The organism is Bacillus sp. N447-1 (assembly GCF_022701035.1).
In the GTDB taxonomy this organism is placed as follows: Bacteria; Bacillota; Bacilli; order Bacillales; family Bacillaceae_G; genus Bacillus_A; species Bacillus_A cereus.
Window position 1 is genome coordinate 3,049,468 of the sequence record NZ_CP065509.1, and the last position, 57,671, is coordinate 3,107,138.

The following is a 57,671-nucleotide window of genomic DNA, read 5'->3' on the forward strand; positions in this document are numbered from 1 at the left end:
TCTAAATACATAATTTGCTCTTTATGCTCTGAAGTAATTCTCTCTCCATACATAATTAATGGAATTCCAGGTGGATACGGAATCACCATTTCCGCCGCTATCATTCCAACAGCCTCTTCTATAGATACTATCTTTGTTTCATATCCGTCTAGTTGTTTATACGTATACGGTAAAAGAGAGAATTCACCATTATAAGTATAACGAATAGATTCCCTCTTGTCTTTCACCTCATAATGTTGCAATGCTACTCGGATCATCTCTATAACCTTCATATATCCCTCATTTACTTGTAAGGGTAAAATAAATAGGACATTGTACGGATCAGCCATCTCTGTATATATACCGACCTTTTCAAATACAGACTGTAATTCGTACCCTGATAACTGACAACGAGTTTGTACGGTGACCTTTAACTCATCTTGCAACGGATATTCTAAAATGGCGATTTGGGGAATAGAACGTAATTGTTCCTTAAATCTTCGTAAAAACTCAACAATTTCACTGTGACCTTCTTCTTTTATACGCGCCATTGTAAAGCGTGCTATATCCAAGGAAGCCATAATTGGATACGATGGACTACTAGATTGTAGCATACTTAAATAAGTAGTAACCTTATCTTCGTCTACTAAATGACTATTTATATGTAAATAGGAACCCATTGTCATTGCGGGTAATGTTTTATGTGCAGAATGAACTACAATATCTGCACCATATGTTAATGCTGACTTCGGAAATGGTTCTCCCAAACATAGATGTGCCCCATGTGCCTCATCTACCAAAACAGGGATTTTATGTGCATGTGCAAAAGCGATGCTTGCCTCTAAATCCATCCCCATACCATAATAATTAGGATGCGTTAAAATAAGTGCTTTCGCATTTGGATACTTTCCAATTGCGTTCTTAATAATTTCATTACGAACTCCCACTGGTACGTTATAAGCTTCATCAATCCATGGATCTAAAAAAATGGGATTTGCTCCCGCAAGTTTTAAACCATTAATAATTGATTTATGACAATTTCTTTGTACAAGAACAATATCATGTTCCCCGCAACAAGACAAAATCATTGCTAAGTTCCCGACTGTTGAACCATTAATTAAAAAATAACTTCTCTTTGTATTATAAACTTCAGCCAATAATTGTTGTGCCTCATCTATACATTCAAACGGACTATGCAAATCATCTAGTCCTGCTAATTCAGTTACATCAATAGATAGAATACCTTTAAACTCTCTTATTGCCTCCTGAGGGAAGTTTAAACCATTCTTATGACCAGGAACATGAAAGGATAACGGCCCTCTTTCTTTAAACTCTATTAACGCCTCATATAAAGGCATACGATTTTGATTCATCTACATCTCTTCCTTATTATTCATTCTCTATCTATTATACAGAACAAAAAAAATAATAGGCATATGCCTATTTAAAAATATGATACTTCTAATTTTCGAAGCTGCTTTAAATAATATATATATTTTGGATCATCTGTCTCTGTATTCACCATATCCTTTTCACATTCATGGCATATTAAATTATTATAAACATATATACCTTCTTTTCTTTTTGTCTCACAAACAATACAAACTTCACTTTGTAATTTCATAATCTTCCCTCCCTATTTAAGTGAACCTATTTTATACTTCTAATCCTTAACAATTTACAGAAAAATATACACCCATCTTTTATATAATATGATTAACTCTTGGGCAACGTGTTTGTATTTCCATTACTTCTTTCCCATTCTTTTTAACAATATAAAAAAAACACAAGTCAAATGACTTGTGTTTTTAGTTGCTTGGCGACGTCCTACTCTCACAGGGACAAGGTCCCAACTACCATCGGCGCTAGAGAGCTTAACTTCCGTGTTCGGTATGGGAACGGGTGTGACCTCTCTGCCATCATCACCAAACTATGAAGGCATATTCCTTCAAAACTAGATAACATTTGCTACATATTATATGGTTAAGTCCTCGATCTATTAGTATTCGTCAGCTCCACATGTCACCATGCTTCCACCTCGAACCTATCAACCTGATCATCTTTCAGGGATCTTACTAGCTTACGCTATGGGAAATCTCATCTTGAGGGGGGCTTCATGCTTAGATGCTTTCAGCACTTATCCCTTCCGCACATAGCTACCCAGCTATGCCCTTGGCAGAACAACTGGTACACCAGCGGTGCGTCCATCCCGGTCCTCTCGTACTAAGGACAGCTCCTCTCAAATTTCCTACGCCCACGACGGATAGGGACCGAACTGTCTCACGACGTTCTGAACCCAGCTCGCGTACCGCTTTAATGGGCGAACAGCCCAACCCTTGGGACCGACTACAGCCCCAGGATGCGATGAGCCGACATCGAGGTGCCAAACCTCCCGTCGATGTGGACTCTTGGGGAGATAAGCCTGTTATCCCGGGTAGCTTTTATCCGTTGAGCGATGGCCCTTCCATGCGGAACCACCGGATCACTAAGCCCGACTTTCGTCCCTGCTCGACTTGTAGGTCTCGCAGTCAAGCTCCCTTATGCCTTTGCACTCTACGAATGATTTCCAACCATTCTGAGGGAACCTTTGGGCGCCTCCGTTACACTTTAGGAGGCGACCGCCCCAGTCAAACTGCCCACCTGACACTGTCTCCCGGGTCGATAAGACCCGTAGGTTAGAATTTCAATACAGTCAGGGCGGTATCCCACCAGCGCCTCCACCGAAGCTAGCGCTCCGGTTTCAATGGCTCCCGCCTATCCTGTACAAACTGTACCAAAATTCAATATCAGGCTACAGTAAAGCTCCACGGGTCTTTCCGTCCTGTCGCGGGTAACCTGCATCTTCACAGGTACTATAATTTCACCGAGTCTCTGGTTGAGACAGTGCCCAAATCGTTACACCTTTCGTGCGGGTCGGAACTTACCCGACAAGGAATTTCGCTACCTTAGGACCGTTATAGTTACGGCCGCCGTTTACTGGGGCTTCAGTTCAGAGCTTCGCTTACGCTAACCCCTCTCCTTAACCTTCCAGCACCGGGCAGGTGTCACCCCCTATACTTCGCCTTACGGCTTCGCAGAGAGCTGTGTTTTTGCTAAACAGTCGCTTGGGCCTATTCACTGCGGCTTTCCGTTAAGAAAGCACCCCTTCTCCCGAAGTTACGGGGTCATTTTGCCGAGTTCCTTAACCAGAGTTCTCTCGCACACCTTAGGATTCTCTCCTCGCCTACCTGTGTCGGTTTGCGGTACAGGCACCTTTTATCTCGCTAGAAGCTTTTCTTGGCAGCGGGGAATCAAAGACTTCGCTCCATAAGGAGCTTCCCCATCACAGCTCAGCCTTTACGATAAGCGGATTTGCCTACTTATCAGCCTAACTGCTTGGACGTGCACAACCAATCGCACGCTTCTTCTATCCTTCTGCGTCCCTCCATTGCTCAAACGATAAAGAGGTGGTACAGGAATATCAACCTGTTGTCCATCGCCTACGCCTGTCGGCCTCGGCTTAGGTCCTGACTAACCCTGAGCGGACGAGCCTTCCTCAGGAAACCTTAGGCATTCGGTGGACGGGATTCTCACCCGTCTTTCGCTACTCATACCGGCATTCTCACTTCTAAGCACTCCACCAGTCCTTCCGGTCTGACTTCACTGTCCTTAGAACGCTCCCTACCACTGATACCATTGGTATCAATCCGCAGCTTCGGTGGTGTATTTAGCCCCGGTACATTTTCGGCGCAGAGTCACTCGACTAGTGAGCTATTACGCACTCTTTAAATGGTGGCTGCTTCTAAGCCAACATCCTAGTTGTCTAAGCAACTCCACATCCTTTTCCACTTAATACACACTTTGGGACCTTAGCTGGCGGTCTGGGCTGTTTCCTTTGACTACGGATCTTATCACTCGCAGTCTGACTCCTAAGGATAAGTCATTGGCATTCGGAGTTTGACTGAATTCGGTAATCCGATGAGGACCCCTAGTCCAATCAGTGCTCTACCTCCAAGACTCTTACACTTAAGGCTAGCCCTAAAGCTATTTCGGGGAGAACCAGCTATCTCCAGGTTCGATTGGAATTTCTCCGCTACCCACACCTCATCCCCGCACTTTTCAACGTGCGTGGGTTCGGGCCTCCATTCAGTGTTACCTGAACTTCACCCTGGACATGGGTAGATCACCTGGTTTCGGGTCTACGACCACGTACTAAACGCCCTATTCAGACTCGCTTTCGCTGCGGCTCCGCCTCTTCAGCTTAACCTCGCACGGGATCGTAACTCGCCGGTTCATTCTACAAAAGGCACGCCATCACCCATTAACGGGCTCTGACTATTTGTAGGCACACGGTTTCAGGATCTCTTTCACTCCCTTCCGGGGTGCTTTTCACCTTTCCCTCACGGTACTGGTTCACTATCGATCACTAGGGAGTATTTAGCCTTGGGAGATGGTCCTCCCAGATTCCGACGGAATTTCACGTGTTCCGCCGTACTCAGGATACATTCAAGAGAGAACGAAGTTTCGACTACGGGGTTGTTACCCTCTACGACGGACCTTTCCAGGTCGCTTCGTCTACCTCGTTCCTTTGTAACTCCGTATAGAATGTCCTACAACCCCAAGAGGCAAGCCTCTTGGTTTGGGCTATGTTCCGTTTCGCTCGCCGCTACTCAGGAAATCGCATTTGCTTTCTCTTCCTCCAGGTACTTAGATGTTTCAGTTCCCTGGGTCTGTCTTCCTTACCCTATGTATTCAGATAAGGATACCATACCATTACGTATGGTGGGTTTCCATTCGGAAATCTTCGGATCAAAGCTTACTTACAGCTCCCCGAAGCATATCGGCGTTAGTCCCGTCCTTCATCGACTCCTAGTGTCAAGGCATCCACCGTGCGCCCTTTCTAACTTAACCAAACTAAAAATTAAAAAATATGAGCTACACTGTTATCTAGTTTTCAAAGAACATACCATTCGCTATTTAAAATAGCTTTTTGGTGGAGCCTAGCGGGATCGAACCGCTGACCTCCTGCGTGCAAGGCAGGCGCTCTCCCAGCTGAGCTAAGGCCCCAAAATGTATGGTGGGCCTAAATGGACTCGAACCATCGACCTCACGCTTATCAGGCGTGCGCTCTAACCAGCTGAGCTATAGGCCCATACAAATTGCAGGATTTATTTATATCATATCCTCATTTAAGAGTCAATACTGAATTGAACTCTCAAAACTAAACGAAAACGAAACACGGAAACTTATATTGATAAGCAGCGCTTATCAATTCTCCATAGAAAGGAGGTGATCCAGCCGCACCTTCCGATACGGCTACCTTGTTACGACTTCACCCCAATCATCTGTCCCACCTTAGGCGGCTGGCTCCAAAAAGGTTACCCCACCGACTTCGGGTGTTACAAACTCTCGTGGTGTGACGGGCGGTGTGTACAAGGCCCGGGAACGTATTCACCGCGGCATGCTGATCCGCGATTACTAGCGATTCCAGCTTCATGTAGGCGAGTTGCAGCCTACAATCCGAACTGAGAACGGTTTTATGAGATTAGCTCCACCTCGCGGTCTTGCAGCTCTTTGTACCGTCCATTGTAGCACGTGTGTAGCCCAGGTCATAAGGGGCATGATGATTTGACGTCATCCCCACCTTCCTCCGGTTTGTCACCGGCAGTCACCTTAGAGTGCCCAACTTAATGATGGCAACTAAGATCAAGGGTTGCGCTCGTTGCGGGACTTAACCCAACATCTCACGACACGAGCTGACGACAACCATGCACCACCTGTCACTCTGCTCCCGAAGGAGAAGCCCTATCTCTAGGGTTTTCAGAGGATGTCAAGACCTGGTAAGGTTCTTCGCGTTGCTTCGAATTAAACCACATGCTCCACCGCTTGTGCGGGCCCCCGTCAATTCCTTTGAGTTTCAGCCTTGCGGCCGTACTCCCAGGCGGAGTGCTTAATGCGTTAACTTCAGCACTAAAGGGCGGAAACCCTCTAACACTTAGCACTCATCGTTTACGGCGTGGACTACCAGGGTATCTAATCCTGTTTGCTCCCACGCTTTCGCGCCTCAGTGTCAGTTACAGACCAGAAAGTCGCCTTCGCCACTGGTGTTCCTCCATATCTCTACGCATTTCACCGCTACACATGGAATTCCACTTTCCTCTTCTGCACTCAAGTCTCCCAGTTTCCAATGACCCTCCACGGTTGAGCCGTGGGCTTTCACATCAGACTTAAGAAACCACCTGCGCGCGCTTTACGCCCAATAATTCCGGATAACGCTTGCCACCTACGTATTACCGCGGCTGCTGGCACGTAGTTAGCCGTGGCTTTCTGGTTAGGTACCGTCAAGGTGCCAGCTTATTCAACTAGCACTTGTTCTTCCCTAACAACAGAGTTTTACGACCCGAAAGCCTTCATCACTCACGCGGCGTTGCTCCGTCAGACTTTCGTCCATTGCGGAAGATTCCCTACTGCTGCCTCCCGTAGGAGTCTGGGCCGTGTCTCAGTCCCAGTGTGGCCGATCACCCTCTCAGGTCGGCTACGCATCGTTGCCTTGGTGAGCCGTTACCTCACCAACTAGCTAATGCGACGCGGGTCCATCCATAAGTGACAGCCGAAGCCGCCTTTCAATTTCGAACCATGCGGTTCAAAATGTTATCCGGTATTAGCCCCGGTTTCCCGGAGTTATCCCAGTCTTATGGGCAGGTTACCCACGTGTTACTCACCCGTCCGCCGCTAACTTCATAAGAGCAAGCTCTCAATCCATTCGCTCGACTTGCATGTATTAGGCACGCCGCCAGCGTTCATCCTGAGCCAGGATCAAACTCTCCAATAAAGTTAGTTTGTCTAGCATCTAAAATAAAAATTGACGTTTCACGTTGTTTGTTTCGTTTAGTTTTCAAAGTTCAATATCGCGTTTCAGCGACTTTTACAATTTAACATTTTGCGTTAAATCTGTCAACAACTTTTTTCTTTCGTTCCTGACGACGCTTATTAATTTACCATATTAATCATTTAATAGTCAACACTTTTTAAAAAAATGCCAAAATAATTTTATCTTGGCATGATATAAAGCTTAATAATCACTAATGCTGCCACACCCGGTAGACCTAATAAACTCGTTATTGCTGCTGTACCCATGTTAATTGGGATATGAAAATCAAAATATGTCCCTACAACATTTACGATAAAAAGCAATGCTATTCCTAAAGTAACATGAAAAATCACCTTACCTATAAAACGTAATGGCTTAGAGGCAACACCAAAAACAAGAAAAATAAATACTAAAGTAAGAATACCAACAATAATAATTGTAGAATTCATTTTTTCCTCCTTATGAATGACCTATACATCTATTTGTATGGGACAAGACAATAAAAAAGAACAGTTATCATATGCAGCATCTCTTTCATATACACTAAATAAAACAATACCTCAGCACTTAAAAAACAAAATAAAAAGGCCTGCTTAGAAAGCAGAACCTTTTACCATTGTTCCATTTTTACAGGACGACGCTTTGCTTCTTTCAACAAAAAGAAATATTTCGCCTCTGCTATTTTCAAAGAACAAATGACATCTTGAGACGGTTCTACACTTTGTTCGACCATTCTCTTCTGACGTAACCACTCATTCTTCACTTTTTCCAAAAGTACAATTAACTTATCGTCATACTCTTTACGCAATTTACCCTTTTTTTGAAAGAACATTTTTGTTTCTCCTCTTATACTTCTCTGCGCCCTTCTAACGCTTTGGATAATGTCACTTCATCTGCATATTCTAAATCTCCACCAACTGGCAGACCATGTGCAATACGAGTTACTTTAATGCCTGTAGGTTTTAAGAGGCGGGAGATATACATCGCTGTAGCTTCCCCTTCAATATTAGGGTTTGTTGCTAATATCACTTCTTGTACCGTTTCATCATGTAGTCGCTTTAAGAGTTGCGGGATATTAATGTCTTCCGGTCCAATTCCCTCCATAGGAGAAATCGCACCACGTAACACATGATATACACCTTGATACTCTTTCATTTTTTCCATCGCGATTACATCTTTCGGTTCTTGCACGACACAAACAACTGATTGATCTCGATGTGAATCATTACAAATATAACAAGGATCACGATCAGTAATATGTCCGCATACAGAACAGTACGCTAAATCTCGCTTCGCATTTACAAGTGCTTTCGCGAAACCTAACACATCATCTTCTTTCATATCTAATACGAAAAATGCCAATCGAACCGCTGTTTTCGGTCCGATACCTGGCAACTTCATAAAACTATCGATTAGTTTTGATATTGGTTCTGGATAATGCATGTATCAATATCCTCCTAGAACATTCCACCTGGTAAGTTTAAGCCTTTTGTAAATTTACCCATTGTAGAGTTTGAAAGCTCATCAGCCTTTTTAAGTGCATCATTTGTTGCAGCTAATACTAAGTCTTGTAACATTTCGATATCTTCTGGATCTACAACTTCCTCTTTAATCTTCACTTCAAGAATTTGCTTGTGACCATTTGCAATAACTGTAATCATTCCGCCGCCAGCTGTACCTTCAACTGTTTTTTCACCAAGCTCCTCTTGTGCTTTCGCCATGTCCTTTTGCATCTTTTGCATTTGTTTCATCATGTTATTCATATTTCCCATTCCGCCACGCATCATAATTAATTCCTCCTAATTATTATTACTCTTTTATTTCAATGAGTTCTTGCCCTACTAACTTCACTGCCTCTTCTATAAGAGGGTCTTCCTTTTTCTCTGGGCTTTCTTCAGACTCTCCACCTTCACGTTGTAAAAAGTCTTCACGGATTTTACCCCATTCACTTTTTGGAATGGCAATCATATTTAACCTTTTACTTAGCAATTCAAATAAAGCTTGTTCTACTGTATCCATAGCTTCTCGATTTTCGCTCGCCATCTTACAGTGAATCTCATATTGAAATGCTAAAACGTAAGTGTCATCTGAAGCTGCCACTGGTTCACTATTTTCTAGTAAAACGGCAAACGCTACTTTGTTATATGATTTGAGTCTTCCTAACAACTCACCCCATACAGCTTTTAATTGTTCTAAATCTTGACGCTTCGCTTGTTTTAATACTTCATTTACACGTCCGACAGGAATTTTCATACTTCCTGTTCGTACCGGTTTTGGTGTTGCACGTGTCTCTCTTACTTCCTGTTGTACACCTGCTGGCACACCGTTCTTTTTGACTTGCTCTAACTCTTTCTCCAGTTGCTGCATCCTGTTCATAATTGCTTGCAAACGATCTGTACCATTTGCTTGCATCATAAACTGTTGACACAATTGCACCATAACAACTTCTAAGAAAATACGCGGATGATTTGTCCACTTCATTTCCTGTTGTCCCTTACTAAGGGTATGAATAATCTCATAGATCACTTCCGGTTGCATTTCTTCACTCAACTTACGGAATTGATCATCTACAATTACTCGTTCCAACATATGTTCTAGTTGTGGTGAAGTTTGATATAAAAGCATATCACGATAATAGTAAATGAAATCCTCCATAAAACGAACTGGATCCTTCCCTTTACTCATCATTTCATCTATGATTTGCAATGCTCTTGATACATCATTTTCACGTATGCACTCTACTAAATTGCCTAAGTATTGCTGAGAAACAGATCCTGTTACGGCCAATACATCTTCTGTCGTAACAATCTCATCACTATAAGATATAGCCTGATCAATAAGACTAAGCGCATCACGCATACCACCTTCGGCAGCACGCGCAACAATTTGTAATGCTTCACCTTCCACTTGCGTACCTTCATTTGTCACGACCGTTGATAATCTTTCAACAATATCATTCACTGATATTTTTCGGAATTCAAAGCGCTGACAACGTGAAATGATTGTAGGTGGGATCTTATGAGGTTCTGTTGTCGCCAAAATAAAGATAACATGTCCTGGCGGCTCTTCTAAGGTTTTTAAAAGCGCATTGAATGCACCCATAGAAAGCATGTGAACTTCATCAATAATGTATACTTTATATTCTACAGCACTTGGAGCGTATTTTACTTTATCTCTAATATCTCGAATTTCATCTACACCGTTATTTGAAGCCGCATCAATTTCTAATACATCTGAAATGGATCCTTGTGTGATTCCTAAACAAGAAGGACATTCATTACAAGGTTCAGCTACCGGAGCATGTTCACAGTTAATTGCTTTTGCAAATACTTTTGCAATTGTCGTTTTTCCTGTTCCCCTCGGGCCAGAAAATAAATAAGCATGTGAAACTTTCTCTTGAAGAAGGGCATTTTGCAACGTTTTTGTCACGTGCTTTTGACCGACTACATCTTCGAACTTTTGCGGTCTCCATGTTCGGTATAACGCTTGGTATGACACGAAAATACGGCCTCCCTCAAAGGTTATTATCTCATTTATTATAACCCATTCTGTTTATAGATTCCAAAAGTTATTTTCTATACAAAAAACTCACCTTTGTATTAAGGTGAGTTTTGTATACATATATAACTGCCGTGCACCCTCCGTCGATTACGTACCATAAGCGTTACTCAAGCAGTTAGCTCGGTTCAGGCACTCCTGCGGCACACGAGAAGACCCGCTTATTGCTGCTTCCTTCCGGACCTGACAAGGTTCACGGGGTCCCGTTGCGCAGGACCCAAACGTCAACACCACTTACTTAAGGCAGACCTTACAGCAACATAACCTCGAGAGGGGATTCGGCCTCGCTAGAGCGGATTGCGAGTATAGGGCACCGCTACCTCCCCGCTTAGCACGGCAAAGTTAAAACCAATATTCGGTTGCCTTCATTAAAGGCATTATCAGTATAACTTGTTTCTTTAGAAAATGCAAATACGTTAGTTCCCAGTATTCTTCTCTAATTTTTTTATTGCTTTTCTTTTTTTACGAAGCTCTCTAAAAAAGTTTGTTAACAACGTACCGCATTCTTCCTCTAGTACACCAGATACTACTTCACATTGATGATTGAAGCGTTCATCCGTTAAAAGATTCATCAATGTCCCTGCACATCCGCCCTTCGGATCACTTGCACCATATACAACTCGCTTCACTCGTGATAAAACAATTCCACCCGCACACATTGGACAAGGTTCTAATGTTACATACAATGTTGCATCTTCTAAACGCCATGTCCCTAATTTTTTACATGCATCATCTATCGCTAGCAACTCAGCATGAGCTATTGATCTTTGCTCAGTTTCCCTTAAATTATGGGCAACACTAATTACCTCACCATCTAACACTATAACTGCTCCAATTGGTACTTCCTGTATTTCCTCTGCCTTTTTAGCTTCTTCTATCGCTAATTGCATAAAATAAATATCTTGATCTTGTTCCATAACATAGTCCTTTCATTACAAATAAAGTACACTTATTTCCATTTACTACACAGGGGATAACTTTTACAAATTCAATCCACCCTAAAAGAAAAAAGAGAGGGGATTACATATGAAAAATACCGCCTTGCTCATTATCGATATGATTAATGACTTTCAATTTTCCCACGGACCCATTCTAGCTAAAAAATGCGAAACTATAACAAACCCTATTTTACAATTAAAGAAAAAAATGAAATCCTTTGGCTATCCTATAATTTACGTTAATGACCATTATCAACTTTGGAGATCTGATATCGACCAACTTATTACTCATTGCACAAATGAATATAGCGAAAATATAATCCATAAGATTGCTCCAAGTTTTGATGAGTACATTTTTATTAAACCACATTATTCCGCTTTTTATGAAACACCTTTAAATTCATTACTAGGTTATTTAAAAATAGAAAATCTAATATTAACAGGGGTTGCCGGAAATATATGTATCCTATTTACAGCTAATGATGCTCATATGAGAAATTATAAATTGTATGTACCACAGGATTGTATCGCCTCTAACAACGACCAAGATAATATACATGCTTTAAAAATAATGGAAACTACATTGAAAGCAAATATAACATCATCAACCAAAATAAAATTTAATTAATACATATATCTATTTTCTAACTTTTTATATCAAATTAACCCGCTCGCTTCCCTCTTGTGCTACAATAATTCTGTTTTGTGTTTTTAGTAGTCACGGTAAATCACTGATTGAAAGGAGGAAACAGCGTGACCGGAGTACCATTTATCACGGTTGAAGGACCAATTGGTGTTGGAAAAACTTCACTTGCGAAGGAAATTTCAACTCACATGCAACTCCACTTACTAAAAGAGATTGTTGATGAAAATCCCTTTTTAGGAAAGTTCTATGAAGACATCGACGAATGGAGTTTTCAAACAGAGATGTTCTTTCTTTGTAATAGATACAAACAATTAGAAGACATTAACATAAAGTACTTGAATCAAAGGAAACCAGTAGTAGCGGATTACCATATCTTTAAAAATTTAATTTTTGCATCCCGCACATTAAAAGACTCTCAATATGACAAATACATGCAAATTTATCGTATCCTTACACAAGATATGCCTGTGCCAAATGTCATTGTTTATTTAACAGCTAGCCTAGAGACATTGCAAAAACGAATCGCCATGCGCGGAAGAGAATTTGAAAAAAACATGGATCCAAATTACTTACTACAGCTCACAAAAGATTATGAAACAGCAATGGATGCTTTTAAAAAAGATCATCCGGAAATACCAGTATTGAAATTTAATGGCGACGATATGGATTTTGTAAAAAATCCTGATGATTTAAACGTTATCCTATCTGCCCTTCAAAATACTCTCTTAAAGGAGTCGAAATAATAATGAATTTAAGGCAAAAATATGATATACCCAATGACGCAGTAATCACTATCGCCGGAACAGTAGGTGTGGGTAAATCAACTATGACAACTGCATTAGCTAATGCTTTAGGTTATCGCACATCATTTGAAAAAGTAGATTCCAATCCATATTTGGACAAGTTCTATGCGGACTTCACTCGCTGGAGCTTCCACCTACAAGTGTACTTTTTAGCAGAACGATTTAAGGAACAAAAAAGAATTTTTGAATATGGTGGCGGTTTTGTTCAAGATCGTTCCATTTACGAAGACACTGGAATTTTCGCAAAGATGCATCATGAAAAAGGAACAATGACGGAAACTGATTATGAAACATACAAAGGTTTATTTGACGCTATGGTCATGACTCCTTACTTCCCTCATCCAGACTTATTAATTTACTTAGAAGGTTCTTTCGATGATATTGTCGATCGTATTCAAGAACGAGGGCGCCCAATGGAACAGCAAACACCAATTGAGTACTGGAAAGAAATGCATGGACGTTATGAAAACTGGATTAACAACTTTAATTCATGCCCTGTATTACGCTTAAATATTAATGAGTACGATATTTTAAAAGATGGTGATTCAATCGAACCAATCATAAAAAAAATTGGCCATTTTTTAAAACAAACACGTAAACTTGTAAAATAAAAAACCCGTGCATATGCACGGGTTTTCCTATTAAATTACTTCTTCTTTGTTGGAGCAATAATTTCACTCTCAGGTTTTCCTGCGTTAATGCGCTGACGAACAGTACTTGTACTAATATCGTATGCTTCAGCAATCTCTTTAACAGTCATTTCTTTCCCGTTAATTACTGCCGTTAATACTTTACCTGTACGTTTTGGAGCTGCTTCTTTCTTTACAGCTGCTTTTTTAACTTGTTTTGGCGCCTCTACTTTACTCGTAGCTGGTTTTACATCACAAGTACAACCACAAAGTTTACGGAATGTATCATCACTAATAATGCGTGATACGTTTGCACCACTGTTTAAAATTCTATTGTTCTTACAGACAGGACATTGTACATAATATAAAGTTTTTCCATCTAAAGGAAACGTTTGTATAATAAGATCCATGTTGACTCCTTTCATATCTATGAAGATAATCATCGGAATATGAGTGTGTAATAAGGACAAAATTACCTTACACCATACTTTATGATTGGTTTTAAAATAAAAACTCGTTACGTGTTGGTAACGAGTTCTCCAATCTCCACTTATATGCGCTGTTGTCAATTATATCTGGAGGAGGTAGAGGGATTCGAACCCCCGCGCGACTCTCGCCGCCTGTCGGTTTTCAAGACCGATCCCTTCAGCCAGACTTGGGTATACCTCCATATTGACATCAAATATAATATCAAAAGAAAAACAGTTAGTCAACCCTACTAAAATAAATTATGAGGAAAGGAAAATTTTACTTTCCCCTTCCTACATTACAGTACTGACAACGCTCATAATTACCAATCACTCATACCGATGAATGTTTAAATTTACTTAATAACTGTTTTTCCTCCCATATAAGGGCGAAGAACTTCTGGAATTATAATTGTACCATCTTCTTGTTGGTAGTTCTCTAAAATAGCTGCAACCGTACGTCCAATTGCAAGACCAGATCCATTTAATGTATGAACATGTTCTGGTTTTCCATTTGGTTCACGGCGGAAACGGATATTTGCACGTCTCGCTTGGAAAGCTTCAAAATTACTACAAGAAGAAATTTCACGATATGTGCCATAGCTTGGAATCCATACTTCAATATCGTATTTCTTCGCTGCTGTAAATCCTAAATCGCCTGTGCACATGCTCATAACGCGATATGGCAACTCTAATAATTGTAACACGCGTTCTGCATCATTTGTTAACTTTTCTAACTCTTCATAAGAATCTTCTGGTTTTACGAACTTCACAAGCTCTACTTTATTGAACTGATGCTGGCGAATTAAACCACGTGTATCACGCCCAGCTGAACCTGCTTCAGAACGGAAGCAAGAGCTAAATGCAGCATATCTTATAGGCAATTGCTCTTTATTTAAAATCTCATCACGATGCATATTCGTTACAGGTACTTCAGCTGTTGGAATTAAGAAGTAATCTTCACTTTCAATACGGAATGCATCTTCTTCAAACTTTGGAAGTTGTCCTGTTCCTGTCATACTTGCACGGTTTACCATATATGGAGGTAATACTTCTTCATATCCATGCTCATCAGTATGAAGATCAAGCATAAAGCTAATTAAAGCACGCTCTAATCTTGCACCAGCACCTTTGTAAAATACGAAGCGGCTTCCTGTTACTTTCCCAGCGCGTTCAAAATCTAAAATTCCTAAATCAGTAGCAAGATCCCAATGTGGTTTTGGCTCATAAGTAAATTCTTTCACTTCTCCCCAAGTACGTGCTACTACATTATCATCCTCTGTTTCACCAACTGGAGCAGATTCATGAGGGATATTTGGAATAGATAACATTAATCTTTCTAAGTCTTCTTCAACTGTACGAAGTTCGTTATCAAGATCCTTTACTTTTTCTCCAACTTCACGCATTTCTAAAATTAGAGCTTCTGCATCTTTCTTTTCGCGCTTTAATACAGAAATTTGTTGAGATACTTCGTTACGTTTACTTTTTAATTCTTCTGTCTGAACAAGTAGTTCTCTTCTTCTCGTATCAAGTTCTTCAAAACGTCCGAAATCAGTTAAATCTTCGCCTCTATGCTGTAATTTCGCTTTTACTTCTTCAAAGTTTGTACGTAAAAATTTAATATCAAGCATTATATACTCCTCCTTTTATTTTATAAAACACAAAAAACTCCCGTCCCTATATAAAGGGACGGGAGTTAACCCGCGTTGCCACCCTAGTTGAAAGCATTACCGCTTTCCTCTCAAGTAGAAATAACGGCTCTTCACCGGGAATGCTTACTAATCCAAAAGATATTCCACATTCCATTCCAGGATGGATTCACAAACTGTTTCTATCGATTTCCACCAACCATCGACTCTCTATAAGAAACGACATTTGTTACTATTTCCTATCAACACGCTTATTTTATAAAATTGTTACCATCAATTTACTATAATCTTATACAAGTTGCAAGTTACTTATACAACTTTTTTCATTTTCGCTTCTTTTACCATTTCAACAAAGTATGCTGTCACACGATGATCATCTGTTAATTCCGGATGGAATGAAGCAGCTAAAAACTGATCTTGTCTTACCGCTACCATTCGGTCACCATGCTTAGAAAGCACTTCAACATTATCAGCTACTTCTACAACATACGGCGCACGGATAAATACACCAACGAAGTCTTCACCCACGCCTTCAATTGAAAGCGCAGCCTCAAAACTATCCTTTTGGCGTCCGAACGCATTGCGCTCAACTGTAATATCCATAGCACCAATATGTGCTTCTTCATAGCCAATAAGTGTTTTCGCAAGAAGAATCATCCCTGCACATGTACCAAACATTGGTTTACCAGACTTTGCAAATGTACGAAGTGGTTCCATGAAAGCATACTTATCAATAAGACGGCGCATTGTTGTACTTTCACCGCCCGGTAAAATAAGACCATCAATCTCTTCAAGTTGCTCTATACGCTTTACAACAACAGCTTCTGCACCACTTGCTTCAACTGATTTTACATGCTCACGAACTGCACCTTGAAGACCTAGTACACCGATTTTCACCATTTTAAAGTTCTCCTTTAATTACCATCCACGCTCTTGCATGCGTTGTTCTGGTAATAACGTTGAAATTTCGACACCCTTCATTGCATTACCTAATCCTTTAGAAAGGCTTGCAATTAGTTCGTAATCTTCATAATGAGTCGTTGCTTCAACGATTGCACGTGCAAATTTCTCTGGGTTTTCTGATTTGAAGATACCAGATCCAACAAATACCCCATCAGCACCAAGTTGCATCATTAATGCTGCATCTGCTGGTGTTGCTACACCACCTGCCGCAAAGTTTACAACTGGTAAGCGACCAAGACGTTTAATTTCAAGTAATACTTCGTAAGGAGCGCCAGTATTTTTTGCATATGTCATTAACTCATCTTCACGTAGACTCGCAACTTGACGGATTTCTGCATTGACTTGGCGCATATGACGCACTGCCTCTACAATGTTTCCTGTTCCTGGTTCACCTTTTGTACGAAGCATAGATGCACCTTCTGCAATACGACGTGCAGCTTCTCCGATATCACGGCAACCACATACAAATGGAACTGTGTAATCACGTTTATTTAAATGGTATACTTCATCAGCAGGAGTTAATACTTCACTCTCATCGATATAGTCTACCCCTAATGATTCTAATACACGTGCTTCTACAAGGTGACCGATACGGCATTTTGCCATAACCGGAATTGACACCGCACCCATAACTTCTTCAACAATTGTTGGGTCTGCCATACGAGAAACGCCACCTGCTGCACGAATATCTGCTGGTACACGCTCTAATGCCATAACGGCAACTGCGCCTGCCTCTTCTGCAATTTTTGCTTGTTCAGCGTTAACTACGTCCATAATAACGCCGCCTTTTTGCATTTCTGCCATTCCACGTTTTACACGTTCTGTCCCTGTTACATTTGTCATGTACAAAAACCCCCCTAGGTGAATTGCTTTCCCCCGTTAAAGGCGAAAATTAAGAATACTCTTACATTCTACCACTAACTATCAGATGCTTGTCTACTACTTTTTCATAAAGTCGGTATGAAAAATAGGAATAAAAAAAAGCTCCTATCGTGAGGAGCTTTTAAAACCAACCTTTTACTGTATCAACAGCACTATTCCACATACCACTAAAGAATGAACCAATTCCGCGCATAGCACGAGTAAACCAGTTTGCTTCTTCTACTTCAGATGTCGTTACAAGATCCACTTGCAGTGACTTACCAGTTAAAAATCCAGGGTCGTTTGTATCTTTTGGCGTAATTACCATTTGACCAAGCGCAGCTCCCTTTTTAATAGGTGCTTCTTGTCCCTTACTTGATTCTTTTAATTCTGTTTTATAAACATCTTTACTTCCTTTTGGCACTGGAAGTGAAATAGCTTGTTTCGTTTGAACTGCTACATCTTTATCTTTCGCATTTTCTACTCGTACTGTTTCTTGTCCTTTTACTGAAGAACCTTTTTTATACATTTGTTTCACTTCAAAGTTAGCAAATCCATAATCATATAGCTTCTTTGTTTCATCAAAACGTGCTGTATGAGAACTTGTTTTAATAACTACAGAAATAAAACGCATTCCGTTTCTTTCAACCGTACCAGTGAAGCAATCTCCTGCTTCTGGAGTTGAGCCTGTTTTTAGGCCATCTACGCCATCATATTCTTTAACTAAGCCCTTTAACATCCAGTTCCAGTTCGACATTCCAAACTTCTCTTTTTCTGGACGGAATTCTTTTTTAGGGATTTTTGCTGTATCTAACACTTTTGGATAATCTTTAATTAAATGTTGTGCTAAAGTTGCAACATCCTTTGCAGACATTTTATTTTCTTCATCCGCTGTTGTTCCTTCAGGATGCATTCCCTTTAAATCTTTATTCGTTAAACCTGTAGAATTGACAAATTTATAATTTTTTAACCCTAGTTCTTTCGATTTGTCATTCATCATTTTTACGAAGTCTACTTCTTTACCTGCAATTGCTTCTGCTAATGCAATTGTTGCACCATTTGCAGAAAAGATTGCCATTGCTTCGTATAACTCTTTTACTGTATAAGAGCCACCATTTTCTAATGCAACATTTGATAATGAAGCATCTTGTGAAACCTTATATGCATATTCAGAAACCTTAATTTTCTGGTCCCACTTAAGTTTTCCTTTATCCACTGCTTCGTGAACTAAATATTCACTCATCATCTTTGTCATACTAGCAATGGATAATAATTCATCTGCATTCTTTTGATATAAAATTTTCCCAGAATTCGCTTCTACTAAAATTGCCGCACCTGCTTCAATGTTTAAAGCGGCTCCTGTTTCAGCTGATGCATTGCTATATGGCATAAAAATGCTACAAGCTAGTGTAAGCACTGTTACCAAAGCAATGAATCTTTTGCAAAACATACCTTTCACTTTTGCTACCCCCAATATCTATGTACTCACATAACCGTTATTCTAACATAATCAAAAAAAAATAGACAGAGATATCAAATCTCTGTCTATTTGTATATAAGACATTATAATGAGTAGTTTGGAGCCTCTTTTGTAATTTGTACGTGATGAGGATGACTTTCACGTAAGCCAGCACCTGACATACGAATGAATTGTGCATTTTCGCGTAAGAATTCTAAATCCTGTGCTCCGCAATATCCCATACCTGCACGTAAGCCACCAACTAATTGGTGAACTGTATCTGCTAAAGGTCCTTTATATGGCACTCGTCCTTCAATACCTTCTGGGACAAGCTTTTTATTACCTTCTTGGAAGTAACGATCTTTACTTCCTTTTTCCATCGCACCGACAGAACCCATACCACGATACACTTTAAATTGACGACCTTGGTAAATTTCAGTTTCTCCAGGGCTTTCTGCAACACCTGCAAACATGCTACCTAGCATAACAACATGTGCTCCTGCTGCTAAAGCTTTCACCATATCACCAGAGTACTTAATACCACCATCAGCAATAACTGGAATACCGTGTTTACGAGCTTCTGTTGCACAATCATAAACTGCAGTTAATTGTGGTACACCAACACCGGCTACAACGCGTGTTGTACAAATAGAACCTGGTCCAATACCAACTTTAACTACGTTTGCACCAGCTTCAATTAATGCTTTCGTTGCTTCAGCAGTAGCAACATTTCCAGCGATAATATTTAGTGATGGGTATTTAGCACGAACTTCTTTTACCTTATCAATAACACCTTTAGAATGTCCATGTGCTGTATCAAGTACAATTGCATCTACACTAGCTTTTACTAATGCATCGATGCGAAGCATAGCATCCGCTGTTACACCAACTGCTGCTCCAACTAATAAGCGTCCTTGCTTATCCTTAGCAGAGTTTGGGAATTCAATTACTTTTTCAATATCTTTTATTGTAATAAGCCCTTGTAATACACCGTTATTATCAACAAGAGGGAGTTTTTCAATTTTATACTTTTGTAGGATCTTTTCAGCTTCTTCCAGTGTAGTACCAACTGGAGCTGTAATTAATTGTTCTTTTGTCATTACGTCAGAAATTTTGATTGAGTAGTCTTGGATGAAGCGCATATCACGGTTTGTAATAATACCAACTAATTTTCGCTCATCTAGATTATTTACAACCGGTACACCTGAGATACGATATTTTCCCATAAGATGTTCTGCATCATATACTTGATGTTCTGGAGTTAAGAAGAAAGGATCTGAAATAACGCCGCTTTCAGAGCGCTTTACTTTATCAACTTGCTCTGCTTGTTGCTCAATAGACATATTCTTATGAATAATTCCTAAACCACCTTGGCGAGCCATTGCAATAGCCATGTCAGCTTCTGTTACTGTATCCATTCCTGCACTAATTAACGGGATGTTTAGCTGTAAGCTTTCAGATAAAACTGTTTTAACACTTACTTCTCTTGGTAATATATCTGACCTAGCTGGTACAAGTAATACATCATCAAAAGTCAAACCTTCTTTAACAAATTTAGATTCCCACATAATTGTTCCCCCTATGATACCAGAAATTATTATTAGTAGCTTATCAATTGGTTAAAATACTGTCAAGGACGTATATATATGTTAGAATTTTTAGACAATAAAAGGAGCGTAATATATGCATCAAACATCTTGTACTTGGCAGCAGTTAAGTTTCTTTTTTTCATCTCAAAACGTACAACGTTATCTTGCCCGTTGTTATGAAAAATCCTCTATTCAGGATGCAGAAAAAAAAAGTTTTGAAAATTGTTATCCCTTTATTTATTATTTAGAACACGGGAAAAATTATTATGAATTATATAAGACAGCTCCATTTTCCATTCAACCAATGTTGTTATTTTATGGAATTAGTCAACTGTTTAAAGCATGCCTACTAACTATTGACCCTAACTATCCTGAATCAACTACTGTTTTAGCTCATGGCGTTACAACTCGCAAACGAAAAAAACAAGGGTATCAATTTTTAGAAGATGAGGTGAAGGTACAAAAAAACGGATTGTTTACTCATGTTGCAGAACAACTGTTTCACATGAAACACTTAGAAGCAGAAAAATTTAACATGTTAGAACTAATGGGAAATATTCCAGAATTACAAAATTTATTTCGTTATAGTCAAAAAGGATCAACTTTATATAAAATTGATTCAACAATTAAAAATGAGCTCTCCTTTTCAGTCAACCTACTAGATCGATTACATATGACTAAAGAGAGATTTTCTCGTTACATTGAAACATCTTGTAAGCATTTATCAATACAACACGTACCTGAGAAGACTAATGAATCGAATTTACTTTTTACAGCGCCTATTCAATCATGGAATCCTATGTACAGTACTCCTTTATACTATGAACATCTTACTAATACTTATTATTTGCCACTTACGACTGACCCTAGAAATCCTAAGCCAATATTACCTGAACTCCTCATTCATTATTTATTGCTCTATAATTTAAGCATGATTTCTAGATATGAAACAGATTGGTGGTATGACTTACTTGGAAGTTATGGTTCTGAAGATTATCCATTTATTTATCAATTTCTAAGTATTTCTGCTCAAAAAATCCCTTACTATATTTCAAATTTTTTATTAATGGAACCAAATCTATTTCATGGGAAATAAAAAAACACAAGTCAAATGACTTGTGTTTTTAGTTGCTTGGCGACGTCCTACTCTCACAGGGACAAGGTCCCAACTACCATCGGCGCTAGAGAGCTTAACTTCCGTGTTCGGTATGGGAACGGGTGTGACCTCTCTGCCATCATCACCAAACTATGAAGGCATATTCCTTCAAAACTAGATAACATTTGCTACATATTATATGGTTAAGTCCTCGATCTATTAGTATTCGTCAGCTCCACATGTCACCATGCTTCCACCTCGAACCTATCAACCTGATCATCTTTCAGGGATCTTACTAGCTTACGCTATGGGAAATCTCATCTTGAGGGGGGCTTCATGCTTAGATGCTTTCAGCACTTATCCCTTCCGCACATAGCTACCCAGCTATGCCCTTGGCAGAACAACTGGTACACCAGCGGTGCGTCCATCCCGGTCCTCTCGTACTAAGGACAGCTCCTCTCAAATTTCCTACGCCCACGACGGATAGGGACCGAACTGTCTCACGACGTTCTGAACCCAGCTCGCGTACCGCTTTAATGGGCGAACAGCCCAACCCTTGGGACCGACTACAGCCCCAGGATGCGATGAGCCGACATCGAGGTGCCAAACCTCCCCGTCGATGTGGACTCTTGGGGGAGATAAGCCTGTTATCCCCGGGGTAGCTTTTATCCGTTGAGCGATGGCCCTTCCATGCGGAACCACCGGATCACTAAGCCCGACTTTCGTCCCTGCTCGACTTGTAGGTCTCGCAGTCAAGCTCCCTTATGCCTTTGCACTCTACGAATGATTTCCAACCATTCTGAGGGAACCTTTGGGCGCCTCCGTTACACTTTAGGAGGCGACCGCCCCAGTCAAACTGCCCACCTGACACTGTCTCCCGGGTCGATAAGACCCGTAGGTTAGAATTTCAATACAGTCAGGGCGGTATCCCACCAGCGCCTCCACCGAAGCTAGCGCTCCGGTTTCAATGGCTCCCGCCTATCCTGTACAAACTGTACCAAAATTCAATATCAGGCTACAGTAAAGCTCCACGGGGTCTTTCCGTCCTGTCGCGGGTAACCTGCATCTTCACAGGTACTATAATTTCACCGAGTCTCTGGTTGAGACAGTGCCCAAATCGTTACACCTTTCGTGCGGGTCGGAACTTACCCGACAAGGAATTTCGCTACCTTAGGACCGTTATAGTTACGGCCGCCGTTTACTGGGGCTTCAGTTCAGAGCTTCGCTTACGCTAACCCCTCTCCTTAACCTTCCAGCACCGGGCAGGTGTCACCCCCTATACTTCGCCTTACGGCTTCGCAGAGAGCTGTGTTTTGCTAAACAGTCGCTTGGGCCTATTCACTGCGGCTTTCCGTTAAGAAAGCACCCTTCTCCCGAAGTTACGGGGTCATTTTGCCGAGTTCCTTAACCAGAGTTCTCTCGCACACCTTAGGATTCTCTCCTCGCCTACCTGTGTCGGTTTGCGGTACAGGCACCTTTATCTCGCTAGAAGCTTTTCTTGGCAGCGGGGAATCAAAGACTTCGCTCCATAAGGAGCTTCCCCATCACAGCTCAGCCTTTACGATAAGCGGATTTGCCTACTTATCAGCCTAACTGCTTGGACGTGCACAACCAATCGCACGCTTCTTCTATCCTTCTGCGTCCCTCCATTGCTCAAACGATAAAGAGGTGGTACAGGAATATCAACCTGTTGTCCATCGCCTACGCCTGTCGGCCTCGGCTTAGGTCCTGACTAACCCTGAGCGGACGAGCCTTCCTCAGGAAACCTTAGGCATTCGGTGGACGGGATTCTCACCCGTCTTTCGCTACTCATACCGGCATTCTCACTTCTAAGCACTCCACCAGTCCTTCCGGTCTGACTTCACTGTCCTTAGAACGCTCCCTACCACTGATACCATTGGTATCAATCCGCAGCTTCGGTGGTGTATTTAGCCCCGGTACATTTTCGGCGCAGAGTCACTCGACTAGTGAGCTATTACGCACTCTTTAAATGGTGGCTGCTTCTAAGCCAACATCCTAGTTGTCTAAGCAACTCCACATCCTTTTCCACTTAATACACACTTTGGGACCTTAGCTGGCGGTCTGGGCTGTTTCCCTTTGACTACGGATCTTATCACTCGCAGTCTGACTCCTAAGGATAAGTCATTGGCATTCGGAGTTTGACTGAATTCGGTAATCCGATGAGGACCCTAGTCCAATCAGTGCTCTACCTCCAAGACTCTTACACTTAAGGCTAGCCCTAAAGCTATTTCGGGGAGAACCAGCTATCTCCAGGTTCGATTGGAATTTCTCCGCTACCCACACCTCATCCCCGCACTTTTCAACGTGCGTGGGTTCGGGCCTCCATTCAGTGTTACCTGAACTTCACCCTGGACATGGGTAGATCACCTGGTTTCGGGTCTACGACCACGTACTAAACGCCCTATTCAGACTCGCTTTCGCTGCGGCTCCGCCTCTTCAGCTTAACCTCGCACGGGATCGTAACTCGCCGGTTCATTCTACAAAAGGCACGCCATCACCCATTAACGGGCTCTGACTATTTGTAGGCACACGGTTTCAGGATCTCTTTCACTCCCTTCCGGGGTGCTTTTCACCTTTCCCTCACGGTACTGGTTCACTATCGATCACTAGGGAGTATTTAGCCTTGGGAGATGGTCCTCCCAGATTCCGACGGAATTTCACGTGTTCCGCCGTACTCAGGATACATTCAAGAGAGAACGAAGTTTCGACTACGGGGTTGTTACCCTCTACGACGGACCTTTCCAGGTCGCTTCGTCTACCTCGTTCCTTTGTAACTCCGTATAGAATGTCCTACAACCCCAAGAGGCAAGCCTCTTGGTTTGGGCTATGTTCCGTTTCGCTCGCCGCTACTCAGGAAATCGCATTTGCTTTCTCTTCCTCCAGGTACTTAGATGTTTCAGTTCCCTGGGTCTGTCTTCCTTACCCTATGTATTCAGATAAGGATACCATACCATTACGTATGGTGGGTTTCCCCATTCGGAAATCTTCGGATCAAAGCTTACTTACAGCTCCCCGAAGCATATCGGCGTTAGTCCCGTCCTTCATCGACTCCTAGTGTCAAGGCATCCACCGTGCGCCCTTTCTAACTTAACCAAACTAAAAATTAAAAAATATGAGCTACACTGTTATCTAGTTTTCAAAGAACATACCATTCGCTATTTAAAATAGCTTTTTGGTGGAGCCTAGCGGGATCGAACCGCTGACCTCCTGCGTGCAAGGCAGGCGCTCTCCCAGCTGAGCTAAGGCCCCAAAATGTATGGTGGGCCTAAATGGACTCGAACCATCGACCTCACGCTTATCAGGCGTGCGCTCTAACCAGCTGAGCTATAGGCCCATACAAATTGCAGGATTTATTTATATCATATCCTCATTTAAGAGTCAATACTGAATTGAACTCTCAAAACTAAACGAAAACGAAACACGGAAACTTATATTGATAAGCAGCGCTTATCAATTCTCCATAGAAAGGAGGTGATCCAGCCGCACCTTCCGATACGGCTACCTTGTTACGACTTCACCCCAATCATCTGTCCCACCTTAGGCGGCTGGCTCCAAAAAGGTTACCCCACCGACTTCGGGTGTTACAAACTCGTGGTGTGACGGGCGGTGTGTACAAGGCCCGGGAACGTATTCACCGCGGCATGCTGATCCGCGATTACTAGCGATTCCAGCTTCATGTAGGCGAGTTGCAGCCTACAATCCGAACTGAGAACGGTTTTATGAGATTAGCTCCACCTCGCGGTCTTGCAGCTCTTTGTACCGTCCATTGTAGCACGTGTGTAGCCCAGGTCATAAGGGGCATGATGATTTGACGTCATCCCCACCTTCCTCCGGTTTGTCACCGGCAGTCACCTTAGAGTGCCCAACTTAATGATGGCAACTAAGATCAAGGGTTGCGCTCGTTGCGGGACTTAACCCAACATCTCACGACACGAGCTGACGACAACCATGCACCACCTGTCACTCTGCTCCCGAAGGAGAAGCCCTATCTCTAGGGTTTTCAGAGGATGTCAAGACCTGGTAAGGTTCTTCGCGTTGCTTCGAATTAAACCACATGCTCCACCGCTTGTGCGGGCCCCCGTCAATTCCTTTGAGTTTCAGCCTTGCGGCCGTACTCCCCAGGCGGAGTGCTTAATGCGTTAACTTCAGCACTAAAGGGCGGAAACCCTCTAACACTTAGCACTCATCGTTTACGGCGTGGACTACCAGGGTATCTAATCCTGTTTGCTCCCACGCTTTCGCGCCTCAGTGTCAGTTACAGACCAGAAAGTCGCCTTCGCCACTGGTGTTCCTCCATATCTCTACGCATTTCACCGCTACACATGGAATTCCACTTTCCTCTTCTGCACTCAAGTCTCCCAGTTTCCAATGACCCTCCACGGTTGAGCCGTGGGCTTTCACATCAGACTTAAGAAACCACCTGCGCGCGCTTTACGCCCAATAATTCCGGATAACGCTTGCCACCTACGTATTACCGCGGCTGCTGGCACGTAGTTAGCCGTGGCTTTCTGGTTAGGTACCGTCAAGGTGCCAGCTTATTCAACTAGCACTTGTTCTTCCCTAACAACAGAGTTTTACGACCCGAAAGCCTTCATCACTCACGCGGCGTTGCTCCGTCAGACTTTCGTCCATTGCGGAAGATTCCCTACTGCTGCCTCCCGTAGGAGTCTGGGCCGTGTCTCAGTCCCAGTGTGGCCGATCACCCTCTCAGGTCGGCTACGCATCGTTGCCTTGGTGAGCCGTTACCTCACCAACTAGCTAATGCGACGCGGGTCCATCCATAAGTGACAGCCGAAGCCGCCTTTCAATTTCGAACCATGCGGTTCAAAATGTTATCCGGTATTAGCCCCGGTTTCCCGGAGTTATCCCAGTCTTATGGGCAGGTTACCCACGTGTTACTCACCCGTCCGCCGCTAACTTCATAAGAGCAAGCTCTTAATCCATTCGCTCGACTTGCATGTATTAGGCACGCCGCCAGCGTTCATCCTGAGCCAGGATCAAACTCTCCAATAAAGTTAGTTTGTCTAGCATCTAAAATAAAAATTGACGTTTCACGTTGTTTGTTTCGTTTAGTTTTCAAAGTTCAACATCGCGTTTCAGCGACTTTTATAATATATCATACTATATTATTTTCGTCAACAAGTTTTTTTGATAAGTTGTATCTCTCATTTGCTGACTCTGCCTATTATATAGGCTTTCTCTTCCCTATGCAAGTATTATTATAAAAAAATAAAGAGAGGGAAAATCCCCTCTCTTATTCTTCTGAAGAAACCTCTTCACTCGTTTCTTCCTCTTCATCTTTTTGTGCTTTTGCTACCGTCGCTACCTCTTGGTCTTCCTCTAATCGAATTAGACGAACACCTTGTGTATTACGTCCCATTTGAGAGATTTGATCAACTGGCATACGAATAATAACGCCTGCCGCTGTAATTAACATAATATCTTCTTCACCTGTAACAGACTTAACAGCTACTAATTTACCGTTCTTATCTGTAATGTTACAAGTTTTCAGACCTTTACCACCGCGACTTTGCAGACGGTATTCATCAATCGGTGTACGCTTTCCGTAACCATTTTTCGTTACAATTAGAACATTTACATCCTCTTCGACAATTTCCATACCTACAACTTGGTCTTCATCGCCCAACGTAATAGCTTTAACACCTGCAGCATTACGTCCCATAGAACGAACATCTTGTTCATTGAAACGAATTAGCATACCGTTACTTGTCCCGACAATAATATCCTTATCACCCGATGTTAAACGTACAGATATTACTTCATCCTCTTCACGAAGAGAAATTGCAATTAAACCATTTGTACGTATATTTGCAAATGATGAAAGTGGCGTTCTCTTAGAAACCCCTTGTTTTGTCGTAAAGAATAAGAACTGATCGTCACCAAATTCACGAATCGGAATAATAGCGTTAATCCACTCACCCTTATCTACCCCTAATAGGTTAATAATTGGTAGTCCTTTTGCAGTACGACTATACTCTGGAATTTCATATCCTTTCGTACGGTATACTTTACCCTTGTTTGTAAAGAATAAAATATGATCATGAGTAGACGTTGTTAATAAATGTTCAACAAAGTCATCATCATTCGTACCCATTCCTTGCACACCACGCCCCCCACGGTTCTGTGTTTTGTACGTAGAAGCTGGTAACCTCTTAATATAACCGTTATGAGTTAACGTAATCGCAATGTTTTGTTCAGGAATTAAATCTTCATCTTCAATAAATTCCATACCGCCAATTGTAATTTCTGTTCGTCTCTTATCATTGAAACGCTCTTTTACTTCTGTTAATTCTTCACGAATAATCTCAAGAACTTTTTCTTCATCTGCTAAAATCGCTTTTAATTCAGCAATTAACTTCATTAAGTCTTGATATTCTTGCTCAATTTTTTCACGTTCTAATCCAGTTAAGCGTTGCAGACGCATATCTAAAATCGCTTGCGCTTGTTTCTCACTTAAACCAAAACGTTCCATTAAGCCTTGCTTTGCAATATCTGCCGTTTTTGAACTACGAATTAACGTAATAACTTCATCAAGATGATCTAAAGCAATTCGTAATCCTTCTAAAATATGAGCACGTGCTTCTGCTTTTTCTAATTCATAAGCAGTACGTCTACGAATTACTACCTTCTGATGCTCTAAATAATGATATAGATTTTGTTTTAAATTTAGTACTTGTGGCTCCCCATTTACAAGAGACAACATATTAATACCGAAACTTGTTTGAAGCGCTGTATGTTTATATAGATTGTTTAATAGTACGTTTGCATTAGCATCACGACGTACTTCCATGACAATACGCATACCATTACGATCTGATTCATCACGTAAATCTGTAATACCTTCAATTTTCTTATCGCGAACTAATTCTGCGATTTTTTCAATTAATCGCGCCTTATTAACTTGATAAGGTAGTTCAGTTACGATAATAGATTGTTTACCGTTTGACTTCTCTTCAATTTCAACCTTAGCACGAAGCATAATGGAACCGCGACCTGTTTCATAAGCTCTTCGAATTCCACTTCTTCCTAAAATTAAACCTGCCGTCGGAAAGTCTGGACCAGGAATATATTCCATCAATTCTGCGATAGTAATATCAGGATTATGACTTAATGCCAGCACACCATCAATTACTTCGCCAAGCTGATGCGGCGGTATATTTGTTGCCATACCAACAGCAATACCTGTTGTACCGTTTACTAATAAATTAGGGAAACGCGCTGGTAGTACTATCGGTTCTCTTTCGGAACCATCATAGTTATCTTGATAATCAATTGTATTTTTTGAAATATCACGTATTAATTCCATAGAAATCTTAGACATTCTTGCCTCTGTATAACGCATTGCTGCTGCTGAATCTCCATCTACAGAACCGAAGTTACCATGCCCATCTACAAGCATATAACGTTGACTAAAATCTTGCGCCATACGTACCATTGTTTCATAAACGGCTGAATCACCATGAGGGTGATACTTACCGATTACTTCACCGACAATACGTGCTGATTTCTTATACGCTTTATCAGCTGTAATTCCTAAATCATTCATCGCATATAAAACCCTACGATGCACAGGTTTTAATCCATCACGAACATCTGGTAATGCACGAGATACGATAACACTCATTGCGTAATCTAAAAATGAGGTACGCATTTCATGACTAATATTAATTTCTCGAATTCGTGCTTGTTGTTGATTGTCTGACATCAACGAGCACCTCCTCTTACATTTCCGTTACACATACATTGATTTATATGTAGAAGACAGGAATACTTAGATTCCTGTCATTACTCATTTAAATATCAAGGTTCTTCACGTATTTTGCATTCTCTTGGATAAAGTTACGACGCGGTTCTACTTTATCACCCATTAAAATTTCAAACGTTTCGTCTGCTTCTATTGCATCTTGAAGAGAAACTTGAAGTAACGAACGTACTTCTGGATCCATTGTCGTCTCCCATAGCTGAGTTGGATTCATCTCCCCAAGACCTTTATAACGTTGAATTCCTGGTTTCGGCTGGGCTGGTAGCTCAGCTAAGATTTTTTCAAGTTCCTTATCGTTGTAAGCATATTGAATTTTTTTACCTTGTTGTATTTTAAACAATGGCGGCTGTGCAATATAGATATAACCACACTCAATTATTTGACGCATATAACGATAGAAGAACGTTAATAATAGGGTACGAATATGTGCACCATCAACATCGGCATCGGTCATAATAATAACTTTATGATAGCGTGCTTTTTCAATATCGAAGTCTCCACCAATATTTGTACCGATTGCCGTAATAATTGTACGAACTTCATCATTTGATAAAATCTTATCTAAGCGCGCCTTTTCCACATTAATAATTTTACCCTTCAGCGGTAAAATTGCTTGGAAATGACGATCGCGTCCTTGTTTTGCAGATCCACCCGCAGAGTCACCCTCTACGATGTAAATTTCACTAATTGCTGGATCTTTCGAAGAGCAATCAGCTAATTTACCAGGTAAACTTGAAACTTCTAACGCACTCTTTCGACGTGTCAATTCACGCGCTTTTTTCGCAGCTACACGTGCACGTGCAGCCATCGTACCTTTTTCTACAATTTTTCGCGCTACATTAGGATTTTCTAGTAAGAACTTTTCAAATGCCTCTGAGAATACAGACTCTGTAATTGTTCTCGCTTCACTATTCCCAAGTTTTGTCTTCGTTTGTCCTTCAAATTGTGGATTTGGATGCTTGATTGATACAATTGCTGTTAAACCTTCACGAACATCCTCACCAGTTAAATTACTGTCCGCATCTTTTAAAATGCTATTTTTACGACCATAGTCGTTGATTACACGAGTTAAAGCTGTTTTAAAACCTACCTCATGTGTACCACCTTCATACGTATGGATGTTATTCGTAAATGAGTAAATATTATTTGTGTATCCTTCGTTATATTGAAGAGAAACCTCAACCTGAATACCATCTTTTGAACCTTCTACGTACACAGGCTCTTCATGAATCGGTTGTTTTGAGCGATTTAAATGCTCAACGTATGATTTAATTCCACCTTCGTAATGGAATTCTTTCTTTTGCTTATGTTCACGTTTATCTTCAATTGTTAATTTAATATTACGATTTAAAAACGCTAATTCACGCATACGAGTTGCTAGCGTATCAAAATCGTATACTGTTGTTTCTTGGAAAATTTCCGGATCTGGTTTAAATCGAGTTATTGTTCCTGTTTGATCGGTGTCACCAATGACTTTTAAATCCGCAACCGGAATACCTCTTTCGTATTTTTGGTAATGGATTTTACCTTCACGATGTACAAATACTTCTAATTCTGTTGATAGAGCATTTACAACCGATGCCCCAACACCATGTAAACCACCAGAAACTTTATAACCGCCACCGCCAAATTTACCACCGGCGTGGAGAACAGTCATAATAACTTCTACAGCTGGACGTCCCATTTTTTCTTGTATACCAACCGGAATACCACGCCCATTATCCGTTACACGAATACTATTATCTTCTTCGATACTAACATTAATTTCATCACAATAACCTGCAAGTGCTTCATCAATACTATTATCTACGATTTCCCAAACAAGATGGTGAAGCCCTTTTCCACTTGTAGATCCAATATACATACCAGGGCGTTTCCGAACTGCCTCTAGTCCTTCAAGCACCTGTATCTGACTTTCATCATATGCATTTTCTTGCATTTGCTTTTGTTCCATTGACACAAAGATCACCTACTTTTCCATTTAAACAGGGGTTATTCCCTATCTATTTCACAATCTACAGTGCCGTTCGTTACATGAATTGTTTTCGCTTCTTTTAATGTTTCGTGTTCAATTCCGTCGACACTCGTCGTTGTAACAAATGTTTGCACTTTTCCTTGAATTGTATTTAAAAGATGTGATTGACGATAATCATCTAATTCTGATAAAACATCATCCAACAAAAGGATTGGATATTCTTTAACCTCTGAATAAATCAATTCAATTTCAGCTAATTTTAGGGATAGTGCGGTCGTTCGTTGTTGTCCTTGCGAACCAAAGACTTGAACATTTTTACTATTAACGAAGAATTGTAAATCGTCACGATGAGGACCAATTAAAGTCGTACCACGGAAAATTTCACGTTGTTTCACAGATTGAAAACTTTCATAGTATACTTCTTTTATTTTCGACAAATCCATTGATTCTGATACATCTACACTTGGTTTATAGACAATTTCTAACTCTTCTAATCCACGGCTTATACCTCGATGAATTGGAGCTGCCCATTCCTGTAGCAAATGCAAAAATTCAAAACGTTTTTGCAGTATTTTCGCACCATGCTCAATTAGTTGAAGTGTAAATACATCCAACATCGTTTCCTCATTCTTACTATTCCCTTGCATTTTTTTCAACAAGTGATTTCGTTGCGTGAGCACCTTTTGATATTGACTTAATTCATACAAATATACAGGAGCTATTTGTCCTAATTCCATATCTAAAAAGCGTCTTCTTACTTGAGGGCTTCCTTTTACAAGATTTAAATCTTCTGGGGCAAACATGACAACGTTCATCACGCCAATATATTGACTTAACTTTTGTTGTTCAAGTTGATTTAATTTTGCCTTTTTACCTTTTTTCGAAATATTTAATTCCAAAGACAAAGAACTGTTTCTTTTTTGTAATTTCCCTTTTATTTGACCAAAATCTTCATCCCAGCGGATAAGTTCGCGATCATTAGAGGTTCTATGAGATTTCGCCATCGCTAAAACATAAATAGCTTCCATCAAATTTGTTTTCCCTTGCGCATTTTCGCCGATAATTACATTTACCTTATCTTCAAAGGAAAGCTCTAATTTTTCATAATTGCGATAGTTTTTTAATTGTATTTCTGAAATAAACAAAGGGCTCCCCCTTTATGCCTGAACTTGGAAAGTTCCGCTTCCTGGAATTTCAATAACATCATTCGCATATAGTTTGCGACCTCTTCTATTTTCAAGTTCGTTGTTCACGTACACTTCATATTCTTGTAAAAACCATTTTACAGCGCCACCTGTATCAATTACATCAGCTAACTTTAAAAATTGTCCTAGTGTAATATACTCTGTTGAAATTTTAATACGTTTCATAAAATCGCTCACTTTCTGAAAGTGTTCATTCTTTCATTGTACTAAATAAACTAGCATTAGGAAAGTAATACCCAAAAATCAAATAAGGGCCACTAGCATCTTTAAACTAGCAACCCTTATTCCTTACCTAGTAAGTACGAACCGGTAAAATTAATTGAATAATTGAATCATCATTTACTGTACGAATTAAGAACGGTCTCATCGCCCCAGTAAAGCTAACTTTAATCTCTGTACTATCCAAAGCTTTCAATGCATCCATCATATATTTTGCACTAAAAGATATTTTTAACTCTTCTCCATCTACTTTTTCGCATTGTACTTCTTCAACAACTTTTCCGATTTCTGGTGAATTCGAAGAAATCTCTAGCATTTCTTGCTCTAAAGTTGATAATTTAACAACGTTATTGCGGCCATCTCTTGCTAATAGTGAAGCGCGATCAATTGCTTGTAGGAATTCTTTTGTATTCACAAAAATATCCGTTTTACTCTCTGCCGGAATTAAACGTGTCGTATCAGGATAATTCCCTTCTAACAATCTTGAGAAGAATAATAAATGTTTTGTACGGAATAATACTTGATACTCCGTAATAACGATATCTACCATTTCTTCAGACTCATCTAAAATTTTACTTAATTCATTTAAGCTCTTACCTGGGATAACAACATTAGCTTGGAATTCATCTGCAATATTATGTCCTTCAATTTTTGCTTTTCGAAGTGCCAGCCTATGACTATCTGTTGCAATACAAGTTAACTCGCTGTTATATACCTTCCAGTTTACACCTGTCAAGATTGGTCTTGTTTCAGAAGTAGAAACTGCAAATACAGTTTGTCTGATCATATGTTTAAGTAAATCTGTTGGTATCTTAAATACATGATGTTCTTCAATCTGTGGCAATAACGGATATTCTGCAGAATCTAAACCATTTAAGTTAAACTCTGATTTTCCAGATTTTATTTTTGTCATAAAATGATTTTCTACAGAAATTTCGACAGTGTCTTTAGGTAGTTTTTTTACGATCTCACTAAAATATTTTGCCTGTAAAACAATGCTTCCTGATTGAGCTATTTCTACGATTTCTTTTCCATCTTCTTCGACTGGAATAAACGATTCAATCGAAATATCAGCATCGCTTCCTGTTAATGTAACTCCTTCTTCAGTTGCTACAACTTTAATTCCCGTAAGAATTGGGATTGTTGTACGAGAAGAAACTGCCTTCATTACATCTTGTACACCTCTTACAAGATAGTCTTTTTGTATTGTAAAACGCATAAAGAAAAACCTCCGGTAAGTATAAGATTTTATTTAATTAATAAAGATAAAAAATAGTAGTAATAGTAATAGGGCTTGTGGATATGTGGATAACCCCGCTAAAGGATGTAAAAACAGTCTATCTACATGTGGATAGACTGTGCGTAAAACAAGGTAAGTTATTCACACTATTCAGCTACTACTTTAAAATACCATTAATTTCTTCAACTTGCTTTTGTAATTGCGTATCGGTTTTTAGTAGTTTAGAGATTTTTTCATGGGCATGGATAACTGTTGTATGATCACGTCCACCAAATTCTTCACCTATTTTTGGTAAAGAGGAATCTGTAAGTTCGCGCGATAAATACATTGCAATTTGGCGAGGAAACGCAACTGATTTTGTACGTTTTTTCGCTTTAAAATCTTCTAATTTCACTTGATAAACGTCCCCGACAGCTTTTTGAATATCATAAATAGAGATAATTTTCGGCTTAGAATTTGGAATAATATCTTTAAGTGCTTCAGCTGCTAAATCAGCATTAATATCTTTATTAATTAAAGATGAATAAGCTACAACTCGGATAAGTGCACCTTCTAATTCACGAATATTTGAATCAATTTGATTTGCGATATAAAGCATAACTTCATTTGGTATATCAAGCCCTTCAGCTTTTGCTTTTTTGCGTAAAATCGCAATTCGTGTCTCTAAATCTGGCGGCGTAATGTCTGTAATAAGTCCCCATTCAAAGCGGGAACGAAGACGATCTTCTAAAGTTGGAATTTCTTTTGGTGGTCGGTCACTAGAAATTACAATTTGTTTACTTTCTTCGTGTAATGCATTAAATGTATGGAAAAACTCTTCTTGAGTCTGTTCTTTTCCAGCAAGAAATTGAATATCATCTATCAATAAAACATCTACGTTACGATATTTATTACGAAAATCAACAGCTTTATTATCACGAATAGAGTTAATAAATTCATTTGTAAATTTTTCTGATGATAAATATACAACTTTTGCATTTGGATTATGTTCAATTACATAATGACCAATTGCGTGCATTAAATGTGTCTTTCCAAGTCCAACTCCCCCGTAAATAAAGAGTGGATTATACGCTTTAGCTGGCGCCTCAGCTACAGCTAATGAAGCTGCATGGGCAAAACGGTTACCAGAGCCAATAACAAATGTATCGAATGTATATTTTGGATTTAACATACTCTGTGGTAAATGAGCTGAATCATCTTGTGCTGGATTCGGCTTAACTGGAGGCAGATCAATGTCCTCTTCAGCTTGACTTTGGGGAATAATAAAGCGAATTGCTAATTTTGCCCCTGTTAAATCGTATAGTGTTTCTGAAATTAGTTCGGAGTAATGAGATTCTAGCCAGTCACGAGCAAATTCATTCGGAGCTGTAATCGTTAATACGTCTTTCTTCAAGTTATGAGCCGTTGTGGATTTTAACCATGTCTCATAACTAGGCTTGCTTACCTTTTTTTCTAATTCTTTTAAGGCACTATTCCATAAATCAGAGATATTTTCCAAAGGTGTCCCTCCTTTACTAAGTTGGTAAAAGAATAAGGTTGCGCAACAAATGTACAACCTAATAAATATAAAATGTATATTTATACGAAACGTATTTTAAAACCTAAAAACGTCGTTTGTATATGAGATAGGGTTTTCGACAAAAAAAGCAAATGTGGACAACTATTTACCCACATGTGATTAAAACTGTCCACATGTTATACACAAATTGTGGATAAAATAAAGATGTGGAAAACTTATTCAAAGTGAAAACACAACTATAATATCAAAAAAAAGTGGCTATAGCAATGAATTTAAGAAAGTTATCCACAAAATCAATACCTTGTGGAATAAACTTGTCCACAACACGATATACTGTGTAAAAGTGCGAAAAAAGTTTGTGGATATAAAAAGCGCGAAAAAATATTTATCCACAAGGAAATATAGGTGCTGTGAAAAAGTATGTGAATAGGTTCAAAATGAATATTTGATGAAAATTTCTAGAACCATTGACATTTTCCTAGTTAATTAACTATAATTTATAGGACTGTCTTTAACAGATATTCCTCAGGGAGGTGTCATATAATGAAAAGAACTTACCAACCAAATAAACGTAAGCGCAGCAAAGTACATGGTTTCCGCAGCCGTATGAGCACAGCGAACGGACGTAAAGTGCTAGCAGCTCGTCGTCGTAAAGGAAGAAAAGTATTATCTGCGTAGACCACTGATCGTTCAGTGGTCTTTTTTTCTAATAATAGTGAATTTCCGCTGATGAAATACAGGAGTGTCAATTGATATGAAGAAAAAACATCGTATAAAGAAGAATGATGAATTCCAGGCGGTTTTTCAAAAAGGAAAATCAAATGCAAATCGTCAGTTTGTTGTATACCAATTAGATAAAGAAGAACAGCCAAACTTTCGCATCGGCCTTTCTGTTAGCAAGAAAATAGGAAATGCAGTAGTTCGTAATCGAATTAAGCGCATGGTCCGTCAGGCTATTACAGAGTTAAAAGATGAGATAGCTTCTGGAAAAGATTTTGTTATAATAGCAAGGAAGCCTTGTGCAGAGATGACATATGAAGAAGTAAAGAAAAGCTTAATTCATGTCTTTAAACGCTCTGGTATGAAAAGAATAAAAAAGTAGCGTAAGGAAATGAATTACACTATATACATACCGATACAAGGAGGAGTAGGCTTTGAAAAAGAAATTAGGTTTACTAGCCATGCTTATTGCATTAATGGCGATTACTGCTGGCTGTAGTGAAGTAAATCAGCCAATTACACCAAAAAGCACTGGAATTTGGAATGAATACTTCGTATACCCGCTTTCTCAGTTAATCACGTATTTTGCAAACTTATTTAACAGTAATTATGGTTTAGCAATTGTTGTTACGACTCTTATCATTCGTTTTGCGTTATTACCATTAATGATTAAACAAACGAAGAGTACGAAAGCGATGCAAGCGTTACAACCGGAAATGGTGAAGTTAAAAGAGAAATATAGCTCTAAAGATCAAGCGACACAGCAAAAACTGCAGCAAGAAATGATGCAGTTATACCAAAAAAATGGTGTAAATCCATTAGCTGGTTGTTTACCAATCTTTATTCAAATGCCAATTCTGTTCGCTTTTTATCATGCAATTATGAGAACAGCTGAAATTAAACAACATAGTTTCTTATGGTTCGATTTAGGACATGCAGACCCGTTCTATATCTTACCAGTCGTTGCAGCAATTACGACATTTATTCAGCAAAAGCTTGCAATGGCAGGAACAGCTGGTCAAAATCCACAAATGGCAATGATGCTTTGGCTTATGCCGATTATGATTTTAATCTTTGCAATTAACTTCCCAGCTGCATTATCACTTTACTGGGTTGTTGGTAATATCTTTGGTATTGCTCAAATGTACTTTATTAAAGGGCCAGAGATTAAGGCTAGTAAGGCTGGTAAAGCTGGAGGCTCAAGCAAGTGAGTGTAATTACTGCTAAAGGACAAACAGTCGAGCTGGCAGTAGAGGATGCTTTAAGGCAATTAAATACATCAAAAGATCGAGTAGATATAAATATTGTCGATGAGGGTAAAAGGGGATTCTTAGGTTTATTTGGGAATCGCCCTGCAGTAGTAGAAGTTGTATTGAAGAAAGATCCAATTCAAGAATGTGAAGAATATTTAAGAAATGTTATTCACGATATGGGTGTGGAAGTCGAGATTAGTAAAATTGTAAAAGGACGCGAAATCGAATTCACAATTTCTGGTGATAATGTAGGTGTTTTAATTGGGAAAAGAGGTAATACATTGAACTCTTTACAGTATTTAACAAAACTTGTCGCGAATCGTAACACGAAGCAGTATATCGGTATTACACTAGATGCTGAAAATTATCGTAGTAAAAGAAAAAGTACGTTAGAATCACTTTCTTATCGATTAGCGAAACAAGTATTTAATACGAAAAAAAGAGTTATTTTAGAACCGATGCCATCTTTTGAACGAAAAATTATTCATCAGGCATTATCAAATCATCAAGGTATCAATACAACTTCTGAAGGAAATGAACCACATCGGCATGTTGTAATATCTCCTAAATGACCGGTTGCTCAAATGAGTGCCGGTTTTTTTGAGCGGAAAATAGATGTGGATAACTAAAAAACACTAAACTTATCCACTGTGAATAAGTTTAGTGTTTTTTACATGGGGATATAATAAAATGAGTTATTCTTCTTTTGTAGATAGGTTCGTTATGGTATCCTAATAATTTAGTGAAAGAAATAATCATGTTGAAATAGAGATAAATAAGCAAGTGAGGTGAAAGGACATGGAATTTGATACAATTGCTGCGATTTCCACAGCGCTTGGAGAGGGTGCAATTGCCATTGTTCGAGTAAGTGGGGATGATGCGGTTGAGAAAGTTGATCGTATTTTTAAGGGGAAGGATTTAACAGAGGTTCCTTCTCACACTATTCATTATGGTCATATTGTTGATTTAGATACAAATCAAGTTATTGAAGAAGTTATGGTGTCTATTATGCGCGCACCAAGGACTTTTACACGTGAAAATATAGTGGAAATTAACTGTCACGGTGGACTTGTTTCAGTAAATAAAGTATTGCAACTTATTCTAGCACAAGGAGTACGATTGGCAGAACCGGGCGAATTTACAAAACGTGCTTTTTTAAATGGACGTATCGACTTATCACAAGCAGAAGCTGTTATGGATTTGATTCGAGCAAAAACAGATCGTGCGATGAATGTAGCAATTAATCAAATGGAAGGGCGATTATCTAAATTAATTGGTCTTTTGCGTCAAGAAATATTAGAAACATTAGCTCATGTTGAGGTAAATATAGATTATCCAGAATACGATGATGTAGAAGAGATGACACATAATATTTTAATTGAGAAAGCGACGCATGTTCGTTCGGAAATCGAAAAAATATTAGAAACATCAAAACAGGGGAAAATTTTACGTGAAGGTATTGCTACAGCAATTATCGGTAGACCTAACGTTGGGAAATCATCGTTATTAAATAGTCTTGTTCAGGAGAAAAAGGCAATTGTAACTGATATTGCAGGAACAACTCGTGATGTTATTGAAGAGTACGTTAACGTGCGTGGTGTACCTCTTAAACTTATAGATACAGCCGGTATTCGGGAGACAGAAGATGTTGTTGAACGAATTGGTGTGGAACGTTCAAAAGAAATGATGAGCCAAGCGGATTTAGTATTAGTTGTTGTCAACTATAGCGAGGCTTTAACAAATGAGGATGAAGATCTATTCCGTGCGGTACAAGGAAAAGACTTTATTGTTATTGTGAATAAGACTGATTTACCGCAAGCGATTGATATGGAACGTATTACAGAGTTAGCCGCGGGAAATCGTGTTATTACAACATCCTTAATTGAGGAACAAGGAATAGATGAACTCGAAAAGGCAATAGCTGATTTATTCTTTGAAGGAACAATCGATTCTGCAGATATGACATATGTTTCTAATGCGAGACATATTGGATTATTAACACAAGCAGGAAAAACAATCGGTGATGCAGTTGAGGCGATTGAAAATGGTGTACCAATTGATATGGTACAAATTGATTTAACAAGAACGTGGGAAATACTTGGTGAAATTACTGGGGACACAGTGCATGAAAGCTTAATTGACCAGTTGTTCTCTCAATTTTGTTTAGGAAAATAATATAGTGAAGTTGTAGAAAGATAGAGATTATTAGGAGGAATAAACAATGGGATACAATGCCGGTTCATACGATGTCATAGTAATCGGTGCAGGTCATGCAGGATGTGAAGCTGGTCTTGCGGCAGCACGAATGGGCTCAAAAACATTAATGTTAACAATTAATTTGGATATGGTAGCATTCATGCCATGTAACCCTTCTGTTGGTGGACCAGCAAAAGGGATTGTTGTTCGTGAAATTGATGCATTAGGCGGAGAAATGGGACGTAATATTGATAAAACTCATATTCAAATGCGTATGCTAAATACAGGTAAGGGACCAGCCGTACGTGCACTTCGAGCGCAAGCTGATAAATTCGCTTACCAACATGAATTAAAGAAAACAATTGAAGAAACACCAAACTTAACGTTGTTCCAAGGAATGGTAGAGCGTTTAATCGTTGAAGAAGGTGTATGTAAAGGGGTAGTTACACAAGCTGGTGCAGAATATACAGCAAAAACCGTTGTAATTACAACTGGAACATTTTTACGCGGCGAGATTATCATGGGCGACTTAAAATATTCAAGCGGTCCAAATAATCAGCAACCGTCTATTACATTATCTGAGCATTTAGAGGAACTTGGATTTGATCTTGTTAGATTTAAAACAGGGACACCTCCGCGTGTAAACAGTAATACAATTGACTACAGTAAAACAGAAATTCAACCAGGTGATGATAAGCCACGTGCGTTCTCTTTTGAAACAACGAAATTTATTATGGATCAAATTCCATGTTGGTTGACATATACAAGTACAGAAACACACCGTTTAATAGATGAAAATTTACATCGTTCAGCTATGTATTCTGGTATGATTAAAGGAACAGGCCCTAGATATTGTCCTTCTATTGAAGACAAAGTAGTAAGATTTAATGATAAACCACGTCATCAAATTTTCTTAGAGCCAGAAGGGCGTAATACACAAGAAGTATATGTACAAGGTTTATCCACAAGCTTACCAGAAGATGTACAACGTGACATGCTTAGAACAATTCCAGGCCTAGAAAATGTTGAAATGATGCGTACAGGTTATGCAATTGAATATGATGCAATTGTGCCAACACAACTATGGCCAACACTTGAAACGAAAAAGATTAAAAATTTATATACAGCAGGACAAATTAATGGAACTTCTGGTTACGAAGAGGCGGCCGGACAAGGGCTTATGGCTGGAATTAATGCAGCATGCCGTTCTTTAGGTAAAAAAGAAGTTGTTTTAGGTCGCGAGGATGCTTATATTGGCGTCTTAATTGATGATCTTGTAACGAAAGGTACAAATGAACCATATCGTTTATTAACGTCTCGTGCAGAATACCGTCTATTATTACGCCACGATAATGCTGATCTTCGTTTAACTGAAGTTGGTCGTGAAATTGGATTAATTAAAGAAGAGCGCTATGAGCGATTTACAAATAAAAAATTACAAATTGAACAGGAAAAGGAACGTTTAAGCAGCATTATTATTAAACCACGTCCTGAAGTTCAAGAATTAATTCGCAATATTGGCGGAAGTGAATTGAAAGATGGAATACGTGCAAGTGACTTATTACGTCGTCCAGAGATGACATATGAGCATATTCATCTTTTAGTACCAAGTGAAGTAGAATTAAGTGATGAAGTTAAAGAACAAGTTGAAATTCAGATTAAGTATGAAGGGTATATTGAAAAATCTTTACAGCAAGTAGAGCGTATGAAGAAAATGGAGAGTAAAAAAATCCCTGTAGATATTGATTATGATGCGATTTCTAGCCTTGCTTCAGAAGCTAGACAGAAATTGAAAGATGTTCGTCCACTTTCAATGGGGCAGGCTTCACGTATTTCTGGCGTAAATCCAGCGGATATTTCCATTTTACTTGTGTATATAGAACAAGGAAAAATTGCACGCGTATCGAACCAATAAATAGTAAGGAGATATTGCTAGATGAACATAGAACAATTTCAATCTATGCTAGAAGAGAAGGGAATCACCCTCTCTTCTAGACAGTTAGAGCAGTTCAAAATCTACTTTGAAACATTAGTAGAGTGGAATGAAAAAATGAACTTAACGGCTATTACAGAAAAAGAAGAAGTATATTTAAAACACTTTTTTGATTCCATTACAGCTGCTTTTTATTATGATTTTTCAAAACCATTCTCAATTTGTGATGTTGGTGCAGGGGCTGGATTCCCAAGTATTCCTTTAAAAATTTGTTTCCCGCACTTAAAAGTAACAATTGTAGATTCATTGCAAAAACGTATTAATTTCTTAAATCACTTAGCCCAAAAGTTAGAATTAAGTGATGTTGCATTTTGTCACGATCGTGCTGAAACATTTGGGAAAAAAGAAGGTGTACGTGAATCATACGATATTGTAATGGCACGTGCAGTTGCGCGTCTTTCTGTATTAAGTGAGCTATGTTTACCACTTGTAAAAGTTGGAGGAACATTCATTGCAATGAAAGGTGCAGCAGCAAACGAAGAAATTGAAAATGGCAAGTATGCTTTAGAGGTGCTAGGCGGAGAGTTGAAAGAGATGTCTACTTTCCAATTACCATTTGAAGAGAGTGAACGTAATATTTTATTAATCGAGAAAAAGCGCAAGACACCAAAGAAATATCCACGCAAACCGGGAACACCCAATAAATTACCTATTGAAAAATAAATCTTATTAGACGTAAGATTAAATTATATAAATGAAAACGTAAATGTTTCATAGGAAACATTTTATGGAGAATAGTCAATAGGCCTAAAAGGTGGTGGAATATGTATGAAAAATACGTTTTCTCGTTTATTTGGCTTTGGAGATAAAGAGAGCGAATTCGAATTACAAGACGAAAGCCATGAAGAGATAGATAAAAAGGTATATGAAGAAATACAAGAAATTCCGATAGTAAATATTACCCCTAACCGTTATCAACCAAGAACAGTTTTTGATGATGCGCGTATTGATGAGCTAGCATTAACAATTCGTACACATGGACTTATTCAACCGATTGTTGTAAGGCAATATGAGGATGATAAGTACGAGATTATTGCTGGAGAAAGACGTTTTCGCGCGGCAACAAAGTTAGGTTGGGAAAAGGTTCCTGCAATTATAAAGAATTTAAATGATACAGAGACAGCTTCTGTAGCTTTAATTGAAAACTTGCAACGTGAGGAACTAACGGCAATCGAGGAAGCTGTGGCATATCAAAAGCTGATTGAGTTACATAATTTAACACAAGAAGCATTGGCACAACGACTTGGAAAAGGACAATCTACAATCGCAAATAAGTTGCGCTTATTAAAGTTGCCTGAAGAAATAAAAAGTGCATTATTAGAAAAAAGCATTACAGAACGTCATGCCCGCGCTCTCATTCCTTTAAAAAATGAGGAATTACAACTGAAGGTTTTACAGGAAATTGTTGAGAAACAACTAAATGTAAAGCAAACAGAAGAACGAATTGCGAAGTTACTAGAGGAAGCGAAACCGAAGCGTAAGGCAAAGCAAAAAGCAGTAAGTAGAGATACGAGGATTGCTATGAATACAATTAGACAATCTTTACAAATGGTTACTGAAAGTGGTTTGAATGTTAATTCTGAGGAAGAAGAATTTGATGAGTACTATCAAATTACAATTAAAATTCCAAAGAAAAAATAATAATGACGTGCTAGAGACCTTATCCTATTGGAGAGGTCTCTTTTACTATATTTTCTTGTTAAATGAAGAAGGAGTTTAGAAATAAATTTTGAAGTTTAATAAAGGACGTAAAAGAAAAAGTTTTATTTCATGTTACAATAAACGTAATTGTTACTAGAATAAGATAGAAAGGTTGAAAGTAGGTGACATCATGGGAAAAATCATTGCTATTGCTAATCAAAAAGGCGGTGTTGGAAAAACAACAACATCTGTTAATTTAGGGGCTGGATTGGCGCAAGTAGGTAAAAAAGTCCTTCTTGTAGATATTGATGCTCAAGGAAATGCAACGACTGGTGTGGGAATTGAAAAATCTGAATTAGATCAATGTATTTACAACGTTCTTGTGGAAGATGCAGATGTTCAAGGGGTTATACAGAAAACCGCAACTGAAAACTTAGATGTTCTACCCGCTACAATTCAATTGGCTGGTGCTGAAATTGAATTGGTACCGACTATTTCCCGGGAAGTACGTTTGCAAAGAGCATTACAGCCAGTTCGTGATGAATATGACTATATTATTATCGACTGTCCCCCATCTTTAGGGTTATTAACGATTAATGCATTAACAGCAGCAGATTCTGTTATTATTCCTGTACAGTGTGAATATTACGCACTAGAAGGGTTAAGTCAGCTATTAAATACAGTTCGACTTGTACAAAAACATTTAAATAAAAATTTAGCAATTCAAGGTGTATTGTTAACAATGTTGGATGCCCGTACAAATTTAGGGATTCAAGTTATAGATGAAGTGAAAAAGTATTTTAGGGATAAAGTATATCGCTCGATTATTCCGCGTAATGTACGCTTGAGCGAGGCTCCAAGTCATGGGAAACCTATTATGCAGTATGACGCTAAATCAAGAGGAGCAGAAGTGTATATAGATTTAGCAGAGGAAGTGATTGCAGGTGGCTAAAGGATTAGGAAGAGGAATTAATGTGTTTTTTCCTGATTTAGATGTGAAAGAAGAGGAAACAATTCAGGAGATTCTTGTAACTGAATTAAGGCCGAATCCATATCAACCGCGTAAACACTTTAATAAAGAGGCGATTCAGGAATTAGCAATTTCGATTAAGGAACACGGTATTCTACAACCATTAATTGCTAGGAAGAGTATTAAAGGATATGAAATTGTTGCAGGTGAAAGACGATTTCGTGCTGCAAAAGAGGCTGGTTTAGAAAAAGTACCTGCGGTTGTAAGACAATTAACTGAACAGCAAATGATGGAATTTGCTTTGTTAGAAAACTTACAACGAGAAGATTTAAATCCTATGGAAGAGGCAATGGCATACCAGATGTTAATGAATGAGCTAAATGTAACGCAAGAACAATTAGCGAAACGTCTTGGTAAAAGCAGACCTTACATTGCAAATTATACTCGGTTATTAAGCCTACCTTCTTTCGTACAAGATATGATTGCAAATGGTCAACTTTCAATGGCTCATGGGAGAACTTTACTTACGATAAAAGATGAAGAACAATTGAAGTCCTTATTGAAACGCATTGAAAAAGAAGGATTAAATGTTCGTCAATTAGAGAAAATCGTCCAAGAGATTAATCAACACGTTTCACGTGAAACAAAAAAAGTGAAAAAAGAGCGAAATATATTTTTCGTAGAACGTGAAACGTTCTTAAGAGAAAAGTTTGGCACAGATGTGAAAATTAAAGAGACGAAAAAAGAAAAAGGTAAAATCGAAATTGAATTTTTTAATAAAGAAGATTTAAATCGTATTTTAGAACTATTAGCACAGAAAAATTAAAAAGCAAACCATCTTATTATTTATAGATGGTTTGCTTTTTTTAATGCGGATAATTTTTGATCCGTCTCTTTTATACTTTTTGCGATTACATCAGCCATTTTCATGACTAAACTTAATCTTGTATTTTGAAGAACGAAAAACTCCATAAACCCATTTAGATTGACGATACCGTGTATGTGCAAATCACCAACTGCAGGTAATTTCTTATTCATAGCAGCTCCAGGTTTACTAGGTCCCTTTCCAGTAGTGATTGATCCGATATTTTGGGACTTTCCTAAACATGCATCAACAGCAATTATAAATGCAGTAGGATATTCTTTCTGTATATTCTGAATTTTCTCTTCTAAATTTAGCGCATGTACTGGCTCATCTAGTGTACCGAATACTTGGAGGTTTTGGATGTCTATTTGTTCAAGTTTTGTACCAACTAATGGGCCGAGTGCGTCACCTGTAGAGCGATCTGTGCCGATACAAACGAGAATGAGTGGTATATTAGTTTTAATAGGAATATGGGTAAGTAAGAAATTACTGATTATCTCAGAGGCTTCTAGATCTTGGTGCATAACGTTTTGAGTTTCTTTCTCAAAAAATGGTAAGCGAAAACTTCCAATATTCATGAAGCACCCATCCTTTTAATAAATTTTCAATATATGTTATATGGTGAGGAAAATGGAAAGTTATAAGTGCGTAATTTTTGCAAAATGTGAATGAAAACGGAAATAATAGTACTAGTATATATATATTCGTTCCATTTTATACCTGGATGTCGGGGATAAAATAGGATTAAAATCATAAAATTTTTTCAGCAATTAGGGGACTTCTGATACAATAATAAGGGTAACTAAAAAGAAATTTTAGCTAGAGAGGTAGAGGTACATGGATTTATTAGCGAAGTGGTTTAATTCTATGAAACAGTATTTATTAGATGCTGATCGTTGGGCTCATATTGGAGTGGCGACATTAAAAATATGTATTATTTTAACAATTGGTGCAGTTGTTGTGCGAATTGCAAGGGCGGTTGTACGAAATGCGTTTCGTATGGGGAGTCGTTCTCCAATTCAAATTTCAGAACGTCGTACAGTTACAGTAGCGAAATTACTTGAAAATATTGTAGCGTACGTTGTTATGTTCATTATGCTAATTGCGATTTTAGGTGTGTTTGATATTAATGCATCAGGTTTATTAGCGGGTGCTGGGGTAATTGGTTTAGCAGTCGGATTTGGTGCTCAAAGTTTAGTGAAAGACGTTATTACAGGTTTATTTATTTTGTTAGAAGATCAGTTTTCAGTTGGCGATTATGTTAAAATCGGTCAATTTGAAGGAGTCGTTTTAGAAATTGGACTTCGTACAACGAAAGTAAAGAGTTGGACAGGTGAAATTCATACTTTACCAAATGGAAGTATTATTCAAGTTACTAACTACTCAGTTAGTAATAGTGTAGCGTTTGTTGATGTATCTATTTCATATGAGGCTGATATTGCGAAAGCAGAGCAAGTTATTGAAGATTTATTAGTAGAATTACCTTCAAAGTACGAAAAAATGGTAACAACACCTCAATTATTAGGTGTGCAAACATTAGCTGCATCAGAAGTTATATTACGTGTTATTGCTGAAGTAGAACCGATGCAACATGCAGTTATTGCAAGGGCACTTCGTAAAGAGATTAAAAATCGTCTTGATTTACATGGAATTGAAATTCCATATCCACGTATGGTTTTATATAATCGTGAAGAATTAGTTAGTGGAAAAGCAATTTAGTATGGAGAGGAGTTTGGAGAATGGAGCAAAAGGAATATAACTTGTATGATGTTGTGGAAATGAAGAAAGCCCATCCATGTGGCGAGAATCGTTGGAAAATTATTCGTATGGGAATGGATATCCGCATTAAGTGCGAGGGGTGTGACCATTCAGTAATGATTCCTCGAAGAGAGTTTGATCGTAAGGTGAAAAAAATACTTGTGAAGCACGAAGAATAGAGGGAGAGTAACAGTTACAGTAGGTAACTGTTACTTTTTTTCGTTTGGCGGAAACTTGTCATTTTTTTCGTTACTATCTATAATGATGAAAGATTGAGACATAGGAGTGAAAAATATGGGATTAACGGCTGGGATTGTTGGATTACCTAACGTAGGGAAGTCCACTTTATTTAATGCAATTACACAAGCAGGAGCAGAATCTGCGAACTATCCATTCTGTACAATTGATCCAAACGTAGGGATTGTAGAAGTACCAGATGAGCGTTTAAATAAATTAACGGAATTAGTAGAACCGAAAAAGACTGTTCCGACTGTATTCGAGTTTACTGATATTGCAGGTATCGTAAAAGGTGCTAGTAAAGGTGAAGGTTTAGGAAATAAATTCTTATCTCACATTCGTCAAGTAGATGCAATTTGCCAAGTTGTTCGTTGTTTTGAAGACGAAAATATTACGCACGTTTCAGGGAAAGTAGATCCAATTGATGATATTGAAACAATCAATTTAGAGCTAATTTTAGCGGATTTAGAGTCTGTTGATAAGCGTATCGAGCGTGTTGCGAAATTAGCAAGACAAAAAGATAAAGAAGCGGTATATGAGCATGAAATTTTAGTTCGTTTAAAAGAAGCTTTTGAAGAGGGAAAACCAGCTCGTACTGTTGAATTTACAGAAGAGCAGATGAAGATTGTTAAAGGCCTTCATTTACTTACAACAAAAGAAATGTTATACGTAGCGAATGTAAGTGAAGACGATATTATCGATCCTTCGGAAAATAAATACGTACAAATGGTAAAAGAATTTGCAGCAAATGAAAATTCTCAAGTAATCGTTGTATGTGCAAAAATTGAATCAGAAATCGCTGAATTAGACGAAGAAGAGAAAAAAGTATTCCTTGAAGAATTAGGAATTGAAGAGTCTGGTTTAGATCAATTAATTCGTGCAGCATATGACCTATTAGGACTTGCTACGTACTTTACAGCTGGCGTTCAAGAAGTACGTGCTTGGACATTTAAACAAGGAATGAAGGCACCACAATGTGCTGGTGTTATTCATACAGACTTTGAGCGTGGATTTATTCGTGCAGAAACAGTTTCTTACGATGATTTAATGACAAACGGTTCTATGACAGCTGCAAAAGAAGCTGGAAAAGTACGTTTAGAAGGAAAAGAATATATCGTAAAAGACGGAGATGTTATGCACTTCCGTTTTAACGTTTAATTTAATATTTCCTAGGAAAAATAAAGATATGAACTTGGCAAATATATTATATGTTTGCCAAGTTTTTTATGTATTGGTGAGTTGATTCATATAACTTACTATGATATAATCTAAACTCGTGAGTAATTACTATAAATTAATTGCTCCTTGCCCATTACGGGCCGTTTAGACCAAAAGGAGGTGAAAGTGTAATGAGAAAGTACGAAATTATGTACATCATTCGTCCTGGCGTTGAAGAAGAAGCTCAAAAAGCTTTAGTTGAACGTTTTGCAGGTGTTTTAACAAACAATGGTGCAGAAATCATTAACACGAAAGAGTGGGGTAAGCGTCGTTTAGCTTACGAAATCAACGACTTACGTGAAGGTTTCTACATGATCTTAAACGTGAAATCTAACGCAGAAGCGATTAACGAATTCGACCGTTTAGCTAAGATCAACGAAGACATCCTTCGTCATATCGTTGTTAAAGAAGAAGAAAAATAATTGATATATAAGGGAGAGTGGTTCGATTGATGAATCGTGTTATCCTCGTTGGTCGTTTAACTAAGGACCCTGACTTACGTTACACGCCCAATGGTGTCGCAGTAGCTACTTTTACGTTAGCTGTGAATCGCGCATTTGCCAATCAGCAAGGTGAGCGTGAAGCTGACTTTATTAATTGTGTAATATGGCGTAAACAAGCAGAAAACGTAGCAAATTATTTGAAAAAAGGTAGCTTAGCAGGCGTAGATGGGCGTCTTCAAACTCGTAATTACGAGGGACAAGATGGTAAACGTGTATACGTAACAGAAGTTCTTGCGGAAAGCGTGCAATTTTTAGAGCCGCGTAATGGCGGTGGGGAGCAACGTGGTTCATTTAATCAGCAACCATCAGGAGCTGGTTTCGGTAACCAAGGCTCTAACCCATTTGGTCAATCTAGTAATTCAGGTAACCAAGGTAACTCTGGATTTACGAAGAATGACGATCCATTTTCAAATGTAGGTCAACCGATCGACATTTCCGACGACGATTTACCGTTCTAATACAGTAAATTTGTTAGTTTTAACAAAGAATGGAGGGAAATAGACATGGCAGGACGCAAAGGTGGACGTGCGAAACGTCGTAAGGTGTGTTTCTTCACAGCTAACGGCATCACTCGCATTGACTATAAAGATGTTGATTTATTAAAACGTTTCGTTTCTGAGCGTGGTAAAATTTTACCTCGTCGTGTAACAGGAACAAGCGCAAAATACCAACGCAAACTTACAGTTGCAATTAAACGTGCTCGTCAAATGGCACTTTTACCATATGTTGGTGAATAATAGCGTATGAAATGCACAGTAGAGTCGGACTCTACTGTGCATTTTGCTATGCTTTTCTTTTTGAAAGAGAGGTTAAAATGTGAAACAAACAAAGTTTATTACAGAAGGTGCAGCATTATTAGCTATATATGCAATTTTATTGCTTATATCTATGTATGTTCCGATTTTGGGTACAGTTGTAACTTTTGCGTTGCCGTTACCATTTATACTATTAATGATAAGACATAAACTATCTAATGTGCTCGTGGTTTTTGTAGCAGCACTTTTTGTTACTATTATTGTGAGCCAACCGCTGAATTTAGTGAAGACAATTATGTTTGGATTGATAGGGATTGTTTTAGGATATATGTATAAAACAAGAAAAAAGCCAGTTGAAATCTTAATAGCGGGGACGCTTGCATACTTAATTGGTTTTGTACTTATTTATGTTGCGAGTATAAAGTTTTTCAACATAGATATAATGAAGCAAATGCAAAGTATGTTTAGTGAAAGTATGGCGAAAAGCGAAAAGATAGTAAGTGCTACAGGTATGCCGATTAGTAAGGAACAAAAAGAGCTACTTGCACAAATGAATGATATATTACAATCGTTACTTCCAAGTATACTTGTGCTAGTTTCAGTATGTTTTTCTTGGATTACAGTGATAATATCAGGTAGTGTTTTGAAAAAGTTAAAACATGAAGTTATATCTTGGCCTAAATTTAAAGATATACAATTACCAAAGAGTATCATTTGGTATTACGTTATATTTATTTTGTTAGCAACTTTTATAAAAGTAGAACCAACATCATATTTACATATGGTATTTTCTAACCTAAATGTCATATTTGCGCTATTGCTTGTACTGCAAGGTCTGACATTTATCGCCTTTTTAGCGTATAGAAAAGGTTTTACTAAAGGGGTTCCTATTATTAGTTTTATTGCATGCATGTTTATTCCGATGCTGTTTCCTCTTGTGACAATCTTAGGTATAATTGACTTAGGGATTTCATTGCGTTCTAAAATAGGGGGATAAAATAATATTCCTTATACTATTTTAATCTGTTTAACTAACTGGAAGGTAAGTTAGTTTTACTTTATAGGAGTTGTATACATGCCTGAATTTGATAAGAAACAGTGGTTTTTATATCCTGTTTATGTATTGGCATTTTTTGTGTTTGTGCTCATTTCAATTCTCTGTTATTTTCATTTAATTATGGGTATAGCTGCTTTTGTCATTTTTTGTATCGTATTCTTTATCGTTATACGATTTGAACTTAATTTTCAAAGGAATTTCGAAAAGCATACGACAGATATGATTACAAGAGTAAAGAAAGTAAGTAATGAAGCATTTAACCAAATGCCGATTGGTATTTTGTTATACAATAAGGATTATGGGATTGATTGGGCAAATCCTTATTTATCTTCATGTCTGGGACAGCACGCATTAGCTGGATGGCACCTTTACGATGTATCAGAAACATTACTTCTTTTCATTAAAGGAGAAACTTCTGATGATATAGTCTCTTTAAATAATCGAAAGTTTCGCGTTTTTGTAAGGAAAGAAGAAAAGTTAATTTATTTCTTTGATGTAACGGAACAAACAGAAATCGAAAAGATGTACGAGGATCAAAGGACTGTTTTAGCTGTCATCTATTTGGATAATTATGATGAAGTTACACAAGGATTAGATGATCAATTACGTACGAATATAACAAGTCTTGTGACATCGCGACTAAATGAATGGGCACTTAAGTATGGTGCTTATTTAAAACGTGCATCTTCAGAAAGATTCTTCGTTGTGCTAAATGAAAGTATTTTGACGCAGATGGAGAAAGGGAAATTTAGCATTTTAGATCAGGTGCGTGAAGAAACATCTAAAAGGAATATACCACTTACATTAAGTGTGGGTGTCGGATCAGGTGATTTACCTTTATCAGAGCTTGGAGCAATGGCTCAATCTGGTTTAGATCTTGCGCTTGGGCGTGGGGGAGACCAAGTAGCTATTAAACAAGCGACAGGTAAAGTTAAGTTCTATGGAGGTAAGACAAATCCGGTTGAAAAACGTACCCGTGTACGCGCCAGGGTCATTTCGCATGCGTTAAAGGATTTAGTATTAGAAAGTAGTAATGTCATTATTATGGGGCATAGGGCTCCCGATATGGACGCAATTGGTGCTGCGATTGGTATTTTAAAAGTGGCTCAATTAAATGAGCGTAAAGGATATATTGTGTTAGATGAAAATGATTCCGATAAAGGAATTAAGCGTTTGATGGACAAAGTGAAACAAAATGAGGAGTTATGGTCTCATTTTATTACTCCAGAGCAAGCGATGGAATTTGCAAATGATGAGTCGTTACTTGTTGTTGTCGATACGCATAAACCTTCTATGGTGATGGAGCAAAAACTGTTACATAAAATTGAAAATGTAGTAGTTATTGATCATCATCGCCGTGGAGAAGATTTTATTGAAGACCCATTGCTAGTTTATATGGAACCATATGCTTCTTCAACGGCAGAATTGGTTACAGAATTACTTGAGTATCAACCTAAAAATTTAAAGATGACAATGTTAGAAGCGACGGCATTGTTAGCGGGTATTATTGTCGACACGAAAAGTTTCACATTCCGGACAGGGGCTCGTACATTTGATGCTGCTTCTTATTTACGCTCACATGGTGCAGATACTGTACTTGTACAAGAACTTTTAAAGGAAGATATGGATCAGTATTTACGGGTTGCAAAAGCTATAAAAAATGCGTACATTTATAAAAATGGAATTGCGATTGCTAAAGTTGATAGTGATGATTACTACGATCAAGTGCTTATTGCGCAATCGGCAGACACGTTATTAACGATGACAGGGATTATTGCATCATTTGTTGTTGCGAAACGTGGCGAGAATCTCATTGGAATTAGCAGCAGGTCTTTAGGTGAAGTGAATGTGCAGCTAATTATGGAAAACTTAGGCGGTGGCGGGCATTTGACGAATGCAGCCACACAGATGAAAAATGTTACAGTAGATGAAGCTGAGGAGAAGCTTCGATTTGTTATTGATGACTATTTACAGGGAGGCACACAATCATGAAAGTAATTTTTCTAAAAGACGTAAAAGGTAAAGGTAAAAAAGGAGAAGTAAAAAACGTACCAGATGGCTATGCAAATAACTTCTTACTAAAACAAGGATTAGCTGCTGAAGCAACAAATAGCAGTATGAAAACTTTAGAAGCTCAAAAGCGTAAAGAAGAAAAAGATGCAGCAGCAGAGCTTGAAAATGCAAAAGAGTTAAAAGAGACTTTAGAGAAATTAACTGTAGAATTAAAGGCGAAATCTGGAGAAGGTGGCCGTTTATTTGGTTCTATCACAAGCAAACAAATCGTAGATGCAATGCAAAAATCACACAAGATTAAACTTGATAAACGTAAATTTGAAATGGACGATGCAATCCGTGCGCTAGGTTATACAAACGTTACTGTGAAATTGCATCCACAAGTAACAGCAACAGTAAAAGTTCATGTTAGTGAACAATAAAAATAAATTAAGCAAGGAGGATTGCGTATGAGTGATGTACTTGCTGATCGTACCCCTCCGCATAATATAGAGGCTGAGCAGGCGGTTTTAGGGGCCATATTGATTAATCAAGATGCGTTAACTTCAGCATCAGAGTTATTGGTACCTGATTCGTTCTATCGAACGAAACATCAAAAGATTTTTGAAGTCATGCTTGGGCTATCTGATAAGGGAGAGCCGATCGACTTAGTAATGATGACATCAGCAATGGCTGATCAAGGATTACTAGAAGAGGTTGGTGGGGTTTCTTACTTAGCAGAGTTAGCAGAAGTTGTGCCAACTGCAGCTAACGTAGAATATTACGCACGCATCATCGCTGAAAAGGCGCTTTTACGTCGTTTAATTCGCACGGCGACTCATATTGTATCGGATGGATACGAGAGAGAAGATGATGTGGATGGTCTTTTAAACGAGGCTGAGAAAAAAATATTAGAAGTATCCCATCAAACGAATGCAAAAGCATTCCAAAACATTAAAGATGTTCTTGTAGATGCTTATGACAAAATTGAACTTTTGCATAATCAAAAGGGTGAAGTTACTGGGATACCAACTGGGTTTACTGAATTAGATAAGATGACAGCAGGTTTCCAACGAAATGATTTAATTATCGTGGCAGCACGTCCATCAGTAGGGAAAACGGCATTTTCATTAAATATTGCACAAAACGTAGCGACGAAAACGGATGAAAATGTAGCGATTTTTAGTTTGGAGATGGGTGCTGATCAGCTTGTTATGCGTATGCTTTGTGCAGAAGGGAATATTGATGCACAAAGACTTCGTACTGGTTCATTAACTTCCGATGATTGGGCAAAATTAACAATGGCAATGGGGAGTCTCTCAAATGCTGGTATATATATTGATGATACGCCAGGTATTAAAGTAAATGAGATTCGAGCAAAATGCCGTAGATTAAAGCAAGAACAAGGTCTTGGTATGATTTTGATTGACTATTTGCAGCTTATTCAAGGAAGTGGGAAATCAGGAGAAAACCGTCAGCAGGAAGTATCTGAGATTTCGCGTACCTTAAAAGGGATTGCGCGTGAATTGCAAGTGCCTGTTATTGCTTTATCACAGTTATCTCGTGGTGTAGAATCTCGTCAAGATAAACGCCCGATGATGTCTGATATTCGTGAATCTGGAAGTATTGAGCAGGATGCTGATATTGTAGCTTTCCTATATCGTGAAGACTACTATGATCGAGAAACGGAAAACAAAAATACAATTGAAATTATTATTGCAAAACAACGTAACGGTCCAGTAGGTTCAGTGGAACTTGCATTCGTCAAAGAGTTCAATAAGTTCGTTAACTTAGAACGTCGTTTTGAGGATGGACATGCTCCACCGGCATAAAGGCAGTATAAAAAAGAAACACATTTCTTATAATAAGATGTGTTTCTTTTTTTTTATAAGAAAGATAAGGCTTTCATAAGTTAAATATATAATTCTTACGAACGAAAATGTTTTTTTGTGAAAAAATGTTCGCTTTTCGGTTGACTTCTCTTTCGGTTTTGGTACAATTATATTGTTTGAATAGATCGTTTGAAAATTGCGGAGGTGCTTTAATAATGTCTTCAGTAGTAGTTGTAGGAACACAATGGGGCGACGAAGGAAAAGGTAAAATCACTGATTTTCTTTCTGAGCATGCGGAAGTAGTTGCAAGATATCAAGGTGGAAATAACGCGGGACATACAATTGTTTTCGGCGGAGTTAAATATAAATTACACTTAATTCCATCTGGTATTTTCTATAAAGAGAAAATTTGTGTAATCGGAAACGGATTAGTAGTAGATCCAAAAGCATTACTTGAAGAGTTAAAATACTTACACGATCGTGGTGTAAGTACTGATAATTTACGTGTAAGTAACCGTGCACATGTTATTTTACCTTACCACTTAAAACAAGATGAGTTAGAAGAAGCAAGTAAAGGTGATAACAAAATCGGTACAACGAAAAAAGGTATCGGTCCTGCATATATGGATAAAGCTGCTCGTATTGGTATTCGTATGGCTGATCTTTTAGACCGTGAAGCATTTAAAGAGAAGCTTGAGCGCAATTTAGTAGAAAAAAATCGTTTATTTGAAAAAATGTACGATACAGAAGGTTTCACTGTAGAAGAAATTTTCGAAGAGTACTTCGAGTACGGGCAACAAATCGCGCAATATGTATGTGATACGTCTGTTGTATTAAATGATGCATTAGATAATAATCACCGTGTATTATTTGAAGGTGCGCAAGGTGTTATGCTTGATATTGACCACGGTACGTACCCGTTCGTTACATCTTCTAACCCAATTGCTGGTGGTGTAACAGTTGGAACTGGAGTTGGTCCTGCGAAAGTTACTCGCGTTGTAGGTGTATGTAAAGCATATACAAGCCGCGTTGGTGATGGTCCATTCCCTACTGAGCTTCATGATGAAATTGGTCATCAAATTCGTGAAGTTGGTCGCGAGTATGGAACGACAACTGGTCGTCCACGCCGCGTAGGTTGGTTCGATAGCGTTGTTGTAAGACATGCACGTCGTGTTAGTGGTTTAACGGATCTATCATTAAATTCTATCGACGTTTTAACAGGTATTCCAACTCTTAAAATTTGTGTAGCTTACAAATACAATGGCGAAGTTATTGATGAAGTTCCAGCTAACTTAAACATTTTAGCGAAATGTGAGCCTGTATATGAAGAGCTTCCAGGTTGGGAAGAAGATATTACTGGTGTAAAATCATTAGATGAACTTCCTGAAAATGCACGAAAATACGTAGAACGTGTTTCTGAGTTAACAGGAATTCAAATATCTATGTTCTCAGTTGGACCAGATCGTAACCAAACAAATATTGTACGTAACGTATACGAAGCTTAATTAACATTTTTTGAAAAAAAACTCATGTCTGCATGAGTTTTTTTCTTATTCTTTTATAAAAAAACAAAAAAAGTATTGCAATAAATACAGAATACATGTTATGATACATCTTGTCGTCACGAAAATATGACGTTGGTGAGTATGAGCCATTAGCTCAGTTGGTAGAGCATCTGACTTTTAATCAGAGGGTCGAAGGTTCGAGTCCTTCATGGCTCACCATTTTATTTTTCGTGGCCCGTTGGTCAAGTGGTTAAGACACCGCCCTTTCACGGCGGTAACACGGGTTCGAATCCCGTACGGGTCATGTTTTTTTTTGCTTATTTTTGGTCCCGTGGTGTAGTGGTTAACATGCCTGCCTGTCACGCAGGAGATCGCCGGTTCGACCCCGGTCGGGACCGCCACTTTTGTTTATACCACCATTAGTGGTTTTATATATAGTTTTGGCTCGGTAGCTCAGTCGGTAGAGCAGAGGACTGAAAATCCTCGTGTCGGCGGTTCGATTCCGTCCCGAGCCACTCTCAGGATATTAAGTGGGCCCACTTAATATCCTTTTTATTTATGTAATTTTACAAAACTGAGTAGTTATTTTAAAATAGAACGAGGAGCCTCTAGCAGTTGAAGCTAGAGGTTTTTCTATAGATCGTATAGGATGCCGTGTAAAAGTGGATCATACATGAGTCTATGAGAATAGAGGAGAAAATACTTAAACAAAGGATGCGGTCATATAGGACATACTATGTAAACATCAATATGTTTAGGGATTATTGACCATATTTTTATAAGGAGGAAATAGACGATGATGGGAAAGAAAATTTTAGTAGTTGATGATGAAAAGCCGATTGCAGATATTTTGAAGTTTAACCTAGAAAAAGAAGGTTTTGAAATAGTAATGGCGCATGATGGTGATGAAGCAATTGAAAAGGCTAATGAAGAGCAACCAGATATGGTTTTATTAGATATTATGCTACCAGGTAAAGATGGCTTAGAGGTTTGCCGTGAAATACGTAAAAGCTCAGAAATGCCGATTATTATGCTTACAGCAAAGGACTCTGAGATTGATAAAGTATTAGGGCTCGAGCTTGGGGCAGATGATTATGTAACGAAGCCATTTAGTACGAGGGAATTACTTGCTCGTGTGAAGGCGAATTTACGCCGCCATCAACAAGGTGGTGCTGCGGAAAAAGAAGAAAATACAGAAATGGTTATTGGACCAATTGTGATCAATCCAAATGCATATAGTGTAACGAAGCGCGAGGAAAATATCGAGCTTACACATCGTGAATTTGAGTTGCTACATTATTTAGCGAAACATTTAGGACAAGTTATGACACGCGAACATTTATTACAAACAGTTTGGGGTTATGACTATTTTGGAGATGTGCGCACAGTAGACGTTACAGTACGTCGTTTGCGTGAAAAAATTGAAGATAATCCAAGCCATCCTACTTTAATTGTAACTAGACGTGGAGTAGGGTATTACTTGCGTGACCCAGAGCAGGAATAGTATATGAAGAAAGTTGGTTTTTTTCAATCTATTCATTTAAAATTTGTGCTTATATATATGCTATTAATATTAATAGCGATGCAAGTTATTGGAGTATATTTCGTAAGGGAATTAGAGAAGAGCTTAGTACAAGGTTTTAGGGATTCTTTAACGCAGCAAACAAACTTATTATCATATAATTTGAAGCAAGAGTTTAAAAAAAGTTATACAAAAGCAGAAACAG

General features: G+C 38.7%; 48 protein-coding genes, 9 tRNA genes, 6 rRNA genes, 1 other RNA gene and 1 other annotated feature (2 of these 65 only partly in view). Of the genes, 31 read left to right on the forward strand and 33 right to left on the reverse strand.

Translation table 11 applies throughout. From position 1 onward, the window contains the following. From IQ781_RS15450 to tadA, 14 genes are all read right to left on the reverse strand, one after another. On the reverse strand, positions 1–1,352 hold the 5' portion of the coding sequence (locus IQ781_RS15450) for an aminotransferase class I/II-fold pyridoxal phosphate-dependent enzyme (RefSeq protein WP_001075300.1). 70 nt of this gene lie to the left of the window's left edge; 1,352 of the gene's 1,422 nt are visible here — the first part of the coding sequence; its start codon is at positions 1,350–1,352; its stop codon lies off the left edge, out of view. Between the two features lie 71 nt (positions 1,353–1,423). Beyond that, entirely contained in the window at positions 1,424–1,603 is a 180-nt protein-coding gene (locus tag IQ781_RS15455; RefSeq protein WP_000776278.1) for a sigma factor G inhibitor Gin, read from the reverse strand. 190 nt (positions 1,604–1,793) lie between these two features. Beyond that, a 5S ribosomal RNA gene (rrf, locus tag IQ781_RS15460) occupies positions 1,794–1,909 on the reverse strand. Positions 1,910–1,958: 49 nt separating this feature from the next. Beyond that, positions 1,959–4,869, reverse strand: a 23S ribosomal RNA gene (locus tag IQ781_RS15465). A gap of 80 nt (positions 4,870–4,949) precedes the next feature. Beyond that, a tRNA-Ala gene (locus IQ781_RS15470) sits at positions 4,950–5,025 on the reverse strand. 8 nt (positions 5,026–5,033) lie between these two features. Next, positions 5,034–5,110 (reverse strand) — tRNA-Ile (locus tag IQ781_RS15475). Positions 5,111–5,240: 130 nt separating this feature from the next. Continuing rightward, positions 5,241–6,790 (reverse strand): 16S ribosomal RNA (locus IQ781_RS15480). The 16S, 23S and 5S rRNA genes sit together here with 2 tRNA genes alongside, the layout of an rRNA operon. Positions 6,791–7,008: 218 nt before the next feature. After that, a complete protein-coding gene (locus tag IQ781_RS15485; protein ID WP_001089273.1) occupies positions 7,009–7,278 on the reverse strand; it encodes a pro-sigmaK processing inhibitor BofA family protein in 270 nt (89 codons plus the stop codon). A 161-nt stretch (positions 7,279–7,439) separates the two neighbouring features. Then, the gene (locus IQ781_RS15490; protein WP_000466019.1) at positions 7,440–7,661 is read right to left on the reverse strand and encodes a YaaL family protein; all 222 of its coding nucleotides are present in this window, start codon (positions 7,659–7,661) and stop codon (positions 7,440–7,442) included. Between the two features lie 14 nt (positions 7,662–7,675). Continuing rightward, positions 7,676–8,272 (reverse strand): recombination protein RecR, encoded by a 597-nt coding sequence (gene recR / locus IQ781_RS15495; protein WP_000559169.1) that lies wholly within the window; start codon positions 8,270–8,272, stop codon positions 7,676–7,678. Between the two features lie 14 nt (positions 8,273–8,286). Beyond that, entirely contained in the window at positions 8,287–8,613 is a 327-nt protein-coding gene (locus IQ781_RS15500) for a YbaB/EbfC family nucleoid-associated protein (protein ID WP_014894853.1), read from the reverse strand. Positions 8,614–8,638: 25 nt separating this feature from the next. Then, positions 8,639–10,327, reverse strand: a complete 1,689-nt coding sequence (gene dnaX / locus IQ781_RS15505; protein WP_000121587.1) for a DNA polymerase III subunit gamma/tau — start codon at positions 10,325–10,327, stop codon at positions 8,639–8,641. Between the two features lie 132 nt (positions 10,328–10,459). Continuing rightward, positions 10,460–10,724, reverse strand: an RNA gene (ffs, locus tag IQ781_RS15510) — signal recognition particle sRNA large type. A 79-nt stretch (positions 10,725–10,803) separates the two neighbouring features. Beyond that, entirely contained in the window at positions 10,804–11,304 is a 501-nt protein-coding gene (gene tadA / locus IQ781_RS15515) for a tRNA adenosine(34) deaminase TadA (protein ID WP_000434329.1), read from the reverse strand. Between the two features lie 109 nt (positions 11,305–11,413). Here tadA and IQ781_RS15520 point away from each other — a divergent pair, with 109 nt between their 5' ends. The 3 genes from IQ781_RS15520 to IQ781_RS15530 all read left to right on the forward strand — a co-directional run bounded on the left by IQ781_RS15520 (position 11,414) and on the right by IQ781_RS15530 (position 13,385). Then, positions 11,414–11,953, forward strand: a complete 540-nt coding sequence (locus tag IQ781_RS15520; protein WP_000798724.1) for a cysteine hydrolase family protein — start codon at positions 11,414–11,416, stop codon at positions 11,951–11,953. 125 nt (positions 11,954–12,078) lie between these two features. Further along, positions 12,079–12,714 carry a deoxynucleoside kinase gene (locus IQ781_RS15525; RefSeq protein ID WP_000148218.1) on the forward strand — a complete coding sequence of 212 codons (636 nt, stop codon included), beginning with the start codon at positions 12,079–12,081 and terminating at the stop codon, positions 12,712–12,714. Positions 12,715–12,716: 2 nt separating this feature from the next. Continuing rightward, positions 12,717–13,385, forward strand: a complete 669-nt coding sequence (locus IQ781_RS15530) for a deoxynucleoside kinase (protein ID WP_001053585.1) — start codon at positions 12,717–12,719, stop codon at positions 13,383–13,385. Between the two features lie 35 nt (positions 13,386–13,420). Here IQ781_RS15530 and IQ781_RS15535 read toward each other — a convergent pair whose 3' ends face one another. From IQ781_RS15535 to guaB, 7 genes are all read right to left on the reverse strand, one after another. Further along, the gene (locus IQ781_RS15535; RefSeq protein ID WP_000364193.1) at positions 13,421–13,813 is read right to left on the reverse strand and encodes a sigma factor-like helix-turn-helix DNA-binding protein; all 393 of its coding nucleotides are present in this window, start codon (positions 13,811–13,813) and stop codon (positions 13,421–13,423) included. A 166-nt stretch (positions 13,814–13,979) separates the two neighbouring features. Then, positions 13,980–14,072, reverse strand: a tRNA-Ser gene (locus IQ781_RS15540). Between the two features lie 154 nt (positions 14,073–14,226). Next, a complete protein-coding gene (serS, locus tag IQ781_RS15545; protein ID WP_000884187.1) occupies positions 14,227–15,501 on the reverse strand; it encodes a serine--tRNA ligase in 1,275 nt (424 codons plus the stop codon). Between the two features lie 51 nt (positions 15,502–15,552). Further along, positions 15,553–15,774: a binding site (T-box leader), on the reverse strand. A 54-nt stretch (positions 15,775–15,828) separates the two neighbouring features. Continuing rightward, on the reverse strand, positions 15,829–16,419 hold the full coding sequence (pdxT, locus tag IQ781_RS15550; protein ID WP_000238785.1) for a pyridoxal 5'-phosphate synthase glutaminase subunit PdxT: 591 nt from the start codon (positions 16,417–16,419) through the stop codon (positions 15,829–15,831). Positions 16,420–16,437: 18 nt separating this feature from the next. Next, on the reverse strand, positions 16,438–17,325 hold the full coding sequence (gene pdxS, locus IQ781_RS15555) for a pyridoxal 5'-phosphate synthase lyase subunit PdxS (RefSeq protein ID WP_000186165.1): 888 nt from the start codon (positions 17,323–17,325) through the stop codon (positions 16,438–16,440). A gap of 160 nt (positions 17,326–17,485) precedes the next feature. Next, positions 17,486–18,793 carry a D-alanyl-D-alanine carboxypeptidase DacA gene (gene dacA / locus IQ781_RS15560; protein ID WP_124749816.1) on the reverse strand — a complete coding sequence of 436 codons (1,308 nt, stop codon included), beginning with the start codon at positions 18,791–18,793 and terminating at the stop codon, positions 17,486–17,488. Positions 18,794–18,906: 113 nt separating this feature from the next. Beyond that, the gene (gene guaB / locus IQ781_RS15565) at positions 18,907–20,370 is read right to left on the reverse strand and encodes an IMP dehydrogenase (RefSeq protein ID WP_000264088.1); all 1,464 of its coding nucleotides are present in this window, start codon (positions 20,368–20,370) and stop codon (positions 18,907–18,909) included. Positions 20,371–20,485: 115 nt separating this feature from the next. Here guaB and IQ781_RS15570 point away from each other — a divergent pair, with 115 nt between their 5' ends. Further along, on the forward strand, positions 20,486–21,487 hold the full coding sequence (locus IQ781_RS15570; RefSeq protein ID WP_000554287.1) for a YaaC family protein: 1,002 nt from the start codon (positions 20,486–20,488) through the stop codon (positions 21,485–21,487). A 34-nt stretch (positions 21,488–21,521) separates the two neighbouring features. Here the strand turns inward: IQ781_RS15570 and rrf (IQ781_RS15575) are convergent. The 11 genes from rrf (IQ781_RS15575) to dnaA all read right to left on the reverse strand — a co-directional run bounded on the left by rrf (IQ781_RS15575) (position 21,522) and on the right by dnaA (position 35,428). Continuing rightward, a 5S ribosomal RNA gene (gene rrf, locus IQ781_RS15575) occupies positions 21,522–21,637 on the reverse strand. A gap of 49 nt (positions 21,638–21,686) precedes the next feature. Then, a 23S ribosomal RNA gene (locus IQ781_RS15580) occupies positions 21,687–24,601 on the reverse strand. An 80-nt stretch (positions 24,602–24,681) separates the two neighbouring features. Further along, a tRNA-Ala gene (locus tag IQ781_RS15585) sits at positions 24,682–24,757 on the reverse strand. 8 nt (positions 24,758–24,765) lie between these two features. Next, a tRNA-Ile gene (locus IQ781_RS15590) sits at positions 24,766–24,842 on the reverse strand. Positions 24,843–24,972: 130 nt separating this feature from the next. Beyond that, positions 24,973–26,521, reverse strand: a 16S ribosomal RNA gene (locus IQ781_RS15595). A 241-nt stretch (positions 26,522–26,762) separates the two neighbouring features. Then, the gene (gyrA, locus tag IQ781_RS15600) at positions 26,763–29,234 is read right to left on the reverse strand and encodes a DNA gyrase subunit A (RefSeq protein WP_001282864.1); all 2,472 of its coding nucleotides are present in this window, start codon (positions 29,232–29,234) and stop codon (positions 26,763–26,765) included. Between the two features lie 88 nt (positions 29,235–29,322). Continuing rightward, entirely contained in the window at positions 29,323–31,245 is a 1,923-nt protein-coding gene (gene gyrB / locus IQ781_RS15605) for a DNA topoisomerase (ATP-hydrolyzing) subunit B (RefSeq protein WP_000435982.1), read from the reverse strand. A gap of 38 nt (positions 31,246–31,283) precedes the next feature. After that, positions 31,284–32,411 (reverse strand): DNA replication/repair protein RecF, encoded by a 1,128-nt coding sequence (gene recF / locus IQ781_RS15610; protein ID WP_000470745.1) that lies wholly within the window; start codon positions 32,409–32,411, stop codon positions 31,284–31,286. Positions 32,412–32,423: 12 nt separating this feature from the next. Then, positions 32,424–32,636 (reverse strand): S4 domain-containing protein YaaA, encoded by a 213-nt coding sequence (yaaA, locus tag IQ781_RS15615; RefSeq protein WP_000821364.1) that lies wholly within the window; start codon positions 32,634–32,636, stop codon positions 32,424–32,426. Between the two features lie 127 nt (positions 32,637–32,763). After that, positions 32,764–33,909, reverse strand: a complete 1,146-nt coding sequence (dnaN, locus tag IQ781_RS15620; protein ID WP_001212884.1) for a DNA polymerase III subunit beta — start codon at positions 33,907–33,909, stop codon at positions 32,764–32,766. 178 nt (positions 33,910–34,087) lie between these two features. Continuing rightward, entirely contained in the window at positions 34,088–35,428 is a 1,341-nt protein-coding gene (gene dnaA / locus IQ781_RS15625; RefSeq protein WP_000428017.1) for a chromosomal replication initiator protein DnaA, read from the reverse strand. 564 nt (positions 35,429–35,992) lie between these two features. Between dnaA and rpmH the strand changes: the two genes are divergently transcribed. From rpmH to spo0J, 10 genes are all read left to right on the forward strand, one after another. Further along, a complete protein-coding gene (gene rpmH, locus IQ781_RS15630) occupies positions 35,993–36,127 on the forward strand; it encodes a 50S ribosomal protein L34 (protein ID WP_000831901.1) in 135 nt (44 codons plus the stop codon). Between the two features lie 76 nt (positions 36,128–36,203). After that, positions 36,204–36,551, forward strand: coding sequence for a ribonuclease P protein component (gene rnpA, locus IQ781_RS15635; RefSeq protein ID WP_000726619.1), 348 nt, complete (start codon positions 36,204–36,206; stop codon positions 36,549–36,551). A gap of 52 nt (positions 36,552–36,603) precedes the next feature. After that, the gene (spoIIIJ, locus tag IQ781_RS15640; RefSeq protein ID WP_000727734.1) at positions 36,604–37,380 is read left to right on the forward strand and encodes a YidC family membrane integrase SpoIIIJ; all 777 of its coding nucleotides are present in this window, start codon (positions 36,604–36,606) and stop codon (positions 37,378–37,380) included. Next, complete coding sequence (gene jag, locus IQ781_RS15645; protein WP_000111516.1) at positions 37,377–37,994, forward strand: RNA-binding cell elongation regulator Jag/EloR; 618 nt, start codon at positions 37,377–37,379, stop codon at positions 37,992–37,994. Before spoIIIJ ends, jag begins: the two co-directional genes overlap by 4 nt. A 226-nt stretch (positions 37,995–38,220) precedes the next feature. Further along, a complete protein-coding gene (gene mnmE, locus IQ781_RS15650) occupies positions 38,221–39,597 on the forward strand; it encodes a tRNA uridine-5-carboxymethylaminomethyl(34) synthesis GTPase MnmE (RefSeq protein WP_000393756.1) in 1,377 nt (458 codons plus the stop codon). Positions 39,598–39,643: 46 nt separating this feature from the next. Beyond that, positions 39,644–41,533, forward strand: coding sequence for a tRNA uridine-5-carboxymethylaminomethyl(34) synthesis enzyme MnmG (gene mnmG, locus IQ781_RS15655; RefSeq protein ID WP_000541031.1), 1,890 nt, complete (start codon positions 39,644–39,646; stop codon positions 41,531–41,533). 21 nt (positions 41,534–41,554) lie between these two features. Next, entirely contained in the window at positions 41,555–42,274 is a 720-nt protein-coding gene (gene rsmG, locus IQ781_RS15660) for a 16S rRNA (guanine(527)-N(7))-methyltransferase RsmG (RefSeq protein WP_001019628.1), read from the forward strand. 105 nt (positions 42,275–42,379) lie between these two features. After that, the gene (gene noc, locus IQ781_RS15665; RefSeq protein WP_000799016.1) at positions 42,380–43,252 is read left to right on the forward strand and encodes a nucleoid occlusion protein; all 873 of its coding nucleotides are present in this window, start codon (positions 42,380–42,382) and stop codon (positions 43,250–43,252) included. Between the two features lie 190 nt (positions 43,253–43,442). Then, positions 43,443–44,204 carry a sporulation initiation inhibitor protein Soj gene (gene soj / locus IQ781_RS15670; protein WP_000516114.1) on the forward strand — a complete coding sequence of 254 codons (762 nt, stop codon included), beginning with the start codon at positions 43,443–43,445 and terminating at the stop codon, positions 44,202–44,204. Beyond that, positions 44,197–45,048 carry a stage 0 sporulation protein Spo0J gene (gene spo0J / locus IQ781_RS15675; RefSeq protein WP_001051832.1) on the forward strand — a complete coding sequence of 284 codons (852 nt, stop codon included), beginning with the start codon at positions 44,197–44,199 and terminating at the stop codon, positions 45,046–45,048. Before soj ends, spo0J begins: the two co-directional genes overlap by 8 nt. Positions 45,049–45,068: 20 nt before the next feature. Here the strand turns inward: spo0J and yyaC are convergent, their stop codons facing one another. Continuing rightward, positions 45,069–45,665, reverse strand: a complete 597-nt coding sequence (yyaC, locus tag IQ781_RS15680; RefSeq protein ID WP_001020714.1) for a spore protease YyaC — start codon at positions 45,663–45,665, stop codon at positions 45,069–45,071. Positions 45,666–45,924: 259 nt separating this feature from the next. Here yyaC and IQ781_RS15685 point away from each other — a divergent pair, with 259 nt between their 5' ends. From IQ781_RS15685 to walK, 17 genes are all read left to right on the forward strand, one after another. Continuing rightward, a complete protein-coding gene (locus IQ781_RS15685; RefSeq protein ID WP_000364814.1) occupies positions 45,925–46,806 on the forward strand; it encodes a mechanosensitive ion channel family protein in 882 nt (293 codons plus the stop codon). Positions 46,807–46,826: 20 nt separating this feature from the next. After that, the gene (locus tag IQ781_RS15690) at positions 46,827–47,024 is read left to right on the forward strand and encodes a DUF951 domain-containing protein (RefSeq protein ID WP_000435485.1); all 198 of its coding nucleotides are present in this window, start codon (positions 46,827–46,829) and stop codon (positions 47,022–47,024) included. Positions 47,025–47,139: 115 nt separating this feature from the next. Further along, positions 47,140–48,240, forward strand: a complete 1,101-nt coding sequence (ychF, locus tag IQ781_RS15695; RefSeq protein ID WP_000524657.1) for a redox-regulated ATPase YchF — start codon at positions 47,140–47,142, stop codon at positions 48,238–48,240. A gap of 191 nt (positions 48,241–48,431) precedes the next feature. After that, positions 48,432–48,722 (forward strand): 30S ribosomal protein S6, encoded by a 291-nt coding sequence (rpsF, locus tag IQ781_RS15700; RefSeq protein WP_001233778.1) that lies wholly within the window; start codon positions 48,432–48,434, stop codon positions 48,720–48,722. A gap of 26 nt (positions 48,723–48,748) precedes the next feature. Further along, on the forward strand, positions 48,749–49,261 hold the full coding sequence (gene ssb / locus IQ781_RS15705) for a single-stranded DNA-binding protein (protein WP_000981966.1): 513 nt from the start codon (positions 48,749–48,751) through the stop codon (positions 49,259–49,261). 45 nt (positions 49,262–49,306) lie between these two features. Continuing rightward, positions 49,307–49,540, forward strand: a complete 234-nt coding sequence (rpsR, locus tag IQ781_RS15710) for a 30S ribosomal protein S18 (RefSeq protein ID WP_000918873.1) — start codon at positions 49,307–49,309, stop codon at positions 49,538–49,540. A 79-nt stretch (positions 49,541–49,619) separates the two neighbouring features. After that, positions 49,620–50,555, forward strand: coding sequence for a YybS family protein (locus IQ781_RS15715; protein WP_000814840.1), 936 nt, complete (start codon positions 49,620–49,622; stop codon positions 50,553–50,555). 78 nt (positions 50,556–50,633) lie between these two features. After that, positions 50,634–52,607: a DHH family phosphoesterase gene (locus IQ781_RS15720; RefSeq protein WP_001113785.1), complete on the forward strand. Its 1,974-nt coding sequence runs from the start codon at positions 50,634–50,636 to the stop codon at positions 52,605–52,607. Beyond that, positions 52,604–53,050, forward strand: a complete 447-nt coding sequence (gene rplI / locus IQ781_RS15725) for a 50S ribosomal protein L9 (protein ID WP_000864228.1) — start codon at positions 52,604–52,606, stop codon at positions 53,048–53,050. The genes IQ781_RS15720 and rplI overlap by 4 nt, the downstream gene beginning before the upstream one ends. Before the next feature lie 27 nt (positions 53,051–53,077). Further along, positions 53,078–54,439, forward strand: a complete 1,362-nt coding sequence (dnaB, locus tag IQ781_RS15730) for a replicative DNA helicase (protein WP_050229053.1) — start codon at positions 53,078–53,080, stop codon at positions 54,437–54,439. A gap of 215 nt (positions 54,440–54,654) precedes the next feature. Further along, positions 54,655–55,944 carry an adenylosuccinate synthase gene (locus tag IQ781_RS15735; RefSeq protein ID WP_000100238.1) on the forward strand — a complete coding sequence of 430 codons (1,290 nt, stop codon included), beginning with the start codon at positions 54,655–54,657 and terminating at the stop codon, positions 55,942–55,944. A 143-nt stretch (positions 55,945–56,087) separates the two neighbouring features. Further along, positions 56,088–56,163: transfer RNA gene (locus tag IQ781_RS15740), tRNA-Lys, on the forward strand. A 13-nt stretch (positions 56,164–56,176) separates the two neighbouring features. Further along, a tRNA-Glu gene (locus IQ781_RS15745) sits at positions 56,177–56,248 on the forward strand. Positions 56,249–56,269: 21 nt separating this feature from the next. Continuing rightward, positions 56,270–56,345, forward strand: a tRNA-Asp gene (locus tag IQ781_RS15750). A gap of 41 nt (positions 56,346–56,386) precedes the next feature. Next, positions 56,387–56,459, forward strand: a tRNA-Phe gene (locus IQ781_RS15755). Positions 56,460–56,740: 281 nt separating this feature from the next. Next, positions 56,741–57,448, forward strand: a complete 708-nt coding sequence (walR, locus tag IQ781_RS15760) for a cell wall metabolism DNA-binding response regulator WalR (protein WP_000971865.1) — start codon at positions 56,741–56,743, stop codon at positions 57,446–57,448. A 3-nt stretch (positions 57,449–57,451) separates the two neighbouring features. Further along, a protein-coding gene (gene walK / locus IQ781_RS15765) for a cell wall metabolism sensor histidine kinase WalK (RefSeq protein WP_000755367.1) crosses the window boundary here: on the forward strand, positions 57,452–57,671 show its 5' portion. It continues 1,622 nt past the right edge of the window; the window shows 220 of its 1,842 coding nt (coding positions 1–220); its start codon is at positions 57,452–57,454; the stop codon falls past the right edge of the window.

What these genes read in the sequence shown, in the direction of transcription:
- IQ781_RS15520 (WP_000798724.1), top strand. Translation starts at nt 11,414, where the DNA reads ATGAAAAATACCGCCTTGCTCATTATCGATATGATTAATGACTTTCAA.
- IQ781_RS15735 (WP_000100238.1), top strand. Translation starts at nt 54,655, where the DNA reads ATGTCTTCAGTAGTAGTTGTAGGAACACAATGGGGCGACGAAGGAAAA.
- pdxS (WP_000186165.1), bottom strand. Translation starts at nt 17,325, where the DNA reads ATGACAAATGTAACAGGGACAGAACGTGTAAAACGTGGAATGGCAGAA.
- IQ781_RS15720 (WP_001113785.1), top strand. Translation starts at nt 50,634, where the DNA reads ATGCCTGAATTTGATAAGAAACAGTGGTTTTTATATCCTGTTTATGTA.
- IQ781_RS15535 (WP_000364193.1), bottom strand. Translation starts at nt 13,813, where the DNA reads ATGGATCTTATTATACAAACGTTTCCTTTAGATGGAAAAACTTTATAT.
- soj (WP_000516114.1), top strand. Translation starts at nt 43,443, where the DNA reads ATGGGAAAAATCATTGCTATTGCTAATCAAAAAGGCGGTGTTGGAAAA.
- serS (WP_000884187.1), bottom strand. Translation starts at nt 15,501, where the DNA reads ATGCTTGATATTAAATTTTTACGTACAAACTTTGAAGAAGTAAAAGCG.
- mnmE (WP_000393756.1), top strand. Translation starts at nt 38,221, where the DNA reads ATGGAATTTGATACAATTGCTGCGATTTCCACAGCGCTTGGAGAGGGT.
- mnmG (WP_000541031.1), top strand. Translation starts at nt 39,644, where the DNA reads ATGGGATACAATGCCGGTTCATACGATGTCATAGTAATCGGTGCAGGT.
- ychF (WP_000524657.1), top strand. Translation starts at nt 47,140, where the DNA reads ATGGGATTAACGGCTGGGATTGTTGGATTACCTAACGTAGGGAAGTCC.
- rpsR (WP_000918873.1), top strand. Translation starts at nt 49,307, where the DNA reads ATGGCAGGACGCAAAGGTGGACGTGCGAAACGTCGTAAGGTGTGTTTC.
- dnaB (WP_050229053.1), top strand. Translation starts at nt 53,078, where the DNA reads ATGAGTGATGTACTTGCTGATCGTACCCCTCCGCATAATATAGAGGCT.
- rplI (WP_000864228.1), top strand. Translation starts at nt 52,604, where the DNA reads ATGAAAGTAATTTTTCTAAAAGACGTAAAAGGTAAAGGTAAAAAAGGA.
- rsmG (WP_001019628.1), top strand. Translation starts at nt 41,555, where the DNA reads ATGAACATAGAACAATTTCAATCTATGCTAGAAGAGAAGGGAATCACC.
- IQ781_RS15485 (WP_001089273.1), bottom strand. Translation starts at nt 7,278, where the DNA reads ATGAATTCTACAATTATTATTGTTGGTATTCTTACTTTAGTATTTATT.
- rpmH (WP_000831901.1), top strand. Translation starts at nt 35,993, where the DNA reads ATGAAAAGAACTTACCAACCAAATAAACGTAAGCGCAGCAAAGTACAT.
- IQ781_RS15455 (WP_000776278.1), bottom strand. Translation starts at nt 1,603, where the DNA reads ATGAAATTACAAAGTGAAGTTTGTATTGTTTGTGAGACAAAAAGAAAA.
- yyaC (WP_001020714.1), bottom strand. Translation starts at nt 45,665, where the DNA reads ATGAATATTGGAAGTTTTCGCTTACCATTTTTTGAGAAAGAAACTCAA.
- dnaN (WP_001212884.1), bottom strand. Translation starts at nt 33,909, where the DNA reads ATGCGTTTTACAATACAAAAAGACTATCTTGTAAGAGGTGTACAAGAT.
- walR (WP_000971865.1), top strand. Translation starts at nt 56,741, where the DNA reads ATGATGGGAAAGAAAATTTTAGTAGTTGATGATGAAAAGCCGATTGCA.
- gyrB (WP_000435982.1), bottom strand. Translation starts at nt 31,245, where the DNA reads ATGGAACAAAAGCAAATGCAAGAAAATGCATATGATGAAAGTCAGATA.
- IQ781_RS15530 (WP_001053585.1), top strand. Translation starts at nt 12,717, where the DNA reads ATGAATTTAAGGCAAAAATATGATATACCCAATGACGCAGTAATCACT.
- IQ781_RS15500 (WP_014894853.1), bottom strand. Translation starts at nt 8,613, where the DNA reads ATGCGTGGCGGAATGGGAAATATGAATAACATGATGAAACAAATGCAA.
- rnpA (WP_000726619.1), top strand. Translation starts at nt 36,204, where the DNA reads ATGAAGAAAAAACATCGTATAAAGAAGAATGATGAATTCCAGGCGGTT.
- IQ781_RS15685 (WP_000364814.1), top strand. Translation starts at nt 45,925, where the DNA reads ATGGATTTATTAGCGAAGTGGTTTAATTCTATGAAACAGTATTTATTA.
- noc (WP_000799016.1), top strand. Translation starts at nt 42,380, where the DNA reads ATGAAAAATACGTTTTCTCGTTTATTTGGCTTTGGAGATAAAGAGAGC.
- IQ781_RS15570 (WP_000554287.1), top strand. Translation starts at nt 20,486, where the DNA reads ATGCATCAAACATCTTGTACTTGGCAGCAGTTAAGTTTCTTTTTTTCA.
- dacA (WP_124749816.1), bottom strand. Translation starts at nt 18,793, where the DNA reads ATGTTTTGCAAAAGATTCATTGCTTTGGTAACAGTGCTTACACTAGCT.
- yaaA (WP_000821364.1), bottom strand. Translation starts at nt 32,636, where the DNA reads ATGAAACGTATTAAAATTTCAACAGAGTATATTACACTAGGACAATTT.
- rpsF (WP_001233778.1), top strand. Translation starts at nt 48,432, where the DNA reads ATGAGAAAGTACGAAATTATGTACATCATTCGTCCTGGCGTTGAAGAA.
- IQ781_RS15490 (WP_000466019.1), bottom strand. Translation starts at nt 7,661, where the DNA reads ATGTTCTTTCAAAAAAAGGGTAAATTGCGTAAAGAGTATGACGATAAG.
- gyrA (WP_001282864.1), bottom strand. Translation starts at nt 29,234, where the DNA reads ATGTCAGACAATCAACAACAAGCACGAATTCGAGAAATTAATATTAGT.
- guaB (WP_000264088.1), bottom strand. Translation starts at nt 20,370, where the DNA reads ATGTGGGAATCTAAATTTGTTAAAGAAGGTTTGACTTTTGATGATGTA.
- pdxT (WP_000238785.1), bottom strand. Translation starts at nt 16,419, where the DNA reads ATGGTGAAAATCGGTGTACTAGGTCTTCAAGGTGCAGTTCGTGAGCAT.
- IQ781_RS15690 (WP_000435485.1), top strand. Translation starts at nt 46,827, where the DNA reads ATGGAGCAAAAGGAATATAACTTGTATGATGTTGTGGAAATGAAGAAA.
- tadA (WP_000434329.1), bottom strand. Translation starts at nt 11,304, where the DNA reads ATGGAACAAGATCAAGATATTTATTTTATGCAATTAGCGATAGAAGAA.
- recR (WP_000559169.1), bottom strand. Translation starts at nt 8,272, where the DNA reads ATGCATTATCCAGAACCAATATCAAAACTAATCGATAGTTTTATGAAG.